This is a genomic window from Anoxybacillus sp., assembly GCF_036834105.1.
GTDB lineage: Bacteria > Bacillota > Bacilli > Bacillales > Anoxybacillaceae > Anoxybacillus.
In genome coordinates, this window is sequence record NZ_DAITON010000002.1 from 1 (window position 1) to 55,762 (window position 55,762).

Here is a 55,762-nt window from a genome sequence, read left to right on the forward strand (position 1 = left end):
AGCGTTCGTCCTGAGCCAGGATCAAACTCTCCATAGAAAGTTTATCTCTAGCTTCATACGCTTTTCGCTTCGTTCAGTTTTCAAGGAACATCTTTGTCTAACGACGACTTTAGCATTTTATCACTTCTTTTTGTTTACGTCAACATCATTTTTTTGTACTGACGCTGACGACGTTTATTAATTTAACACACGAAACATTTTATTGTCAACAATATTTTTTTAAAAAATGTTGTTATTTATTCATGCATCATATCATGCTGTTTTTTGCATAAGATGGTCATAAAAAGGACAAGGGGGGAACAAATATTGAAGTTTTTTTATATTCTCGACGGAAAGAAAATAAAAAAGTGGCTGCTCATCATATCAATCGCCTTTGTTACAGCCTCCATTTTGTATATTCAACAAATCGCAAATGAATCTGTATTTTCCAACGATCTTGGGCCGAAAGCAATTTATAAAGTCGAAAATAAAAAAAATGAGCTCGCCCTAACATTTGACATTAGTTGGGGAGAAACAAATGCTATTCCTATTTTAAACGTATTGAAAAAGCATGATGTAAAGGCCACGTTTTTCCTATCTGCTTCTTGGGCCGAACGTCATCCTCGCATCGTGAAAAAAATTGTAGAGGATGGTCATGAAATCGGAAGTATGGGCTACGAATATAAAAACTATACCGAACTTGAACGAGGGAAAATTATCCGTGATTTAGCACAAGCTAAAAAAGTATTTGATACGTTAGGCATGAAACATGTCTCTTTTCTTCGTGTGCCAACAGGAAATTTTAACAAAAACGTTTTAAAAACTGTTCATTCTTTCGGCTATACTGTCGTGCATTGGAGTGTTGATTCAAAAGATTGGCTTAATCCTGGGGTAAACTCGATCGTACAAAATGTTACAGAAAACGCGAAAAGCGGAGATATTGTATTACTCCACGCATCAGATTCGGCGAAACAAACCGCTCAAGCGTTAGAACAAATCATTATATGGATGAAAAAAGAAGGATATAAAAGTGTACCAATATCTGATCTTATCAACAACGCGCATATAAAAAGCAAAGAAATAAAATGAGGCTTTGCCGCCTCATTTTATTTACGTAAAAGTCTATGCAAAACGAGCAATTGATACGCATTGCAAATTAATAACGGAAACAACATTAAATATAGCCAATTTTCCTCGTTAATTCTCAACACCGGGAACCATTCAATCACTGTAACAACAACCATGAAAAATAATGCAGGCACAAACGCCTCTCTATTTGTTTCCCTCATTTTTACATATGCAACAACGAGCCCGAATACAAAAATAAACAGGGCCACAAGCACATAACTAACAATTGATTCTCCTTGTTCAGCAAACAGCTGATAACGGAAATAAACAAGGTCAAATAAAACGAAGGCGATTAACACAATTTGTACCGCATTCCATAATTGAACTGAACGAAACATTCCGAGACCAAAGCGATGGATCGTTAAATATGCAAAGAAACCCATTTGACTAATGACACTAAAAATAAAACCTACGCCAATAAGCCAGACGAGAACAGATAATATCTCCTTTACTTCGAAGGATGTAAAAAGGTGAGCATATTCATTCCACTTCACAACGAATCCAACAACTCCAGTGCTTATACCACCGACAAACAACGTAGAAAAGAACAACTGAACCCACTTTCGACTATTCAACTCATGTAACCCCCACTTTTCAATATTCCTTTCAAAATTCTATCAACGAAATAAGAAAAATGCTAGCGAATATTTTTGCAAAGAACATTGAATATTAACAGTAAGGAAACTTGTTGAAAGGGGCCTTTGGTAATGAAACGAACATTTCTGCTCCTCGTATGTAGTTATGTATTAGTACTGACAGGGTGTGCCCAGCAAGAAAAAACCGCTGTTCAACCCGATTACGATCAAACGAAAAAAATGGTCGTCGACATTTTAAAAACGGATGAAGGGAAAAAGGCAATTCAAGAAGTAATGGGAGATGAAAAAGTCAAACAACAACTCGTCATCGATCAACAAATAGTAAAAAAAACAATTGAAGAAACGTTAACTTCAGACAAAGGAAAAGCATTTTGGAAAAAAGCATTTGAGGATCCGAAGTTCGCTCAAAATTTCGCGAAAAGCATGCAAGAAGAACATGAAAAATTGTTGAAAGCGCTCATGAAAGATCCTGAATATCAAGCAATGATTGTAGACATTATGCAAAATCCAGAAATGAAAAAACTCATACAAACGGAAATGAAAAATAAAGATTTTCGCGCTCACTTGCAAAAAGTGATTATAGAAACATTTAGCAGCCCGCTATTTAAAGCGAAAATTGAAGACATTCTTATGAAGGCAGCGGAAGAAATGCAAGGGGGGAAGAAAAAGTCTGATGAAGAAGGGTCAAGCGAAGAACAAACAGCATGAGGGGCTCAATCGCCCCTCATCGCAATTTCGCAATGATTTTTCTTGCAATATCCATATACACTTTTCCGATCGGATGATCTTCCCCATATACTGAAGGGGCGAAATCATCATCGTTCCAATCTGGTTGTCCGAGCGGCAGTTGTCCTAATAAATCCGTCTGCAGTTCTTCAGCTAACTTTTGACCGCCGCCTTTTCCAAAAATATATTCTTTTTCCCCCGTCGTTTTGCTTTCAAAATATGACATATTTTCAATGACACCGACAACTTCATGATTTGTACGTACCGCCATCGCTCCCGCCCTCGCTGCTACAAAAGCTGCTGTTGGATGAGGAGTCGTCACAATAATTTCTTTCGATGTTGGGAGCATTGTATGCACATCTAACGCTACATCGCCTGTACCTGGAGGCAAATCTAATAATAAATAATCCAACTCTCCCCATTCCACTTCATCAAAAAAGTTTTTTAACATCTTCCCAAGCATCGGGCCGCGCCAAATGACCGGGGAATTATCTTCTACAAAAAAGCCCATAGAAATAACTTTTACTCCGAACCGTTCAACTGGGATGATTTTTCCCCCCCGAACGATAGGGCGCTCAGTAATGCCCATCATGTCTGGTACGCTAAATCCATAAATGTCAGCGTCAATTAAACCGACTTTTTTACCAAGCCGTGCAAGCGAAACAGCTAAGTTAACGGAAACCGTCGATTTTCCTACTCCACCTTTTCCGCTTGCGATCGCCAAATAAATCGGCTCATTTACCATTCGCTCTTCTTCTAACGGCAATTGAGCAAAGCGAAGTCCAACAGAAGACGCCCCCGCATCTTTTAAACGTTGCACAACGGTTTGTTGTACTTGAAGTTGTTGAGCCGTTTCCGTTTTAGCTAAAGCAATCTTTACGCTCACTAGTCCTTTTTCTTCATTTATCTTGACTTCTTGAATGGCCCCTGTTTCTTTAAACGTTTTTTTCAAAAAAGGGTCATAAATTGTTTCGAGCAGTTCCAAAACTTGTTTTTCTGTCAACATCGCGCCTCACCAATCCTTATGTATTCGGTTTCACACTTTCAATATAACATAATTTTCTTAATAAAAAAATGAATCCCTCTCATTCAGAAGGATCGCGTTCATTTGATACATAGCGCAAAACACCTTTGTAAATCGAAGCGGCAAGCTTTTCTTGATACGATGGGGACGATAACAACATTCGCTCTTCTTCATTTGACAAAAAACCTACCTCAACTAACACTCCTGGCTTTTTTGCTTTTTTTAATAAATATACTGTTTGAATCGGTTTCGCCAATCGGTCTGTATTTTCCAAATTAATGCGTAGCTCTTGTTGAATAAACTTAGCTAATCGTTCATTCTCCTTTAACGAAGGATAATAAAACACTTGCGCGCCTTTCCATTTCGGTGAAGGGATCGCATTTAAATGGATGCTAATAAAAAAATCAGCTTCTGACTCATTAACAAATTGAACTCGTCGTTGTAAATCTTCTATTTTTCTCCGACTATATCCTCTCGTTTGCTCGCTTGCTAAATCGTAATCCCCTTCTCTTGTCATTTGAACAAGTGCTCCTTGTTGTTGCAAGTAATCACGTAATTTTAGCGCTACATGAAGAGCTATTTCTTTCTCAATTACATCTCCCCCAATCGCCCCCCCATCAGGGCCACCGTGCCCTGGGTCAAGAATGATGACCTTCCCTGATAACGGTAAGCTCCACGCTTTCCACGAGCGATCGCTTAACACGTAAAACTGTAACAAAAGGACAAAAACGATAAAAAGAACGATAATGCGTATTTTCATCCCTTCTCCTCCCCACTATTTATGTTATATGGGACAAGAGAAGAATTTAGAACGGTTACTTTAAACGAAGCTTTTGACGACGCAATCCTTTTTCCATTCCTTCTTCCCACCATGCGTCGATATAGCGAGCACATACATCGTATATCCCATCTCTCAACTGTTTCATGTACTCATGTAGCTCATGAATGAGCTGCTCATACTCATCTATACAACGACTTTTTACCGTTTCGATTTTCTCGCCGTAATATGCAAATCGACTATAATGCGCCCCGAGTAAGTACGCTTCAATTGCAGCATCCATACAAATGTTTTCAATGACATGGGAAACAATCATATATCGTTGCCAATATGTATGTACACGTCTACACAATTCACGATAAGAAAGATCACGCAATACGTTTCGCTCATAAGTAAGCTGTTTTTCTAATTTCTTCGCTGTAAATGATGTAAGCATTCCCATTTTGCTGTCCCTCCTTATGTATATTGTCTGCATGTGACAAAGGAACATACAAAAAAAATCCCGGCAAATAATTGCCGAGATTCGTTGAAATTAACGTTTTGAGAATTGTGGTGCACGACGAGCGCCTTTGAGACCGTATTTTTTACGCTCTTTCACACGAGAATCGCGCGTTAACAAGCCTGCACGTTTTAATGTTTGACGATATTCAGGGTCAACTTGTAACAATGCACGAGCGATGCCATGACGGATTGCGCCTGCCTGACCTGTGAATCCACCGCCGCTTACGTTTACTAATACATCGTAGCTACCGAATGTTTCTGTTAAAACAAGTGGTTGTTTTACAACTTCAACTAACGATTCGTATGGAACATAATCACGAATGTCACGACCATTTACGATAATGCGTCCTTCACCTGGAACGAGGCGTACACGCGCAACTGAGCTTTTGCGACGGCCTGTGCCGTAGTATTGTACCTGTGCCAAAATAATGCCCTCCTTTTAATCAATTATCCGCGAAGTTCATAAACTTCTGGTTTTTGTGCTTGATGCGGATGTTCACTTCCGCGATAAACGTGCAATTTTTTGAACATTTGACGACCAAGGCTACCTTTTGGAAGCATGCCGCGAATCGCTTTTTCAAGCATTTGTTCTGGGTAATTTGTGCGCATTTCAAGCGCTGTTCTCACTTTTAATCCACCTGGATGTAAGCTGTGACGATAGTATAATTTGTCTGTTAATTTTTTACCTGTTAACTCAATTTTCTCTGCGTTAATAATGATGACATGATCACCTGTGTCAACGTGCGGTGTGTAAGTTGGTTTATGTTTACCGCGCAAAATTGCAGCAACTTCACTAGCAAGACGTCCTAACGTTTTGCCTTCTGCATCAACAACGTACCATTTACGTTCTACTTCATTTGGCTTCGCCATATACGTACGCATTTGTTTTCCCTCCTAAAATAAAAAATAAACAAGCGATATTTATTTCAACACGATTAATTTCCGGGGCTAATCGTGGGTTTAAAATACATACCATATGATATAATATCTCTTCCTCAACTCAATGTCAAGAAAATGTTACACCTGGATTAGTTGTCATACGAAACGTGCCATAAATATAGACCGTGACCTGGAGCCGTCTTCCCTGCAGCACTGCGATTTCTTTGTTGCAAAATTGTTTTCATTTCTTGTGCGCACCGCTCCCCCCGTCCGACTTCTAGCACCGTACCAACAATAATGCGAACCATATTGTACAAAAAACCGTTGCCAACAAGACGGAAAATGAGCTCTTCTCCTTCTTGGATAACTTCCGCCTCATAAATTGTGCGGACTTTATCATCCACTTCCGTTTTCGCCGAACAAAAGCTTGTAAAATCATGCGTCCCGACAAGATAACGTAACGCTTCATTCATTGCTGTTATATTTAGTGGATACGGATAATAATACGCATAATGACGCAAAAACACATTCCGCTCCCCGGTCCATACGCGATAACGGTATTCCTTCTTTTTCACGCTAAACCGAGCATGAAAAGCAGGGGACACTTCGCTCGCTTGTTTAACAATCACGTCATCAGGAAGAAGTGCATTTAACGCTTTTGGCCACTTTTCATCAGGAATCGCAAGCGGTGTATCGAAATGAATGACTTGTCCTTGTGCATGAACAGTTGCGTCCGTCCGACCTGAGGCGTGTACGCGAACGAATTGTCCTTTATGAATAATGGAAAGGGCACGTTCAAGCTCCCCTTGTACTGTTCGCTTTTGTTGTTGGATTTGATATCCTGCAAAATGTGTACCATCATACGCAATAATACATTTTATTCTTCTCGTCATCTGAACTTAGCCCCTTTTACGAACGAAGTAACCATAGCGCAATGGCCAATAAGGTAAGCAAAAGCATAAAAACCGTATCTGCATGCTTCCACGTCAACTCGCGCCATTTTGTCCGATAGTTCCCTCCGCGATACCCGCGCACTTCCATCGCCACAGCCAGTTCTTCTGCGCGCTTGAATGCGCTAATAAATAAAGGTACGAGCAGAGCCGTCATCGCTTTCATTCGTTCTGATAATGGACCGCTTGAAAAATCAACACCGCGCGCCGTTTGAGCTTTCATAATTTTTTCTGTTTCTTCCATCAGCGTTGGAATGAAACGAAGGGAAATGGACATCATTAACGCCAGCTCATGAACAGGTATATTCCATTTTTTTAAAGGCGAAAGTAACGACTCCATGCCATCTGTCACTTCAATCGGGGTTGTTGTTAAAGTTAATAATGTAGTTACAACGATTAGAAGCAAAAAGCGTAAAGAGATAAACGCTCCTTGTTGAATACCTTTATCATACACTTCGATTCCAAACCATTGAAACACGACATGTCCTTCTTTTGTTAATAGAACATGGAGAAGAAAGGTAAAGACAATAACCCATAAAATCGGTTTTAAACCTTTTAACATAAACGCAAGTGGAATGCGCGATAAAACAAACAAGACGCACGTAAAACAAGTTAATAGCCCATATGTCCATCCATTGTTGGCGAGAAACACGATAAAAACGTAAATAAACATCATGATGAGCTTTGTACGTGGATCGAGCCGATGAATGAAAGAGTCTCCAGGAACATATTTTCCAATAATCATACTGTTCATCATGTCCGCTTCACCCTAGCAAATAACGTTTGTAATGATTGAACGATATCTTCCATCGTTAAACATGGTACATCGAATTGTACGCCAAATTTTTGCTCAATGGCGCGCTGAAACAATATCGTCTCAGGTACATCTAACCCAAGATGTAATAAATCATCAACATGTCGGAAAATTTGCTCCGGCGTCCCTCTTCGCACAATCGTTCCTTGATGCATGATGATAATTTCATCAGCATACCTTGCTGCTTCTTCCATACTATGTGTGACAAGCACAATCGTCATCCGCTTTTGTTTTTGAAGGCTAGCAAACATCTCCATCATTTCTTTTCGACCACGGGGGTCTAATCCGGCAGTCGGTTCATCTAACACAAGCACTTCTGGCTCCATCGCCAAAACGCCTGCGATGGCGACACGACGCATTTGTCCCCCACTTAAAGCAAATGGTGATTTATGCCGCACATCCTCTGGCAAACCAACAAGTGTTAACCATTCACGCACACGAGCTTTTGCTTCTTCTTCTTTCATACCGAAATTCATCGGACCGAAGCAAATATCTTTTTCTACTGTTTCTTCAAATAGTTGATGTTCAGGAAATTGAAATACGATTCCTACTTTTTTTCGCAACGGCTTTAACTGTTTTTCTTTCTTTCCTGCTGTTATTGTATAATCCCCGAGATGAACAGTCCCTTTTGTCGGCTGGAGTAAGCCATTCAAATGTTGCAAAAAAGTGGACTTTCCTGATCCTGTATGACCGATCACGGCGACATACGACCCGCTCCGAATATCCACATGAATATCGTACAACGCCCGTTTCTCAAAAGGGGTATTTACTTGGTAACGGTGTTCGACATCGCGGAATACAATGTCCATAATTCACTCACCAACCCCTCCATAGTTAGATGATCCATTGTAAGCGGAATATGCTTTTGTTTCAATTGTTGACTTAGTTGAAGGGAAAACGGCAAGTCTAATCCCATTTGCTCTAATTTCGATCCGTATGAAAAAATGTGCGCAGGTGTCCCTTCTAATACAATGCTCCCCTTATTCATCACAAGTACACGATCAGCTTTTGCGACTTCGTTTAAGTCGTGAGTAATAGAGATGACTGTCATATGATGTTCGCGTCGAAGCGATTCCATCACATGGAGAACTTCTTTTTTTCCGCTCGGATCAAGCATTGATGTCGCCTCATCTAAAATAATGACATTTGGCTGAAGAGCGATGGCGCTTGCGATGGCGACACGTTGTTTTTGTCCACCTGATAAGCGATGCGGCTCGTGATGAATGAAATCTTCCATTTTTACCTTTTTCAATGCTTCATTTATACGTTTTGACATCTCATTTTTTTGTATCCCTTGATTTTCAAGACCAAAGGCGACGTCATCTTGGACAGTCGTTCCAACAAACTGGTTATCTGGGTTTTGGAAAACAATTCCTAGTCGTTCTCGAACGTCCCATACCGTTTCTTCATTTAACGGAATACCGCATACGTGAATCGTTCCACTCGTAGCTGGCAATAGGCCAATCAACAATTTAGCAAGCGTCGATTTCCCTGATCCGTTATGTCCAACAATTGTTACCCATTCCCCTTTATACACTTGGAATGAAATGTTTTGTAACGCGTATATGTTTTCGTTTGCATACTGAAAGCTTACGTCTTCTACACGTACTACAACTTCCACGTTTCTCTCCTCATCTCTTCTGAATTTTCTTACTCTCTACTCTACTACAAAAAAGAAAACAAAAAAAGGGCATAGATCCAGTTCAAAAACTGTCTCGCCCTTGTAAAAACGTATTAAACTAGTTCAATAATCACCATTGGCGCACCGTCACCGCGACGTGGTCCAAGTTTCATAATGCGTGTATAGCCACCTTGACGGTCTTGATAACGTGGCGCGATATCGCTGAACAATTTTTGAATCGCATCTTGACCTGTTTCTGTGTTTGCTACTTCTTTGCGAACGAATGCAGCCGCTTGACGACGTGCATGCAAATCGCCGCGCTTTCCTAATGTAATCATTTTTTCTACAACAGAACGCAACTCTTTTGCACGAGCTTCTGTTGTTTCAATTCGCTCATTAATGATTAAGTCTGTCACTAAATCACGAAGCAATGCTTTACGTTGAGAGCTTGTGCGTCCTAATTTTCTGTAAGACATGTGATGTCCCTCCTTTATTTCACTTTTAACATGAAAATGCCTAGTTAACCAAACGCTTAACTAGTCATCTTTACGTAAGCTTAATCCTAGCTCTTCTAACTTCGCTTTTACTTCCTCAAGCGACTTGCGGCCTAAGTTGCGCACTTTCATCATATCTTCTTCCGTTTTTTGAGCAAGCTCTTGCACTGTGTTGATGCCAGCACGCTTTAAGCAGTTGTACGAACGAACAGAAAGATCAAGCTCTTCAATTGTCATTTCGAGCACTTTTTCTTTTTGGTCTTCTTCTTTTTCGATCATAATTTCAGCATGTTGTGCTTCGTCTGTTAAGTTCACAAAAATGTTCAAGTGCTCTGTTAAAATTTTTGCCCCTAGTGAGATTGCTTCTTTCGGGCCGATGCTACCATCTGTCCACACGTCGATCGTTAACTTGTCGTAGTTTGTCATTTGACCGACGCGCGTATTTTCGACTTGGTACGATACGCGCGATACCGGCGTATAAATGGAATCGATCGGGATAACACCTATCGGTTGATCCTCGCGCTTATTAGCATCAGCTGGTGTATACCCACGCCCGCGTTTCGCTGTCATTCTCATGCGCAAACGACCGTCTTTTGCCAATGTGGCAATATGAAGGTCTGGGTTGAGAATTTCTACATCGCTATCGTGAGTAATATCCGCAGCTGTAACGACTCCTTCACCCTGTACATCAATCTCAAGCGTCTTTTCTTCGTCCGAGTAAATTTTTAGCGCTAGCTTTTTTACATTTAAAATGATCGTTGTTACATCTTCCACGACGCCATCAATTGTTGAAAACTCGTGCAATACACCATCTATTTGAACAGATGTTACAGCGGCACCAGGGAGTGAGGATAACAGGATACGACGTAAGGAGTTACCCAAAGTTGTACCATATCCACGCTCAAGTGGTTCAACGACGAATTTGCCATATTTGGCATCCTCGCTGATTTCAACCGTTTCGATTTTCGGCTTTTCGATTTCCAACATTCCTTTAACCCTCCTTCAAAACGTCGAAACCCCGATTAAACCGATGACAGCTCAATCGAAATTCCCCCATGAATAAGTTCCCGAATGTGCACAACAACTGTTTTTCATTTCCCTGTAAGAATGACTATATCCCATTATTGACACATACACAAATTCTATACAGAGAAATTAAACACGACGACGTTTTGGCGGACGGCATCCGTTATGTGGAACCGGTGTAACATCTTTGATCGCTGTAATTTCTAGCCCAGCCGCTTGAAGTGCACGAATTGCTGCTTCACGACCAGCACCCGGACCTTTTACGTTTACTTCAACAGTTTTCATGCCATGCTCCATAGATGCTTTTGCAGCAGCTTCTGCAGCCATTTGTGCAGCGAACGGAGTTGACTTACGAGAGCCTTTAAAGCCTAACGCACCCGCACTTGACCAAGAAATTGCATTTCCATGAACGTCTGTAATTGTGACGATTGTGTTGTTAAAAGTCGAACGGATATGAGCAATACCAGATTCAATGTTCTTTTTTACACGACGTTTACGCGTATTCGTTTTACGTGCCATTCGTTCATGAACCTCCTTTACTTAATTATTTTTTCTTGTTCGCTACTGTACGACGTGGACCTTTACGTGTACGAGCGTTGTTTTTCGTATTTTGGCCACGAACTGGCAATCCGCGACGATGACGAAGACCACGATAGCAACCGATCTCCATTAAACGTTTAATGTTTAAAGATACTTCGCGACGAAGATCTCCTTCTACTTTCAAGCGATCTACGATTTCACGAATTTTCCCTAATTCTTCTTCCGTTAAGTCGCGAACGCGAGTGTCTTCAGATACGCCAGCCTCTGCTAAGATTTTTTGTGCAGTTGCTTTACCGATTCCGTAAATGTATGTTAATGAAATGACTACACGTTTGTCACGAGGAATATCTACACCTGCAATACGTGCCATGATTTGTACACCTCCTCAAGTTTTATCCTTGTTTTTGCTTATGCTTTGGATTTTCGCAAATAACCATAACTTTTCCGCGTCTGCGAATAACTTTGCATTTTTCGCAAATCGGTTTTACAGATGGTCTAACTTTCATGAGAACTTACCTCCTTGTTCGTGCGGAGTGTTATTTATATCGATACGTAATTCTTCCACGTGTTAAATCGTAAGGTGATAACTCAACTGTTACTTTATCACCCGGTAAAATGCGAATAAAATGCATGCGAATTTTACCTGAAACGTGAGCTAAAACGGTATGACCGTTTTCAAGTTCCACTCGGAACATCGCATTCGGCAACGTTTCAACGACTGTACCTTCCACTTCAATTACATCGTCTTTCGCCATTGAACGGCTCTCCCTTCTTTTTTGAAATGAGTAACATGTTCAACTAACACGACCAGTTTACAGCTTACGATGCGCATCCGCAAAGAAGGTTAAAGCGTTCAAAGTGTTGTTAAAATTTCATATCCCGCCTCAGTAATCGCAATCGTATGTTCAAAATGAGCACAAAGCTTGCCATCTACTGTGACGACTGTCCAATTATCTTCTAACGTGCGAACATAACGGGTTCCTGCATTCACCATCGGCTCAATGCATAGAACCATGCCTGGCTTTAACCGCGGTCCCTTATTTGGCGGACCGTAATGTGGGATTTGCGGATCTTCATGTAAGTCTTGACCAATTCCATGTCCGACATACTCACGCACAACGGAAAAGTTATGCGCTTCAACGTATGTTTGGATCGCATGGGAAATGTTCGTTAACCGTGCGCCAGGTTTCGCTTCTTCCAATCCACGATACAATGACTGCTCCGTCACTTCTAAAAGCTTTTTCGCCTCTTCTGAAATGGCTCCGACTGGATATGTCCACGCCGAATCACCATGATATCCATTGTACTTTGCGCCAATGTCGATGCTAATAATGTCTCCTTCGCGAAGCACACGGTCTCCTGGGACGCCGTGAACGAGCTCCTCGTTTACTGACGTACAAATGCTCCCACGAAATCCATTATATCCTTTAAACGAAGGAATTGCATCATGTTTGCGAATAAACGTTTCAGCAATATGATCGAGCTCTTTTGTCGTTATACCTGGCTCGATATATTTTTGTAACTCTTGATGAGTTAACGCAACAATTCGGCCAGCTTCACGCATAATTTCAATTTCACGCGGGGTTTTGCAAATGATCATTATTGTAAGCCCCCAAGTAATTCACAAATGTCAGCAAACACTTGATCAATATGTTGTTGTCCGTCAATGTTGCGCAAATACCCTTTCGCCGCGTAAAAATCAAGCAACGGCTGGGATTGCTTCATATTGACTTCAAGACGGTTCGCTACTGTCGTTTCGTTATCATCTGCACGTTGATACAACTCTCCACCGCATTTATCACAAACACCGTCTTGTGCTGGCGGATTAAATACAAGATGATACGTTGCTCCGCATTCTTTACAAATGCGTCTACCTGTTAGACGTTCCATTAAAATGTTTTTATCTACTTCAATGTTAATGACATAGTCGATGGAGCGGTTCAATTGTTGAAGAAGCGTTTCTAACGCTTCAGCTTGGGCAACTGTTCGCGGAAACCCATCAAGCAAAAAACCGTTTTGGCAATCGTCCTTGCTTAAACGCTCACGAACAATGCCGATTGTCACTTCATCTGGAACAAGATCGCCGCGATCCATATATGATTTCGCCTTTAAACCGAGCTCTGTTCCCTCTTTCATCGCTGCTCGAAACATATCCCCAGTAGAAATGTGAGGAATTTTGTATTTCTCAACGATTTTCTCTGCCTGTGTGCCTTTTCCGGCTCCCGGCAGTCCCATCAATACTAAATTCATCAATTTCTCCCCCTCAGCTCTCTATATGAGGTAGAGGGAATAAAATTCCCAACACCTCTTTATTTAATAAAGCCTTTATAATGGCGCTTCACTAATTGGCTTTCTAGCTGCTTCATCGTCTCTAAAGCAACGCCAACGACGATTAGCAAGCTCGTTCCTCCAATTTGAGCAGAAGGCGGTAGTTTAGCGAACTCGATAAAGAAGACAGGAAGAACAGCGATTGCTGCTAAAAATAGAGCCCCGACGAAAGTTAAACGATACAAAACGCGTGTAATGAATTCCTGCGTGTTCTTTCCTGGACGAATGCCCGGAATATAACCACCTTGCTTTTTCAAATTGTCCGCCATTTGTTCTGGATTGACTTGAACAAACGCATAAAAATACGTAAAGGCAACAATTAAAGCGACGTATATGAGCATACCAACTGGTTGTGTGTAGTCAAAAACTTTTTTGATCCACAATGTTACATCATTCGAGCCGAAAAACGATGCAATCGTCGGTGGAGTAATGATAAACGACACCGCAAAAATAACCGGAATAACACCTGCCGGGTTTACTTTTAACGGAATGTGTGTCGAATGACCACCTACTGGACTACGTCCTTCTAATCGCTTCGCATACTGAATCGGAATTTTCCGAAACGCTTGTTGCATATAAATGACGCCAACAATAACTGCAACAACTGCTAAAGCGACCAACAATACTGTAACGATGCGTAAAAACAGCTGATCACCAGCGTTTTCAAATTGTTGAACATAAATTTGGTTAAGCGTTGTCGGGATACCAGACACAATTCCTGCAAAAATCAATACAGAAATGCCGTTCCCAACACCTTTAGCCGTAATTTGCTCACCAAGCCACATTAAAAAGGCTGTTCCAGCTGTTAAAACAAGCGCGATAAGCAAATACGTCGGAATGCCTGGATTTTTAATAAGCACACCACCAGACATATTATGAAAGCCGTACGACATAGCAAACGCCTGGATAAAACCAAGCACAATTGTAAAATAGCGAGTAAACTGAGCGAGTTTACGACGGCCTACTTCCCCTTGCTTCGACCATTCAGTAAATTTAGGAATAACATCCATCTGTAATAACTGTACGATGATGGATGCCGTAATGTATGGCATGACGCCCATCGCAAAAATAGAAAAGTTTTTTAGAGCGCCACCACCGAACGTATTCAACACGCCAAAAGCGTTGAATTGATCTTGCATTTTTAGTACATCTGCATTTACGCCCGGCACGGGAATAAATGTACCGATGCGAAATACAATGAGCATAAGAAGGGTGAATACAATTTTTCTTCTTATATCACCCACGCGCATAAAATTGGAGATTGTTCGAAACATTAAATCACCTCAGTCGTACCGCCAGCAGCTTCGATTGCTTCTTTTGCAGAAGCAGAGAATTTATGAGCTTTTACTGTTAATTTTTTTGTGAGCTCACCGTTTCCAAGAACTTTGATGCCTGCTTTCAACTTGCTTACGACGCCTGTTTCAAGCAACAATTCTGGTGTCACTTCCGTACCGTCTTCAAAGCGATTTAACACTTCGAGGTTAACGATCGCATATTCTTTACGATGGATGTTAGTAAAGCCGCGTTTTGGTAAACGACGGAATAAAGGTGTTTGACCACCTTCAAAGCCGATGCGTACACCGCCGCCAGAGCGAGCGTTTTGCCCTTTATGTCCTCTACCAGAAGTTTTTCCGTTACCAGAGCCGATACCACGACCAACACGATTACGTTCTTTACGGGAACCTGGTGCTGGTTGTAATTCATGTAGCTTCATGCCTAGGCACCTCCTTATTCTTCTAATTCTTTTACTGTTACAAGGTGAGAAACTTTATTGATCATTCCACGAATGGCTGGATTGTCGTTATGAACAACTGTTTGATGCAATTTTCGTAAACCTAATGTTTTAACCGTCACGCGTTGGTCTTGCGGACGACCGATTACGCTGCGAGTGAGGGTAATTGCTAATTTTTTCGCCATCATTTTTCCCTCCCTTATCCTAACAGTTCCTCAACTGTTTTACCGCGCAATTTTGCAACATCTTCAGCACGTTTTAATTGCTTCAAACCGTCGATTGTTGCGCGCACCATGTTGATTGGTGTGTTGGAACCGATTGACTTCGATAAAATATCGCTAATGCCTGCTAACTCTAATACCGCACGTGCAGGACCACCGGCGATAACTCCTGTACCTTCAGATGCTGGTTTTAAAATAATTTCACCTGCTCCGAAATGTCCGATTACTTCATGTGGAATCGTTGTACCAACGATCGGTACAGTAATTAAGTTTTTCTTCGCATCTTCAATTGCTTTACGAATTGCATCCGGAACTTCTTGAGCTTTTCCAGTTCCGAAGCCGACATGACCGTTTTTGTCACCAACAACGACTAACGCAGCGAAACGGAAACGACGTCCACCTTTTACAACTTTAGCTACGCGGTTAACGGCAACAACGCGTTCTTCTAGTTCAAGTTTATTTGGATCAATGTGACGCATCTCTGTCCCTCCTTCTTAATTAGAATTGTAATCCAGCTTCACGAGCAGCGTCTGCAAGTGCTTTAACACGTCCATGATATAAATATCCACCACGGTCGAATACAACCGATGTAATTCCTTTTTCAAGTGCACGTTTAGCAATTAATTCGCCCACTTTTTGAGCTGCTTCAACATTGCCCGTTGATTCTAAATCGAAATCTTTATCTAATGTTGACGCGCTAACAAGCGTCACAGCTTTCATATCGTCAATGATTTGCGCATAAATGTGTTTGTTTGAACGGAACACATTTAAGCGTGGACGTTCCGCAGTTCCTACTACTTTACGACGAACACGAGCGTGTCTTTTTTTGCGAACTGCATTTTTATCAAGCTTAGTGATCATTCGTGTCACTCCTTTCATTTACCTAAGCAGCATTATTTCTTACCAGTTTTACCTTCTTTACGACGTACAACTTCACCTTCGTAACGAATACCTTTTCCTTTGTAAGGCTCTGGTGAACGAACGGCACGAATGTTTGCTGCTAATTCACCAACGCGTTGTTTGTCCGCACCTTTAACAATAATTTTTGTTTGTGAAGGAACTTCGATTTCAAGTCCTTCTTCAGGCTCGATTTCAACAGGATGAGAGTATCCTACGCTTAACACGAGCTTTTTCCCTTGTTTTGTCGCACGGTAACCGACACCGACAAGCTCAAGGCCGCGCTCATAACCTTTTGAAACACCTTCAACCATGTTTGCAAGTAAGCTACGAGTCGTTCCGTGAAGCGCGCGATGATGTTTCTCATCACTTGGACGCTCAACTGTTAAAACGTTACCTTCTAATTTAATAACCATATCTGGATGGAACGTACGAGTAAGTTCACCTTTCGGACCTTTTACAGTAACTGTGTTACCGTTTAATGTAACTGTAACACCAGCTGGAATTTCCAATGGTTTTTTACCAACACGTGACATGTATTACACCTCCATTCGTTACAAAATAATTACCAAATGTATGCTAACACTTCGCCGCCAGTGCGTTTTTGACGTGCTTCTTTGTCAGTTAAAATACCTTGAGATGTTGAAAGAATTGCAATTCCTAATCCGTTCAATACGCGTGGAACTTCGTCCGCTTTTGCATATACGCGCAAACCAGGTTTGCTAATGCGTTTAAGACCTGTAATTACGCGTTCATTGTTTGGACCGTACTTTAAGAAAATACGAAGAATACCTTGTTTGTTATCTTCAATGTATTCGACATCACGAATGAAACCTTCACGCTTTAAAATTTCAGCGATTTCTCTTTTAATTTTTGAAGCAGGAACTTCAAGTTTCTCGTGACGCACCATGTTCGCATTACGAATGCGAGTAAGCATATCTGCAATTGGATCTGTCATCACCATTATGTTTTACCTCCTTCCCAACTCATGGGTTTATTACCAGCTTGCTTTTTTCACACCAGGAATTTGACCTTTATACGCTAATTCACGGAAACAAATACGGCAAAGTTTAAATTTGCGATATACAGAGTGTGGACGTCCACAACGCTCACAACGAGTGTACGCTTGCACTTTAAACTTTGGTGTGCGTTTTTGTTTCGCGATCATTGATTTTTTAGCCACGTTTTCGCCTCCCTCTTTTTACGAATGGGAATGATTATTTTTGGAATGGCATACCGAGCAATGCAAGTAATTCACGAGCTTCCTCGTCTGTTTTCGCAGTTGTAACGATCACGATGTCCATACCACGAACTTTGTTCACTTTATCGTAATCAATTTCTGGGAAAATTAATTGCTCTTTTACACCTAACGTGTAGTTTCCGCGTCCGTCAAACGATTTTTTAGAAACGCCACGGAAGTCGCGCACGCGCGGTAAAGAAACGGAAACGAGCTTGTCGAAAAACTCGTACATACGCTCACCGCGAAGAGTTACTTTCGCACCGATTGGCATTCCTTCACGAAGACGGAAACCTGCGATTGATTTCTTCGCGCGTGTAACAACTGGTTTTTGACCAGAAATTAATGCGAGTTCTTCTACAGCGTTATCTAACGCTTTCGCGTTTTGTACCGCATCACCAACACCCATGTTGATGACGATTTTTTCGATTTTTGGAACTTGCATCACAGATTTATAGTTAAACTTGCTCATAAGAGCAGGAACAACTTCTTTCAAATACTTTTCTTTAAGGCGGTTCATTTGAGTACCTCCCTTCCTCAATCACTTCATTATTTGTCTAAAATTTCACCAGAACGTTTCGCGTAGCGAACTTTTTTACCGTCAACCACTTTATATCCAACACGAGTTGGTAATCCTGTTTTTGGATCAAGAGGCATTACGTTTGATACGTGGATTGGCGCCTCTTGGCTGATGATGCCGCCTTGTGGATTTGCTTGAGAAGGTTTTACATGTTTTTTGACGATGTTCACACCTTCAACAAGCACTCGGTTTTTCTTTGGAAACGCAGCGAGGATAACGCCTTGTTTGCCTTTATCTTTACCAGAGATCACTTGTACTTTATCACCTTTTTTTACATGCATCTGAATCGCACCTCCTTAAAAGGCTTTTCCTTTTCATTAAATCACTTCTGGAGCTAAAGAAACGATTTTCATAAAGTCTTTTTCACGCAATTCGCGAGCAACTGGTCCGAAAATACGTGTACCGCGTGGGCTCTTGTCATCACGAATGATTACGCAAGCATTTTCATCAAAGCGGATGTAAGAACCATCTGTACGGCGCACGCCACGTTTCGTACGAACGACAACCGCTTTAACAACTTGACCTTTTTTAACAACGCCACCTGGTGTTGCATCTTTAACAGTCGCTACAACGATGTCGCCCACATTCGCATAACGACGACCAGAACCACCTAGCACTTTAATGACAAGCACTTCACGTGCACCAGAGTTATCAGCAACTTTCATACGAGTTTCTTGTTGAATCATTGACGAAACCTCCTTTCGGATTTGTATCCATCATACCGAACATATTCATTAAACGATTACAGCTTTTTCAACCACTTCAACAAGACGGAAACGCTTTGTTGCAGAAAGAGGACGTGTTTCCATAATTTTTACGATGTCGCCCACTTTTGCTACGTTGTTTTCGTCATGCGCTTTATATTTCTTTGAATACTTTACGCGTTTGCCGTAAAGAGGATGCTTTTTATAAGTTTCTACAAGAACCGTGATTGTTTTATCCATTTTGTCAGAAACAACACGGCCAACGAGAACTTTACGATTGTTGCGTTCACTCATTGTGCGAACCTCCTCTCGATATCAATTATTTGTTAGCAGCGATCTCTCTTTCGCGAATAACAGTTTTCATACGCGCAATCGCTTTGCGTACTTCACGAATACGAGCTGTATTCTCTAATTGACCTGTTGCCAATTGGAAGCGAAGGTTGAATAACTCTTCTTTCAACGCTTTAATTTTTTGTTCAATCTCGGCAGTGGTAAGTTCACGAATTTCTTTAGCTTTCATTTGATTCACCACCAATTTCTTCACGTTTTACGAATTTGCATTTGATTGGAAGTTTATGAGAAGCAAGACGTAACGCTTCACGTGCTACTTCTTCAGAAACCCCAGCGATTTCAAACATGACTTTACCAGGTTTAACAACAGCTACCCAACCTTCTGGAGCACCTTTACCGGAACCCATGCGCACTTCAAGTGGTTTTGCTGTGTATGGCTTTGAAGGGAAAATTTTAATCCATACTTTACCGCCACGTCTCATGTAACGAGTCATCGCACGACGAGCAGCCTCGATTTGACGGTTTGTAATCCACGCTGGTTCTAACGCTTGTAAACCGTATTCACCAAAATGTACTTCCGTACCGCCTTTTGCGCGACCTTTCATACGACCGCGATGTTCACGACGATATTTTACGCGTTTTGGCATTAACATGATTAATTTCCTCCTTCCTCAGTTTTCTTTTTCGTAGGAAGGACTTCTCCACGATAAATCCATACTTTCACGCCGATTTTTCCGTATGTTGTGTCCGCTTCTGCCGTTGCGTAATCAATGTCAGCGCGAAGAGTATGAAGTGGAACTGTTCCTTCACTGTAATGTTCTGAGCGAGCGATATCTGCTCCACCTAGACGACCAGATACCATCGTTTTAATTCCTTTCGCACCTGCGCGCATTGTGCGTTGGATCGCTTGTTTTTGCGCACGACGGAAAGATACGCGATTTTCAATTTGACGCGCGATGTTTTCTGCAACAAGTTTCGCTTCTAAATCTGGCTTTTTAATTTCAACGATGTTGATATGAACGCGTTTGCCAGTTAGTTCGTTCAATGCTTTGCGAAGCGCTTCAACTTCAGAGCCACCTTTACCGATAACCATTCCTGGTTTCGCTGTGTGGATAGTGATGTTCACACGGTTTGCCGCACGCTCGATCTCAATGCGAGAAACAGCTGCATCGCTTAAACGCTTTGTAAGGTATTCACGAATTTTAAGATCTTCGTGTAAAAGGTCCGCATAATCTTTTTCAGCGTACCATCTTGATTCCCAATCACGGATAATACCAATGCGAAGACCGATTGGATTCACCTTTTGACCCACTGATTATCCCTCCTTCTTTTCTGAAACAACGATCGTGATATGGCTTGTGCGTTTGTTAATTGCGCTCGCACGACCTTGTGCACGAGGACGGAAACGTTTCAATGTTGGTCCTTCGTTCACATAAGCTTCTGTAACAACAAGCTTGTTAACGTCCATGTCATAGTTATGTTCTGCATTTGCCACTGCAGATTTTAATACTTTCTCGATAATTGGAGAAGCAGCTTTTGGCGTATGACGAAGAATGGCAACTGCTTCACCTACTTGCTTTCCTCGAATTAAGTCAATGACTAAGCGAGCTTTACGAGGAGCAATTCGAACCGTTCTAGCAACAGCTTTAGCTTGCATAATGAAAGCCTCCTCTCATATTAACGTCTTGTTTTCTTATCATCAGCAGCATGGCCTTTGTATGTGCGCGTTGGCGCAAATTCACCGAGCTTATGACCAACCATGTCCTCTGTGATGTAAACCGGAACGTGTTTACGACCATCGTAAACAGCGATCGTATGACCGATGAATTGTGGGAAAATAGTTGAACGACGAGACCATGTTTTGATTACTTGTTTTTGTCCAGTTTCGTTCAATTTCTCAATTTTTTTCATTAAATGATCATCACAAAAAGGACCTTTTTTCAAGCTGCGACCCATAAGTGAACCTCCTTTCGTGATTGCTCTACGGTTCTTTTGAACCGTAGCTCAACCCCGTTATTTTTTACGACGACGTACAATAAATTTGTCGGATTTGTTTTTCTTTTTGCGTGTTTTGAATCCAAGCGTTGGTTTACCCCATGGAGTCATTGGAGACTTACGTCCGATCGGTGCTTTACCTTCACCACCACCATGTGGGTGATCAACAGGGTTCATAACAGAACCGCGAACTGTCGGACGAATACCTAACCAACGAGCGCGTCCAGCTTTACCGATGTTCACAAGCTCATGTTGTTCGTTACCAACTTGACCGACTGTCGCGCGGCAAGTTGCTAAAATCATACGAACTTCACCTGAAGATAAACGAACAAGTACATATTTACCTTCTTTACCTAACACTTGCGCAGATGTACCTGCAGCACGCACTAATTGTCCACCTTTACCAGGTTTCAACTCAATGTTGTGAATTACTGTACCAACTGGAATGTTTGCTAAAGGTAATGCATTACCTACTTTAATATCCGCATCTGGACCTGACATGATTTCCATGCCAACTTCTAAGTTTTTCGGAGCGATAATGTAACGCTTTTCACCATCTGCGTAATGAATTAACGCGATGTTCGCAGAACGGTTTGGATCGTATTCAATTGTAGCAACGCGTCCTGGAATGCCATCTTTATCGCGTTTGAAGTCAATAATACGGTATTGACGTTTATGACCGCCACCTTGGTGACGAACAGTCAGTTTACCTTGGTTGTTACGACCGCCTTTTTTCTTTAAAGGCGCAAGCAACGATTTTTCCGGCTTATCTGTTGTAAGCTCAGAGAAGTCTAAAACCGTCATACCACGACGACCGTTAGACGTTGGCTTATATTTTTTAATCGCCATGTCCGTTTCCCTCCTTCACTTTTAAACTTATACTTCAAATAGTTCGATCTCTTTGCTGTCTGGCGTTAATGTTACAATCGCTTTGCGGCGACGATTTGTTAATCCGCTATAACGACCGACGCGTTTGAACTTTCCTTTATAGTTCATAATGTTGACCTTCGCTACTTTTACGCCGAAGATCGCCTCGATTGCGTCTTTTACTTCTGTTTTGTTCGCTTTCACATCAACTTCGAACGTATATTTTTTCTCAGTCATCAACTCTGTTGAACGTTCAGTAATGACGGGGCGCTTAATAATATCGCGAGGATCTTTCATTATGCAAGCACCTCCTCTACTTTTTCCACAGCAGCTTTCGTAATGACAAGCTTGTCGTGGTTGAGTACATCAAGAACGTTGATGCCGCTCGCTGTTACAACTGTCACTCCTGGGATGTTACGAGCTGAAAGGATCACGTTCTCGTTCGCATCAGCTGTTACAATTAACGCTTTGCGATCAACGGAAAGATTGTTTAAAATTTTAACCATTTCTTTTGTTTTTGGTGCTTCAAGCGCTAGGTTATCTAACACAACGATGTTGTTTTCAAGCACCTTTGAAGATAAAGCCGATTTAATGGCTAAGCGACGAACTTTTTTAGGAAGTTTGTAGCTGTAGCTACGTGGAACTGGACCAAACACAATACCACCGCCACGCCATTGTGGAGAACGGATCGATCCTTGGCGAGCGCGTCCAGTACCTTTTTGACGCCATGGTTTACGGCCACCGCCGCTCACTTCTGCACGATTTTTTGTTTTATGAGTTCCTTGACGCAAGGAAGCACGTTGCATAATTACCGCTTCAAATAACACATGTTTGTTCGGTTCAATACCAAATACGGCATCGTTTAATTCAATTTCACCGATGTTTTCTCCGTTTTGGTTATACAATGCTACTTTTGGCATTGGGTAATTCCTCCTTTCTTAAAGAAATTATTTCGCTTTAACCGCGCTTTTAATAATAACAAGCCCTTTGTTCGGACCTGGTACGTTTCCTTTAATTAAGATTAAGTTGCGTTCTGGATCCACTTTTACAACTTTTAAGTTTTGTACCGTTACACGCTCGCCACCCATGCGACCTGGAAGCTCTTTAGATTTAAATACACGGTTTGGAGCGATCGGACCCATTGAACCAGGACGACGATGATAACGAGAACCGTGAGCCATCGGTCCACGAGATTGTCCATGACGTTTAATTACACCTTGGAAACCTTTACCTTTCGACGTACCTGTTACATCAACGATTTCGCCTTCGTTGAAAATATCAACTTTTACTTCTTGACCCACTTCATATTCCGCAAGATTTACACCACGAATTTCACGAATGAAGCGCTTAGGTGTGGTGTTCGCCTTTGCAGCATGACCTTTTTGCGGTTTGTTCGCTAATTTTTCACGTAAGTCTTCAAAACCTAATTGAATCGCTTCGTAACCGTCGTTTTCAATCGTTTTCTTTTGAAGAACTACGTTTGGAGTGGCTTGAACAACTGTTACAGGAATAAGATCTCCGTTTTCAGCGAACACTTGAGTCATGCCGATTTTTCTTCCTAAGATTCCTTTCATCTTTCACACCTCCTATATCACAATTACAACTTGATTTCAATATCGACACCAGACGGTAAGTCTAAACGCATTAAAGAATCTACTGTTTGTGGCGTCGGGTTGACGATGTCAATTAAGCGTTTGTGTGTGCGCATTTCGAATTGTTCACGAGAATCTTTGTATTTATGAACCGCACGTAAGATCGTGTACACCGTTTTTTCAGTTGGTAACGGAATCGGTCCAGATACACTTGCGCCTGAACGCTTTGCAGTTTCCACAATTTTCTCAGCAGATTGATCAAGAATTCGATGATCATACGCTTTTAAGCGAATACGAATTTTTTCTTTTGCCATTATTTTCCCTCCTTCTTCGCCTATTTTTAAAATAGACATTCTCCATGGAAATTTCCTTCACACTCGCCATGGCAAAGCGGCCGAGTGTGTCAGCAACCTTCCACTTCATCGCAGTCAAAGACCAACGTTTATTATTATATATAATTTTTATATTCAATGCAAGTTTTTTATTTGTTTTCTTTACAAACTGCCTTTCCTATTATACATATTTCGTCGTGCATTTTCAATGGAGCAAAAATAAGTGGCCTAGCTTATTGCTAGACCACTTATATCGATTACTCGATAATTTCAGATACAGAACCTGCACCTACTGTACGTCCACCTTCGCGGATCGAGAATTTTGTACCTTCTTCGATCGCGATTGGCGCGATTAATTCTACTGTCATTTCGATGTTGTCACCAGGCATTACCATCTCAACACCTTCTGGAAGTTGGATGATACCTGTTACGTCCGTTGTACGGAAGTAGAATTGTGGACGGTAGTTAGAGAAGAATGGAGTATGACGTCCACCTTCTTCTTTTGTTAATACGTAAACTTGCGCTTTAAATTTTGTGTGTGGAGTGATTGTTCCTGGTTTCGCTAATACTTGACCACGTTGTACTTCGTCACGAGAAACACCGCGAAGAAGCGCACCGATGTTGTCACCAGCTTCAGCTTGGTCAAGAAGCTTACGGAACATTTCAACACCTGTAACAGTTGTTGCTTTTGGCTCTTCAGAAAGACCGATGATTTCTACTTGGTCACCTACTTTTAAGATACCGCGCTCAACGCGACCTGTAGCAACTGTACCACGACCAGTGATTGAGAATACGTCCTCAACTGGCATCATGAATGGTTTGTCAATTTCACGTTGTGGAGTTGGGATGTACTCATCAACAGCGTTCATAAGCTCGATGATTTTCTCTTCCCAAGCTGGATCTCCTTCAAGAGCTTTTAACGCAGAACCCTTAATGACAGGAACTTCGTCTCCAGGGAAGTCGTATTCAGATAATAGATCGCGAACTTCCATCTCAACAAGCTCTAAAAGCTCTTCGTCGTCTACCATGTCGCATTTGTTTAAGAATACAACGATGTAAGGTACGCCTACTTGGCGAGAAAGAAGAATGTGCTCACGAGTTTGTGGCATTGGACCGTCAGCAGCAGATACAACTAGGATCGCGCCGTCCATTTGCGCAGCACCTGTGATCATGTTTTTCACGTAGTCAGCGTGACCTGGGCAGTCAACGTGTGCGTAGTGACGGTTGTCAGTTTCATACTCAACGTGTGCAGTTGAGATTGTAATTCCGCGCTCACGCTCTTCTGGAGCAGCGTCGATTTGGTCATACGCGCGTGCTTCTGCTTTACCTTGTTTCGCAAGAACTGTTGTGATTGCAGCTGTTAAAGTTGTTTTACCATGGTCAACGTGGCCGATTGTACCAATGTTGACGTGTGGCTTCGTACGTTCGAATTTTGCTTTAGCCATTATAATATCCTCCTTAATGTTTTTTATTAAGTATAGAATGCTTGGAAGCGAAAGTGCACAAGCACGTCCACTTCCAAGTCTTACATAAGTATTTATACTTGAACAATGCTAGAAAATCAATTATTCACCTTTATTTTTTTTGATGATTTCCTCAGCAATGCTCTTCGGAACTTCTTCGTAATGGTCAAATACCATTGTGAACGTTCCGCGACCTTGTGTATTTGAACGCAATGAAGTTGCGTATCCAAACATTTCAGAAAGTGGAACCATCGCGCGAACAACTTGTGCGTTACCGCGAGCTTCCATACCTTCGACGCGACCACGACGAGAAGTGATGTCACCCATAATGTCACCTAAATATTCTTCAGGGACGATGACTTCTACTTTCATGATTGGCTCAAGCAATACAGGATCACATTTTGACGCTGCGTTTTTCAACGCCATAGAAGCAGCGATTTTGAACGCCATTTCACTTGAGTCAACATCGTGGTAAGAACCGTCGAACAATTTCGCTTTAATGTCGACAACTGGATATCCTGCAAGGACACCATTTTGCATTGCATCTTCAAGACCTGCTTGGATGGCAGGAATGTATTCTCTCGGAACAACCCCACCAACGATCGCGTTTTCGAATTCGAAGCCTTTTCCTTCTTCGTTTGGCGAGAACTCGATCCAAACGTGACCGTACTGACCGCGACCACCAGACTGGCGCACAAATTTCCCTTCAACTTGTGCCGACTTACGGAATGTTTCGCGGTACGCAACTTGTGGAGCACCAACGTTTGCTTCTACCTTGAATTCACGACGCATACGGTCAACGATGATATCAAGGTGAAGCTCACCCATACCCGCGATGATTGTTTGACCTGTTTCTTGATCCGTCCACGCACGGAATGTAGGGTCTTCTTCTTGAAGTTTTTGTAACGCTGTGCTCATCTTATCTTGGTCAGCTTTTGACTTCGGTTCGATTGCAATTTGGATAACTGGCTCTGGGAATTGCATAGATTCTAAAATTACAGGGTCTTTTTCATCACACAGCGTATCACCAGTTGTTGTATCTTTTAAACCTACAGCTGCCGCAATGTCACCTGCATACACTTGCGCAATTTCTTCGCGGTGATTTGCGTGCATTTGTAGAATACGACCGATACGTTCACGCTTACGCTTTGTTGAGTTCAACACGTACGAACCGGAGTTTAATGTTCCAGAGTATACGCGGAAGAACGTCAACTTACCAACGTAAGGGTCTGTCATAATTTTGAACGCTAACGCTGCAAACGGAGCGTCATCGCGCGCTTCACGAACCGTTTCCTCTTCTGTATCAGGAACAGTTCCTTTAATCGCAGGAATGTCAACTGGAGACGGTAAGTAGTCAACTACTCCGTCAAGCATCAATTGAACACCTTTGTTTTTGAATGCAGAACCGCAAAATACAGGGAAGAATTGAACTGAAACTGTCGCTTTACGAATCGCAGCTTTCAACTCTTCTTTTGTAATCTCTTCCCCTTCTAAATATTTCATCATTAATTCTTCGTCAAGCTCTGCAACGGCTTCAATTAATTTACCGCGATATTCTTCAGCCATATCACGATAATCTTCAGGAATTTCGATACGCTCGATGTTTTTCCCTAACTCATCATGATAGTGGTATGCGCACATTTCAACGAGGTCGATAATACCTGTGAACTGATCTTCTGCACCGATCGGCAGTTGAACAGGGTGCGCATTCGCTTGTAAGCGCTCATGAAGCGTTTTAACAGAGTACAAGAAGTCAGCGCCAATCTTGTCCATTTTGTTGACGAAAACAATACGCGGAACACCGTATGTAGTCGCTTGGCGCCATACTGTTTCTGTTTGCGGCTCTACACCTGATTGTGCGTCTAGTACAGCTACCGCACCGTCCAATACACGCAATGAACGCTCAACCTCTACTGTGAAATCGACGTGTCCTGGTGTATCGATGATGTTAATACGATGGCCTTTCCATTGAGCAGTTGTCGCTGCGGACGTAATTGTAATTCCGCGCTCTTGTTCTTGCTCCATCCAGTCCATCGTCGCTGCGCCCTCATGAACTTCACCGATTTTATGAACGCGTCCTGTATAGAAAAGGATACGCTCTGTCGTTGTTGTTTTACCGGCATCGATGTGGGCCATGATTCCAATATTGCGAGTGTTTTCCAAGGAGAACTGTCTTGCCATATGGATTTTTTCTCCTTCCTTAAATGAAGTATCGTAATTTAATTTGCGTATAGAAATATAGGCGAATGAGCGATGGGCATGCTTTTTTTAGTTTCAACCGCATCGCTCTTACCTATTCTTAATTTAACAGAAAAATTACCAGCGATAGTGAGCAAACGCTTTGTTTGCTTCTGCCATTTTGTGCGTATCTTCGCGTTTCTTCACAGCTGCACCTGTGTTGTTTGCAGCATCCATGATTTCGTTTGCTAAACGCTCTTCCATTGTTTTTTCCCCGCGAAGACGAGCGTAGTTAACGAGCCAGCGAAGACCTAATGTCGTGCGGCGCTCAGGACGCACCTCAACAGGAACTTGATAGTTTGCACCACCTACACGGCGTGCGCGAACTTCAAGAACTGGCATGACGTTTTTCAACGCTTGCTCAAACACTTCCATTGGATCTTTACCTGTGCGCTCACGAATAATATCGAACGCTGTGTAAAGAATTTTTTGCGCTTTACCTCTTTTACCGTCAATCATAATTTTATTGATTAAACGCGTAACTAACTTTGAATTGTAAATTGGATCTGGTAACACATCTCGTTTAGGAACCGGACCTTTACGTGGCATAGTTTTTCCTCCTTTCAGTAAAAATCAGCGAGAAATGATTCATGTTATTTCTTAGCTGCTTTTGGTTTTTTCGCACCGTATTTCGAACGACCTTGCATACGGTTTGCTACACCTGCTGTATCTAACGCACCACGAACGATGTGGTAGCGCACCCCTGGTAAGTCTTTTACACGTCCACCGCGAATTAATACAACGCTGTGCTCTTGTAAGTTATGACCGATACCTGGGATGTAAGCAGTTACCTCGATACCGTTCGATAGACGTACACGGGCATATTTACGAAGCGCAGAGTTTGGTTTCTTTGGTGTCATCGTACCTACACGTGTACATACTCCACGTTTTTGCGGAGAGTAAACAGTTGTTTGAACTTTTTTGAAGCTGTTGTACCCTTTATTTAACGCAGGTGATTTAGATTTCACTACCTTTTTTGTACGACCTTTACGTACAAGCTGGTTAATTGTAGGCATGGTAAAATTCCTCCCTTCATAATCAAATTCAAGCCCACACATCCAGGTGGCTCATTTTTATGCAAAAACAAAGTTTTTGTAGTAGACCCACAAAAACAGTTTTTAACGAATGATCGCGACAGCCGCCGCTCCTACTTCGATTTTGCAAGCTTTCCCGAGCTTTTTCATCGAGTCCACTTTACATATAGGTACATGCGCTACATTTGCCGCCTCTACGACTTTTCGGACAATCGTTTCATCCGCATCTTCAGCGATCACAACTTCACGTACCTTTCCATCTTTCAGAGCTCGCACTGTTTGTTTCGTTCCTACAATAATTTGTTTAGCCTGTGCGACTTTTTCATAAGACATGTAACATATCCTCCAAAGTGACAGGTTTCGGAACACCTTTATTATGCTATCACTTTCTAAGAGCTCTGTCAACTATATTTTTTGAACCGATTGCTAGCGTCATCTGCTAGCAATCGGTTCATCATTATTTCGTTGTGACAACATCTTCTTCTTTAGTCGTTTTAATGATTGGCTTTGCTTTGCGATAGCGTGCCATTCCTGTCCCTGCCGGAACAAGTTTACCGATAATGACGTTTTCTTTTAATCCTAGCAATTCATCGCGTTTTCCTTTAATCGCTGCATCCGTTAAGACGCGCGTCGTTTCTTGGAACGATGCTGCAGACAAGAATGAATCTGTTTCAAGCGATGCTTTTGTAATTCCAAGTAGCACCGGACGAGCTGTCGCCGGACGTTTGCCCTCCATCAATACTTTTGCATTCGCATCCGTAAACTGATGGATGTCAAGTAGCGTACCTGGCAACAAGTCTGTATCGCCTGCATCGATGACGCGAACTTTACGAAGCATCTGGCGAACCATGACTTCAATATGTTTATCGCTAATTTCTACCCCTTGCATACGATATACTTTTTGCACTTCACGCAACAAGTACTCTTGAACAGCATTCATATCCTTGACTCTCAATAGTTCTTTCGGGTCGATTGAACCTTCCGTTAGTTCTTGACCGCGTTCAACTTTCTGTCCTTCCTGTACTTTGAGACGTGCGCTATAAGGGGCCGTATACGTCCGCGTCTCAACTTCACCTTGAATGACGATTTCACGCTGACGATCGCGTGTTTCATTAATTGCCGCAACAACGCCATCAATTTCCGAAATAACCGCCTGACCTTTCGGATTCCGCGCTTCAAATAACTCCTGTACGCGCGGTAAACCTTGTGTAATATCGTCTCCTGCTACCCCACCTGTATGGAACGTACGCATCGTGAGCTGTGTACCTGGTTCACCGATCGATTGAGCAGCAATAATACCAACTGCTTCACCAACCTCAACTTCTGCGCCCGTCGCCAAGTTGCGTCCGTAACATTTTTTACATACACCGTGACGCGTATTACATGTAAATGCAGAACGAATCCACACTTCTTCAATTCCGGCTTTTACAATGGCGTTTGCGATGTCTTCTGTAATCATTTCATTTTCACGCACAAGCACTTCGCCTGTTTCTGGATGCTTTACCGTTTTTCGCGCATAACGTCCAACAAGGCGATCTTCGAGTTTCACAATGACTTCCGTACCGTCTTTTAACGCACGAATTAACGTGCCTCGATCTGTACCGCAATCGTCTTCACGAATGATGACATCTTGCGCAACGTCTACGAGACGGCGTGTTAAATAACCAGAGTCGGCTGTTTTCAACGCCGTGTCAGCAAGACCTTTGCGCGCTCCGTGCGTCGAAATGAAGTATTCAAGTACCGTTAATCCTTCACGGAACGAAGACTTAATCGGAAGTTCAATAATGCGTCCGGCTGGGTTCGCCATTAACCCGCGCATACCTGCAAGCTGCGTAAAGTTCGATGCGTTACCACGGGCTCCGGAGTCACTCATCATGAAAATCGGATTTCGCTTATCAAGCGACTCCATTAGACGACCTTGAATTTTATCTTTCGCCGCACTCCAAATCGAAATGACACGCTCATAACGCTCTTCATCGGTAATTAAACCGCGTCTAAATTGTTTTAATACCGTGTCAACTTTCGCTTGTGCCTCTTCTAAAATTTCCTGTTTTTCAGGCAAGACAACGATGTCAGCTACCCCGATTGTAATACCGGCTTTCGTCGAATACTTGAAGCCGAGATCTTTCATGCGGTCAAGCATTTTGGACGTCTCTGTAATTTTGAAACGTTTAAACACTTCTGCAATGATGTTACCGAGAATTTTCTTCTTAAACGGTGGAACGAGCGGACGCTTGCGAATTTCTTCTTTCACGTTCACACCTTTATCTAGGAAATACTTGTCTGGTGTTCGTTCTTCAATGTTTTCTTGCGTCGGTTCATTAATATATGGGAATGACTTCGGCAAGATTTCATTGAAAATCAATTTCCCGACAGTCGTTACAAGTAACTTATTATTTTGCTCTTCTGTAAATGTTTCGTTTTTCAATGAACCTGCATGAACGGCGATGCGCGTATGCAAATGAACATAACCGTTATGATATGCTAACAACGCTTCGTCCGTGTCTTTGAATACCATTCCTTCCCCGACTGCTCCTTCACGCTCCATCGTTAAATAGTAGTTTCCTAAAACCATGTCTTGTGAAGGAGTAACGACTGGCTTTCCATCTTTCGGGTTTAAGATGTTTTGCGCTGCTAGCATAAGCAGACGTGCTTCAGCTTGCGCTTCTGCTGAAAGCGGTACGTGAACAGCCATTTGGTCACCGTCAAAGTCCGCGTTGTACGCAGTACATACGAGCGGATGCAAGCGAATGGCGCGACCTTCTACAAGCGTCGGCTCGAATGCCTGAATTCCAAGACGGTGAAGAGTCGGTGCACGGTTTAATAGTACCGGATGTTCTTTAATAACAGACTCTAACACATCCCAAACTTCTGGATGAACGCGCTCAATTTTCCGCTTCGCGCTTTTAATGTTGTGCGCTAAACCGCGCTCTACTAACTCTTTCATTACAAACGGCTTAAACAACTCAAGCGCCATTTCTTTCGGCAAACCGCATTGATACATTTTTAAGTTTGGACCAACAACGATAACGGAACGTCCAGAATAGTCAACACGCTTACCGAGCAAGTTTTGACGGAAACGTCCTTGCTTTCCTTTCAACATGTGCGACAGTGACTTCAGCGGACGGTTTCCTGGCCCTGTAACAGGGCGACCGCGGCGACCATTGTCAATTAACGCATCAACCGCCTCTTGAAGCATTCGCTTTTCGTTTTGAACGATAATGTTTGGTGCGCCAAGATCCAACAGACGTTTTAGACGATTGTTTCGGTTAATTACTCGACGATATAAATCATTCAAATCTGACGTCGCAAAACGTCCACCATCCAATTGGACCATCGGGCGCAACTCCGGTGGAATGACCGGTAAAACGTCCAATACCATCCAAGACGGGTCGTTGCCAGAGTTACGAAAAGCTTCTAGCACTTCGAGACGTTTAATTGTGCGAGCCCGACGCTGCCCTTGTGCCGTCTTCAATTCTTCCTTTAACGTTTCTACTTCTTTTTCAAGATCGATGTCTTGCAGAAGCTTTTTAATCGCTTCTGCACCCATCGAAGCTTGGAATGAATTCCCGTACTTTTCGCGATACGCGCGATACTCTTTTTCAGAAAGCAATTGTTTCTTTTCTAATGGCGTATCACCCGGATCAGTCACGACATAAGATGCAAAATAAATGACTTCTTCTAGCGCGCGAGGGGACATGTCTAACACAAGTCCCATCCGGCTAGGAATTCCTTTAAAATACCAAATATGTGAAACAGGGGCTGCTAGTTCAATATGACCCATGCGCTCACGACGAACTTTTGCTCGCGTAACTTCCACACCGCATCGATCACAAACGACACCTTTATAACGAACGCGCTTATACTTTCCGCAATGACATTCCCAGTCTTTCGTCGGACCAAAAATGCGTTCGCAAAACAGTCCATCTTTCTCTGGTTTTAATGTTCGATAGTTAATCGTTTCTGGTTTTTTAACTTCACCATACGACCAAGAACGAATTTTCTCGGGTGAAGCGAGTCCGATCTTCATATATTCAAACTTATTTACATCTAACAAGGGGCCTACCTCCCTTTTAATATCCAGGTTTTACCCTTATGTCAACACGCTATTCTTTCACAACGACGCCTTCATCTTCTTTGGCTGACTCATCTGTAGGTGGGATGATGTCAACTGGTGGAACGTCATCATCTTCCCCGAAATTTTCCATACTAATTTCTTTTTCGTCGCTCGATAAAACTGTGACATCCATACCTAAGCTTTGTAATTCCTTAATTAATACTTTGAACGATTCCGGAACGCCTGGTTCTGGGACGTTTTCACCTTTCACGATCGCTTCGTACGTTTTCACACGACCAACGACGTCGTCCGATTTGACCGTTAAAATTTCTTGCAACGTGTAAGCCGCTCCGTACGCTTCAAGCGCCCATACTTCCATTTCACCGAAACGTTGACCACCAAATTGTGCTTTTCCTCCGAGTGGCTGTTGTGTAACAAGTGAATATGGACCTGTCGAACGAGCATGCAACTTATCGTCAACCATGTGTGCGAGCTTAATCATGTACATAATACCGACAGAAACACGGTTGTCAAACGGCTCTCCTGTACGTCCGTCATATAAAACCGTTTTGGCATCGCGTGCCATTCCTGCTTCCTCTAACGTTGCCCATACATCTTCTTCACGGGCACCGTCGAATACAGGTGAAGCAACATGAAGCCCGAGTTTTCTTGCTGCCATTCCGAGATGTAACTCAAGTACTTGCCCGATGTTCATACGTGAAGGTACGCCTAGTGGGTTTAACATAATGTCCACTGGGGTGCCATCCGGTAAAAACGGCATATCTTCTTCAGGTAAAATGCGCGAGATGACCCCTTTGTTTCCGTGGCGTCCCGCCATTTTGTCACCTTCGGAAATTTTCCGCTTTTGTACAATGTACACACGAACAAGCTGGTTTACACCTGGCGGCAACTCGTCACCGTCTTCGCGGTTAAATACTTTTACATCAAGGACGATTCCGCCCCCACCGTGCGGTACACGTAAGGACGTATCGCGCACTTCACGTGCCTTTTCCCCGAAGATCGCATGAAGCAATCGTTCTTCAGCTGTTAATTCCGTAACTCCTTTCGGTGTTACTTTTCCAACGAGCAAGTCACCGTCTTTTACTTCTGCCCCGATGCGCACAATGCCTCGTTCATCTAAATTGCGGAGCGCATCTTCACCAACATTCGGGATATCGCGCGTAATTTCTTCTGGACCGAGTTTTGTATCGCGCGCTTCTGATTCGTATTCCTCGATATGAATAGACGTGTACACATCATCTTTTACAAGACGCTCACTCATAATGATCGCGTCTTCGTAGTTGTATCCGTCCCACGTCATAAACGCGACAAGCACGTTCCGACCAAGCGCTAACTCACCTTTTTCCATGGATGGACCGTCCGCTAAAATTTCGCCTTTCTCAACGATATCGCCTGCTTTGACGATCGGACGTTGGTTGTAACATGTTCCTTGGTTTGAACGAACAAACTTCAACAAGCGATATTTATCTAAATCACCTTTGACTTCTTTTCCATCAACTTCGATTAAACGGCGCACCCAAATCTCTTTTGCCTCTACTCGCTCCACGACCCCACGATGTTTACAAATTACTGCGGCACCGGAATCTTTCGCTGCGACATATTCCATTCCCGTACCGACAATTGGCGCTTCAGGCTGCATAAGTGGAACAGCTTGACGTTGCATGTTCGCACCCATGAGCGCGCGGTTCGAGTCATCGTTTTCTAAGAATGGAATGCACGCAGTCGCAACCGATACAACTTGTTTCGGTGAAACGTCTACATAGTCAACACGATCGCGCTTCACAACAATATTTTCACCACGGAAGCGAGCAACGACGTTTTCCTCTAAAAATGTTCCATCTTCCGCAATTGGAACGTTCGCCTGAGCAACAACGTAATTATCTTCCTCATCTGCTGTTAAATAGTCAATTTGATCCGTTACTTTTCCTGTTTCAGGATCAACGCGACGGTAAGGCGTTTCAATAAAGCCAAATTTATTAACTTTCGCATATGTCGAAAGCGAGTTGATCAATCCGATGTTTGGACCTTCCGGCGTTTCAATTGGACACATGCGCCCGTAGTGCGAATAGTGAACGTCACGCACTTCAAAACCAGCACGTTCACGCGTTAAACCACCTGGACCAAGCGCAGACAGACGACGTTTATGTGTCAGCTCTGCAAGCGGGTTTGTTTGATCCATGAATTGCGATAATTGCGAGCTTCCAAAAAACTCTTTAATCGCCGCAATTACCGGACGAATGTTAATGAGTTGCTGTGGTGTAATTGTGTTAGTATCTTGAATGGACATCCGTTCGCGAACGACGCGCTCCATGCGCGAAAGACCAATTCGGAACTGATTTTGCAACAACTCGCCAACAGAACGAAGTCGACGGTTTCCTAAATGGTCGATATCGTCCGTATCACCGACCCCATGCAATAAGTTAAAGAAGTAGCTAATGGATGCAATAATATCCGCAGGGGTAATATGTTTTACCGTTTCCGGAATGTATCCGTTGCTAATGACCGTGATGACTTTTTCGCCATCTGGATCATTTGGGGCGTAAATTTTGATCGCTTGCAAAGCAAATTCATCTTCGACAACGCCCCCGAGCGGTTGGTATTTTCGCATACCAATCCCTTTTTCAAGCTCAGGTAAAATGCGGTCGAGCGTTCTACGATCAAGAACAGTCCCTTTTTCTGCGATTACCTCACCCGTTTCTGGATGAACGAGCGTTTCCGCCAAACGCTGACCAAATAAACGGTTTTTAATATGAAGCTTTTTGTTGATTTTATAACGACCTACGCTTGCCAAATCATATCGTTTCGGATCAAAGAAACGAGAGATTAACAAGCTTTTTGCATTTTCAACGGTAGGCGGCTCCCCAGGACGTAACCGTTCATAAATTTCAAGCAATGCTTTCTCTGTGCTCTCTGTATTGTCTTTTTCTAACGTGTTACGAATATACTCATTATCACCAAGCAAATCGACAATCTCTTGGTCTGAACCAAAACCTAGCGCTCGCAACAATACAGTTACAGGCAACTTACGCGTACGGTCGATACGAACGTAAACAACGTCTTTTGCGTCCGTTTCGTATTCTAACCATGCGCCGCGGTTCGGAATAACAGTGGCCGTAAACCCGCGTTTTCCGTTTTTATCCACCTTGCCACTATAGTACACGCTCGGTGAACGAACAAGCTGTGAAACGATAACGCGCTCGGCACCATTAATGATAAATGTTCCTGTTTCTGTCATTAACGGGAAGTCTCCCATAAATACATCTTGTTCCTTTACTTCGCCTGTTTCTTTGTTGATGAGGCGCACTTTGACCCGAAGCGGTGCCGCGTATGTAACGTCGCGTTCTTTCGACTCTTCAACAGAGTACTTCGGCTCTCCTAAGCTGTAATCAATAAATTCTAGTGACAAATTTCCTGTAAAATCTTCGATCGGTGAAATATCTTGAAACATTTCACGCAATCCTTCGTCGAGAAACCACTGGTAGGAAGAAGTTTGAATTTCAATTAAGTTCGGTAGTTCCAACACCTCACTAATGCGCGCATAACTTCTTCGTTGGCGGTGTCGTCCGTATTGAACTAGTTGACCTGTCAACTGATTCACCCCTCAAATCAAACATTAATAACTTGTCGTAAGACAAAAAAGAAATGGTTTCTTATAAGAAAACCACATGTTTGACCTATTATATATTTTATAAGTTTTTCCTTTAAAACTAAAATTATACATACATACACAGCATACGTAAACTAAAAAAAATACACATTTAGCATTTTATAATGGTATCATACAGATATTTAGGCGTCAAGCTTTTTGTGCCCGAATAATAAAGTAACCTTTTTTCTTTTCAACAACATCAACTTGAGCAAAAATCATGTTTAACTTCTCTAATGCAGATGGAGCTCCTTGTTTTTTTTGAATAACAACCCAAAGCTCTCCCTTGGAAAGAAGATAGTTTGCACTTTGCTCAAAAATAGCATGAACCACCGCCTTACCAGCACGAATCGGTGGGTTTGTAACAATCGCGGCAAACCGCCCTTCAACTCGATCAAATAGATTACTTATGTAAATTCGCGCGTTTTCAATTTTGTTTTGCCGCTTGTTCTTCTCTGCCAACTCAATCGCTCGTTCGTTCACATCGATCATATCTATCATTCGGTGTGGGAAATCTTTCGCAAGCGCTAAACCGATTGGCCCATACCCACATCCGACATCAAGAATATTTCCCGGCACAGTTGGTTCAACAAACGTCTCAATTAATAACCGCGAACCAAAATCCACTTCTTTTTTCGAAAACACCCCTTGATCGACTGTAAATAAAAATTGATGCCCGCGTAGCATATACGTCCATTGAAACGGTTTGCTCTCTACATTTGGTCGCTCCGTATAGTAATGATCAACCATCACACTCACCCCTCTTTCCTCCATTGTAAACGAATGAACATGAAAACACAAAGAAGCTCGCTACTAAGAGCGAGCTTCCTCACATCATTACTTAATTTCAACTTTCGCGCCAGCTTCTTCAAGTTTCGCTTTAATTTCTTCAGCTTCTTCTTTAGAAACGCCTTCTTTAACTGGCTTTGGAGTGTTGTCTACTAAGTCTTTTGCTTCTTTTAAGCCAAGACCAGTAAGTTCGCGCACAACTTTAATAACTTTAATTTTTTGCGCGCCGCCATCGGCAAGGATTACGTCGAATTCAGTTTTTTCTTCAGCAGCACCAGCAGCAGCACCGCCAGCAACTACTACAGGAGCAGCAGCAGTTACACCAAACTCTTCTTCAATTGCTTTTACTAAGTCGTTTAATTCTAAAACAGTCATATTTTTAACCGCTTCAATGATTTGTTCTTTAGTCATGATCGATCTTCCTCCTTAATGTTTTAATTTTAGGCGATTTGGAAATTAAGCACCTTGCTCTTCTTTCTTCTCAGCAACCGCTTTTGTAACGAGAGCAAAGTTGCGGATTGGTGCTTGAAGAACGCTAAGCAACATAGAGAGCAAGCCTTCGCGAGATGGAAGCTCTGCAAGTGCCTTAACTTCTTCAAACGTTGCCACGTTGCCTTCGATGATACCTGCTTTAATTTTTAACGCTTCGTTCTTTTTCGCGAATTCGTTCAAAATTTTTGCAGGAGCAACGACATCTTCATTGCTGAATGCAATCGCATTCGGACCTGTTAATGTTTCGTCTAAACCTTCTAAGCCTAGCTCAGCAACAGCACGACGAGTTAATGTGTTTTTGTACACTTTGAACTCGATGCCCGCTTCGCGAAGTTGCTTACGAAGTTCTGTAACTTGAGCGACATTTAAGCCACGGTAATCAACGATGATCGTTGACTTGCTCGCGCGAAGTTTTTCAGCAATCTCCACCACTAGCTGCTGCTTTTGTTCAAGTACGCTGCTCATGTCAACACCTCCTGTAGAAGTTGAGTTTCAATACCACTTATACCGCCCAATAAAAAGCCTCCACGTCAGCGTAGACATGGAGGCCCCTAAAAGTGCACGCATGCACTCATTTATCAGTCTCAACACCTCGGTAGGAAATTAAGCCTTGCATGAGGCACCTACTGTCTACGGTACAAATGATATTCTTTTTTCAAACAATGAGTATTTTACTAAATTCCAATTAGAAAGTCAACATCTATTATTAGCGCGCAACAGCAACTGTAGAAGGATCTACTTTTACGCCAGGACCCATCGTTGAAGCAACTGTTACGTTTTTCACGTATGTGCCCTTTGCCGCTGCTGGTTTCGCTTTTAAGATTGTTTCGTAAATTGTTGTGAAGTTTTCTACTAATTTTTCTGTATCGAACGATACTTTGCCGATTGGTACATGGATATTTCCTGCTTTATCAACGCGGTACTCTACTTTACCAGCTTTAATTTCGTTAACCGCTTTAGCAACTTCGAACGTAACTGTTCCTGTTTTAGGGTTTGGCATTAATCCTTTTGGTCCTAAAATACGACCGATTTTACCAACTTCACCCATCATATCAGGAGTAGCAACGATCACATCGAACTCAAACCAACCTTGTTGGATTTTGTTGATGTAATCTGTGTCGCCTACGTAATCTGCGCCTGCAGCTTCTGCTTCTTTCGCTTTTTCACCTTTCGCAAGTACTAACACGCGGCGTACTTTACCTGTACCATGTGGCAGTACAACTGCACCACGAATTTGTTGGTCCGCTTTCTTCGGATCAACACCTAAACGGAAAGCAACCTCTACTGTTGCGTCAAATTTTGCAACATTCGTCTTTTTCACTAACTCGATCGCCTCTTGTAGAGCGTATGCTGTTGAGCGATCAATCAATTTCGCTGCCTCTAAGTAACGTTTTCCTCTTTTTGGCATGTTTATTTCCTCCTTTTGTGGTTTTAACGGAAAGACCTCCCACGAATAAAGGTTGCGAAAACTATATAGTTCGCTTCCGCAACCTTTTCCAGCCAGATCTTCATTAGTCTTCGATGACGATACCCATGCTGCGCGCTGTTCCTTCGATCATGCGCATAGCTGCTTCAATGCTCGCCGCGTTTAAGTCTGGCATTTTTGTTTCAGCAATCTCGCGCACTTTGTCGCGCTTTACTGTTGCCACTTTATTACGGTTTGGCTCACCAGAACCAGACTCGATACCAGCCGCTTTTTTAAGTAACACAGCAGCAGGTGGAGTTTTCGTAATAAATGTAAATGAACGGTCTTCATATACCGTAATTTCAACAGGAATAATTAAACCTGCTTGATCAGCTGTACGAGCGTTGAATTCTTTACAGAATCCCATGATGTTAACACCAGCTTGACCTAATGCTGGACCGACTGGTGGTGCTGGATTCGCTTTCCCTGCAGGAATTTGCAATTTGACAACTTTAATTACTTTTTTAGCCACGAGACACACCTCCTTAAGTCCGTGATGTGGTATTAGGGATGTTCCCTCCCACTCCATATATGAAAACAATCATCGCATTCGTCTCAATGATTGAGACATACTGACCTTAAAATATTATCACTTTTCTTGCATGTTTGCAAGTTGTTTACTATTATATTTTTTCGATTTGGGAAAAGTCAAGTTCTACCGGTGTTTCACGTCCGAACATATCAACGAGCACCGTTACTTTTTGTTTGTCCATCTCAATTTCTTGAATCGTTCCAACGAAGTTTGCGAATGGGCCTTCTTTAATACGAACGGTTTCATTCAATTCAAAATCAAATTCGAGCTCGATTAAGTCGACGCCCATGCGTTTTAAAATCGCCGAAACTTCTTCCTCAAGAAGTGGCGTCGGCTTCGATCCCGCGCCAGCTGAACCGACAAATCCCGTTACCCCCGGAGTGTTGCGAACAACGTACCAAGAGTCATCAGTCATAATCATTTCTACAAGTACGTAACCCGGAAACACTTTCTTTTTTACTACTTTCTTTTTGCCGCCTTTTGTGTCTGTCTCTTCCTCTTCAGGTACAACAACACGAAAAATTTTATCTTGCATACCCATCGACTCGACACGCTTCTCTAAGTTTGTTTTCACCTTATTTTCGTAACCCGAATACGTATGAATAACATACCAATTCTTTTCCATTTGTTGGGACGTTATCGTCCTTCCCTCCCTAAACATATCTTTTTAGGCAAAATAAAAACCCGTTACCGGGCTTTATTTCTGTTCGTTATCTTTCATTATACCATGGATATCCTAGTACTATTCAAGTATAAAGCGAACTAGCTCTGAAATTCCTAAATCAACAACGGCAAAAAATACGGTGAAAAACGCAACTGTCGCCAAAACGGTAATGGTGTAGTTTACTAATTCTTTTCGTTTCGGCCAGCTAACTTTTTTCATTTCACGAACGACTTCGCGGAAAAATTTCGTTAATTGTTGCATATAAAACCCTCCAACATCTCGGGATCATCAATTACTTCGTTTCACGGTGAAGCGTATGCGTATTGCATGTTTTACAAAACTTTTTCATCTCAAGCCGCTCACTATGTTGAGCAACATTTTTCATTGTTGAATAATTTCTATTTAAACATTGGCTGCATGCTAAAATCACTTTTTTGCGCATACGTTTTCCTCCGACATACTACGTCTTAAAAACTGTATCATACAACTTTTTTTTATGTCAATATTATAAGCTAATTCCTTGAATTTCTATATACTTCTCTAACTTGCGTTTTACCCGTTGCAATGCGTTATCAATCGACTTAACGTGCCGATTGAGCTCTTCGGAAATTTCTTGGTATGAGCGACCTTCTAGATAAAGAAGAAGTACTTTTCTCTCTAAATCGCTAAGTAATTCGGTCATTTTCCCTTCAATATGATCAAACTCTTCACGGTTAATAATTAGTTCTTCTGGATTGGTCATTTTCGTTCCCGAAAGAACGTCCATTAGCGTGCGAGCACAGTCATCTTCATAAATCGGCTTGTCCAACGAAACATAGCAATTCAATGGAATATGTTTTTGGCGCGTAGCCATCTTAATTGCTGTAATCATTTGTCGTGTAATACATAGTTCCGCAAATGCTTTGAACGACGACTGTTTCTCCTCTTTAAAATCCCTAATTGCTTTATACAGTCCAATCATTCCTTCTTGCACGATATCTTCGCGATCTGCACCGACTAAAAAGTATGAACGCGCCTTCGCGCGAACAAAATTTTTATACTTATGAATTAAATAATCAAGTGCCTCACTATCCCCTTGATGCACAAGCTCTACAATCATTTCGTCTTCCAATTGTTCGTAGCGATTTTGTTGCTTGTCATTTGCACTTGCGCTCACGCCGATCCCCCCGCCCTGCACATGGATAAAAGTATTATACAGTACATTTTTTTACAGGGTCAATCGTTCATTTTTCCCCTCTTCGCCATTTTTCGAAAATTTTTGCGACTTCATCTGTGAGAGGAATTTTTGAAACCGGCTTTTTTTGTTGAATGTGCTGAACGTTTTTTGAAATATGATGTTGCACCGCATCCACTTCAATAAGTAGCTCTCGAGCCGATTTGCGCAACGCGCCTTGACCGAAAATCGCCCATTGTTCCGTATAATCTGACGTAGCAACATACACTTTCGTCCGAACTCGCTGAAGCGACTTTGCCAATTTTTCAATATGCTCATCTGCTGTTTCATTTTCTTTCGTAAAAATGACTTCTACTTGGTGATCAACATATTTTTTTGTTGCTCCTTGTACGAGGTGTGCGTCAAAAACGATAATTACTTTACAGCCGGTAAATGCTTGATATTCCGCCATTTTCTCTACGAGCCGATCGCGCGCTAAAGCTAAGTCGGTATCACGTAGTTTTCGCAATTCCGGCCAAGCACCGATGATGTTGTAACCATCAACGATTAAAATATCCATGTTATTCACCTAGTGGATGACGCTTTCGGTACACCTCATACATTAACAAACTAGCCGCAACAGAGGCATTTAACGATGTCACATGACCAATCATTGGCAAACGAACGAGTACATCACATTTATCTCGCAATAAACGACTCATTCCCTTCCCTTCACTTCCAATAACTAGTGCCAAAGGAATCACGCCATCTAGTTGACGATAGTCTTGTTCTCCTTTTGCATCTGTTCCAAAAATCCAAATGCCTCGTTCTTTTAATTCATCTACCGTTCGAGCTAAGTTCGTTACGCGCGCAACAGGAATGTATTCGATCGCACCGGTCGAAGCTTTCGCTACCGTTGCGGTTAAGCCAACTGCACGACGTTTCGGAATAATTATGCCATGCGCCCCTACTGCGTCAGCCGTGCGCATAATAGAACCTAAGTTGTGCGGATCCTCAAGCTCGTCCAAAATAATAAAGAATGGAGCTTCTCCACGTTCCTGCGCTTTTTTAAATAAATCATCTATGTCATAGTATCGATATGCGGCAACTTGCGCAATGACCCCTTGATGATTTCCTGCACTCAATTGATCCATCTTTTTTTTAGGGACATATTGCACCGTAATCCCCATATCCTTTGCAAGCTGAATAATCGGTTGCATTTGACCGCGTTGTGAACCTTCAGCAACCCATATTTTATTGATTTCCCGTCCGGATTTTAATGCTTCAAATACCGGATTTTTACCGATGATAAGATCCATCGCTACACCTTCCTTTCCGCTTCATGACGATGTACATCTAACGCCCATTGCATCAACTGGTTGAGCCGCTCCTCATTTCCACTTAAAAAATGATAGCCGATTAACGCCTCAAACCCAGTGCTTTGACGATATGTTTGTACATCTGTGTTTTTCGGCGTGCTCCCTGATTTCGCATTACGTCCACGTCGAACGATCGCGAGTTCATGTTCCGAAAGGTGATTATGGCTGAGCAGCCATTGTAACACATTCGCCTGCGCTTTAGCACAAACATATGTTTTTGCTAAGTTGTGCAAATCATTCGGTTTTACTTTTCCTAAGGCGAGAAGGTGATGCCGGACGAATAGTTCGTATACGGCATCACCGATATAAGCTAATGTTAAACCGTTTAACTGTTGGAAGTCTTTAATTTTGTTAAACAAATGCAACATCGTTTTATCCTCTTCTCCATCTCGTTCCTTGCGGTGTATCTTCTAAAATGATGTTTTTCGCTTTCAGCTCATCCCGAATGCGATCAGCTAACGCAAAATCGCGATTTTTTCTCGCTTCAATTCTTTGTTGAATGAGCGCCTCAATTTCTTCATCAAGCAACTCGTCTTGTTGTAACGAAAGACCGAGCACATCAAAAAGTTGCTCAAATTGTTGTAAAAACATTTGAATGACAGTTTGTGATGTATGTTTCTCCAACAAATATATGTTCGCTTGTTTCGCTAGCTCAAATAGCACAGCAATCCCGTTCGCTGTATTAAAATCATCATCCATTTCGCGAATAAACTCGTCTCTCAATTGCTCAATTTTCGCAAGCCACTGTTCATCGTTTGTCGTTAAATTTGTGCTGCTTTGCAAGCGATGTTTGACATTGGCATACGCCGTCTTCAAACGCTCTAATCCACTTTTCGCACTTTCAAGCAAAGGTTGACTATAATTGATCGGATGGCGATAATGGACAGAAAGCATAAAGAAACGTAACACTTGTGGATCAACTTGCTTAATAATGTCATGGACTAAAATAAAATTCCCTAGCGACTTTGACATTTTTTCGTTGTCAATATTAATATAGCCGTTGTGCAACCAATATTTCGCAAAAGGCTTGCCTGTTAGCGCCTCGGATTGAGCGATTTCATTTTCATGGTGCGGAAACGTTAAATCTTGTCCACCAGCATGTATATCGATCGTATCCCCCAAATATTTTCGCGCCATCGCTGAACACTCAATATGCCAACCCGGGCGCCCCTTCCCCCACGGACTATCCCAGTAAATTTCACCTTCTTTTGCCGCTTTCCATAGCGCAAAATCAAGCGGATCTTCTTTTTTCTCCCCGACTTCAATACGAGCTCCCGACTTTAATTCATCGATGGACTGATGTGATAATTTACCGTAGTCAGAGAAACGGCGGGTGCGATAATATACGTCACCTTCAACTTCATACGCGTACCCTTTTTCAATTAACTGTTCAATAAATTGAATGATTGTATCAATGTTTTCTGTCACACGTGGGTGAACGTCTGCCTTCTTGCAGCCAAGCGCTGTAATATCTTCAAAATAAGCTTCAATAAACCGTTCAGCAATGCTCGGCACATCTTCCCCTAATTCCCTCGCTGCGCGAATCAGTTTATCGTCTACGTCCGTGAAATTAGAGACATATTGAACTTCATAACCACGAAATTGTAAATAGCGGCGAATCGTATCAAACACGATAGCCGGACGGGCGTTACCGATATGAATATAGTTATATACCGTCGGACCGCACACGTACATTTTCACTTTGTTTGGCTCTAGTGGAATGAATGGCTCCTTTTTCCGCGTTAACGTATTATATACTTGAATGCTCATGGTTCACCGTTCCTTTCTTTAGTTCTTGTACTTGTGCTTTTAGTTGTGCAATTTCTGCTTCTAACTCTTTGAAACGGTCCGCAATTGGATCCGGCAAATCACAATGATTTAAATCTTTGTTAACACGTACGCCGTTTTGCACAACGACCCGTCCCGGAATCCCAACAACCGTTGAGTTTGGCGGTACATCTTTCAACACGACAGAGCCAGCCCCGATCTTACAATTTTCTCCAATTGTAATCGAACCAAGCACCTTTGCTCCAGTAGCAATTAAGCAGTTATCTTTAATTGTTGGGTGACGTTTTCCTTTTTCTTTTCCCGTTCCACCGAGTGTTACCCCTTGATATACCGTCACGTTATCACCGATCTCGCACGTCTCCCCGATGACAACCCCCATGCCATGATCGATGAAAAAACGACGACCGATTTTCGCTCCCGGATGAATTTCGATGCCGGTAAAGAAGCGGCTAATTTGTGAGATCAAACGAGCTAAAAAATAAAATTTCCGCTTGTAAAGTGCGTGCGCAATGCGATGTGCCCAAATAGCGTGCAAGCCTGAATACGTTAAAATAACCTCTAAATAGCTTCTTGCCGCTGGGTCTTGTTCAAAAATGACCTCAATGTCTTCTTTTAATGTCTTAAACATCTTGTTCCCCCCTTTGTCATCTGTCCAATAAAAAACGTCCCTGTGTACAATGACACAGAGACGCTTTATCGCGCGGTTCCACTCTGTTTAGCCTAAAAGGCTCCCTCTTGCCCTTATAACGGAAGGGAATCCGCTCCATTCTACTGCAGAACGTCTCTGGTTCGAAAGGAGGCTCCGAGGTGCATTTCAAAAGAATCAAGCATAAACCACTTCCAGCCAAGGTGGTTCTCTCTGGCATGCTGCATTCTTTCTACTTCTCCTCTTCAACGCTTTCGTCTATATGACTTATACCTATTTTATTACATAAGCAAAGAAATGTTAACCGATGAGTTTTGCTAATCGGGACATTACCGTTTCTTTTCCGAGCAAACGAATCGCCTCTGGAAGTTCCGGACCGTGCGTTTGTCCTGTTACAGCCACACGAATCGGCATAAACAAGTTTTTCCCTTTTTGTCCTGTCTCTTTTTGTACCGCTTTAATCGCAGCTTTAACTTGCTCACTATTAAACGTCGCAAGCTGTTCGATTTGTTCGTAAAATGCTTTTAATACATGTGGCACTTGTTCACCGGCTAAAACTGCTTTCGCTTCTTCATCATATTCAATATCTTTTTTAAAGAAAAGCTCTGATAGCTCTACAATTTCAGCACCATAGCTCATTTGCTCTTGGTATAACGCAATTAAATCACGAGCCCACTGCTTTTGCTCATTTGTCATTTGTTCTGGCAAGCGCCCAGCCTGAATTAAATGAGGGAGTGACAATTCAACGAGACGATCTAAATCGAGCTTTTTAATATATTGGTTGTTCATCCACGTCAACTTTTGCTTATCAAACATCGATGGAGATTTTGATAAGCGAGAAACATCGAACATACGGATAAGCTCTTCTTTTGTGAAAATCTCCTCTTCTCCTTCTGGTGACCAACCTAATAACGCAAAGAAGTTGAACATCGCTTCTGGCAAATAACCAAGCTCTTTATACTGCGAAACGAATTGAATAATCGATTCATCACGTTTGGACAATTTTTTACGATTTTCATTTACGATTAGCGTCAAATGCGCATATTTTGGTGGCTCCCAACCGAAATATTCATACACCATCAACTGTTTTGGCGTGTTTGATAAATGCTCTTCACCACGGAATACATGTGTAATTTTCATTAAATGGTCATCAATGACGACAGCGAAGTTATACGTTGGGATACCATTTGCTTTCACGATGACCCAATCTCCGATATCTTTTGATTCAAAAGAAACACGGCCGCGCACCATATCTTCAAATTCGTACACTTTCCCTTCCGGCACTTTTAGACGGATCGTGTATGGCTTACCTTCCGCTTCTAGCTGCTGAATTTGTTCTGGCGTTAAGTGACGGCATTTGCCACTATATTGTGGGGCAGCAATGCCAGCTGCTTTTTGTGCCTCACGCTCCTGTTCTAGTTCCTCGGGCGTACAAAAACATTTATAAGCATATCCTTTTTCTAGCAATTCATTTGTATATTGACGATATATGTGCAGACGCTCTGTTTGACGATAAGGTCCGTAGCCTCCATCTTTATCTATAGATTCGTCATATTCAATACCGAGCCATTTCAAATTTTCAAGTTGCGACTGTTCGCCGCCTTCTACATTCCGTTCAATATCTGTATCTTCAATACGAACGATAAATTTTCCACGATGATGGCGAGCGAATAAATAATTAAATAATGCTGTGCGCGCACCGCCAATATGTAAATGACCAGTCGGACTCGGTGCGTAGCGCACCCTTACTTCCTGTGACATGTCATGACCTCCATCTACCTAATTTCTGTACCTCATTGTACCGTAAACCGCCTACAAAATCCATCATTCATTATTCTTTTGTAGTAAAACGACGGCCTGGGCAGCTATTCCTTCTTCTCTTCCTGTAAAACCAAGCTTTTCTGTTGTCGTTGCCTTCACGTTTACTTGTGAAACGTCCCCTTCTAACAACTCAGCAATTCGCTCCTGCATATTTGCAATATACGGTGCCATCTTCGGTTTTTGGGCAATAATTGTACAGTCCACATTAACAAGTTTGTATCCATGTTGGCGCACAATGCTCCATACATGTTGCAAAAGAAGTGCTGAATCGGCATCTTTGTATGCTTCATCTGTGTCGGGAAAATGCTTACCGATATCCCCTTGACCAATAGCCCCTAAACAAGCATCAGCAATCGCATGCAACAATACGTCTGCATCCGAATGTCCGAGCAATCCTTTTTCATACGGAATCGTTACCCCACCAATAATAAGCGGACGCCCTTCAGCAAACTGATGGACGTCAAACCCTTGTCCAATTCGATACATCATTGATCTCCTCTCGCACGTAAAATGGCTTCTGCAAATAATAAGTCTTCTTTTGTTGTCAGTTTAATATTCGTATATTCACCTTCGACAATGGCAACTCGATGACCGATCCGCTCGACAAGGCTCGCATCATCTGTCCCGATAAACTGTTCTTCTTTCGCCTGTTCATGGGCATGGCGAATTAACGGCACGGAAAAAGCTTGTGGTGTTTGTACAGCCCACAAGCTCGATCGATCGACCGTTTTTTCAATTTGGCCATCGACCACCTTTTTCATCGTATCTTTTACAGGAACAGCTAACACGGCCGCCCCTGTCTTTTCCGTTACTTGAACGAGTTCATGAATTTTTTTAATTGTAACAAACGGGCGAGCACCATCGTGAATGAGTATGATGCCCGTATCGCCCACCGCTTTTAATCCATTGTAAACACTTTGTTGTCGTTCTTCCCCTCCGGGAACTAGTGATGTCACTTTTTTTATTTCAAAACGATGAAGCAGACGAACAAACTGTTCACGTTCTTGATCATTAACGACCAACACAATGTTTTGGCATAAAACATCCCGTTCAAATACACGTAACGTATGAATGATAACTGGCATTCCTTCAAGATCGATAAATTGTTTGTTCATTCCTGCATTCATTCGTTTGCCTTGACCAGCTGCCGGTATAATGACAGAATAGTTCATTTCCCTATCTCCTAACAGCTCATAATGCTTTTTCGAGTAGTTTTAATTTGGCGAAAATCATTCTTCCTGCTGAAGTTTGTAAGACGCTTGTCACAAGTACATCGACCCGTTTTCCGATATAATCTTTCCCGTCTTCAACAACGATCATCGTTCCGTCATCTAAATAGGCAACACCTTGGTTTTGTTCTTTTCCATCTTTAATCACATGAACATTTAATTCTTCCCCTGGAAGAACGATCGGTTTGACGGCGTTTGCTAAGTCGTTAATGTTTAACACCGGAACATTTTGCAACTCACATACTTTATTTAAGTTAAAATCATTTGTCACGACAACCCCTGACGTAAGTTGCGCCAATTTTACGAGCTTGCTATCAACTTCTTGAATTCCTTCAAAATCACCTTCATATATCTCAACGTTAATGGCTAATTCTTTTTGAATTCGGTTTAAAATATCTAGCCCTCTTCGTCCGCGATTTCTCTTGAGGGCATCAGAAGAATCAGCGATATGTTGTAATTCTTCTAACACAAAGCGCGGAATGACAATCGTCCCTTCCAAGAAACCCGTTTGGCAAATGTCAGCGATCCGTCCGTCAATAATGACACTCGTATCTAAAATTTTTAACGACTTTCCTTTTTTCTCTTCTTCCTCGCTCCCTTTTTTCTTTCCGCTTCTGTTCGTTAAAGAAAATAAGTTCATTAACTCATCTCGCTTTTTGAACCCAACTTGAAAACCTAGGTAACCTAACAATAGCGTAAGAAAAATGGGCAACATCGTATTAACAAAAGGAATTTGAATAGAATTCAACGGAATGACGACTAAAAAGGCAACAATGAGCCCAAAAATGAGACCGAGACTCCCAAACAACAAGTCCGTCACAGGTGCTTTAACTAGCGTTTCTTCCATCCAATGAATGAGTCCAACCACATGATCGACTAACCAAAACGTGAGAAGGAATACGATGATCGCACCAACTGGGGCCGCTACATATGGGCTATCGACATAAGGAAAATCGTCTAAGTGCAACAGCTTCAACAAAGTAGGAAAGAAAATGATTCCTAACATGCCCCCAGTAATTAAAAAAGATGCTTGCACAATTCGTTTTAACACGTTTTTTCACCTCCTCTATTACATTATAAACAGTTTCCAATGTTTGAAACCAATATGAGCATCATTTTTAATCATTTTTTAATCGTTTTGTTAAAATATTGGCCGATTTTTCCCTTCTCCTAACGAGTAATACAACGCTTCTTCTACATCGGCCACACCAATGACTTCAACACTTTTTGGCATGTTCCATCCACCGATGTTACTTTTCGGAATAATAATGCGCTGAAAACCAAGCTTAACTGCCTCTTGCACACGCTGTTCAATCCGAGACACGCGGCGAACTTCCCCTGTCAATCCAACTTCCCCAATGACAACATCCGTATGATTTGTCGGTTGATCGCGAAAGCTTGAGGCGATGCTTACAGCGATCGCTAGGTCAATAGCAGGTTCGTCCAGCTTGATGCCACCAGCTACTTTTAAATACGCATCTTGGTTTTGAAGAAGCAAGCCTACCCGTTTTTCTAATACAGCCATCAGCAAAGAAACGCGATTATGATCAATGCCTGTTGCCATGCGACGCGGCGTTCCGAAGCTAGTCGGTGACACTAATGCTTGAATTTCGACTAATACCGGCCTTGTACCTTCCATGGAAGCGACAACGGTAGAGCCGGATGCACCTTTGGAACGCTCTTCTAAAAAAATTTCTGATGGGTTTTTTACTTCTGTGAGTCCTGTTTCTTTCATCTCAAAAATGCCGATTTCATTTGTAGAGCCAAACCGGTTTTTTACCGCCCGTAAAATGCGGTACGTATGATGTCGTTCTCCTTCAAAATATAATACAGTGTCAACCATATGTTCAAGAATGCGCGGTCCTGCAAGTGCCCCTTCTTTCGTCACATGTCCGACAATGAAAATAGCAATTCCTTTCGTTTTAGCTATTCGCATCAGCTCCGCTGTACATTCACGAACTTGTGAGACACTTCCCGGGGCTGATGTAATCTCCGAACGATATATCGTCTGAATCGAGTCAATGACGACAAACGCAGGCTTCATCTCATCCACCGTTTGAATAATATGCTCTAAATTCGTTTCAGATAAAACATATAAATGGTCGGACGTCACATGCAACCGTTCAGCACGAAGCTTCGTTTGTTTGACGGATTCTTCCCCGGAAATATATAGCACAGTATGTTCATCGTTTGCGAGCTGGGCGCAAATTTGCAATAACAATGTCGATTTCCCAATGCCAGGATCGCCCCCGATCAAAACGAGGGAACCGCGAACAATTCCGCCCCCTAACACGCGATTGAACTCTGTAAACTTTGTGTCAATTCTTGGCTCTTGCGTTGTCTCTACCGTAGTAATGGATACAGGTTTAGCTAATACCCCTTCTGTATGCACAAATAACGCACGATGATGGGATTTTACAATTTCCGTTTCCTCAACCATCGCATTCCATGAATGACATCCTGGACATTTCCCCATCCATTTTGCTGTTTCATACCCACAATGTTGACAAACAAATTTCGTTTTCCGTTTAACCATTGCTCCATTCCTTTCACCATGAAAAACAAGGTATGCGCGTAAGCATACCTTGTTTTGTTATTTTACCGGCTCGTTTGTTAGTACAACAAACTGACCTTCTTTTACATCCATGACGACTTTTTGCCCGCTATTAATCGTTCCTTTTAACAATTCTTCAGATAAACGATCTTCGACATGTTTTTGAATTGCTCGGCGCAACGGACGAGCTCCATATTCTAAGTCATATCCTTCTTCCGCTAATTTCTCAATCGCTGCATCTGTTAATTCTAAATCAATTTGTTGTTCCTGTAGTCGTTTTTTCAGTTGTTCGACCATCAATGATACAATTTCTTTTAAATGTTTTTTCTCAAGTGAGTGGAAGACGATGATCTCATCAATTCGGTTTAAAAACTCTGGACGGAATGCCTTTTTCAACTCGTCCATTACTTTTCCCTTCATATCTTTGTACTGCTGGCTCTCATCTTGTACATTAAAACCAACGTATTTATTTCTCTTGAGGGCGTCAGCACCGACGTTTGATGTCATAATGATAATTGTATTTCGGAAATCAACCGTCCGTCCTTTAGAGTCTGTCAAGCGCCCATCTTCTAATACTTGTAACAAAATATTAAACACATCTGGATGCGCTTTTTCGATCTCATCTAATAAAATGACAGAATACGGTTTCCGGCGAACTTTTTCTGTCAATTGTCCGCCTTCCTCATAGCCAACATATCCTGGAGGAGAACCGACAAGGCGTGACGTTGAATGTTTCTCCATATATTCAGACATGTCGATGCGGATCATTGCATCTTCGTCACCAAACATCGCTTCAGCAAGCGCTCTTGCCAACTCTGTCTTTCCTACACCTGTCGGTCCAAGGAAAATAAATGAACCGATTGGGCGCTTCGGATCTTTTAACCCTGCTCGAGCACGACGAACAGCCTTTGCAACAGCTTTAACTGCTTCTTCTTGTCCGATCACACGAGAATGTAAAATTTCCTCTAACTTCAACAACCGCTCTGTTTCTGTTTGAGCCAATTTGGAAACTGGAATTCCGGTCCAACTTGACACGACGGCTGCAATATCTTCTACAGTCACTTCAGAGTTTTCTTGACCTTGCTTTTCTTTCCATGCCCGTTTCGTTTCCTCAAGTTGTTCGCGCAATTTTTGTTCGGCATCTCGCAACGATGCTGCTTTTTCAAATTCTTGACTTTGCACTGCGGCATCTTTTTCTTTACGAATTTCCTCCAGTTTTTGTTCAAGCTCTTTTAAATTTGGTGGTGTCGTGAATGAACGTAAGCGCACTTTCGAACAAGCTTCATCAATTAAATCAATCGCCTTATCTGGTAAAAATCGATCCGAAATGTAACGATCCGAAAGCTTTACTGCCTGCTCAATTGCCTCATCTGAAATAGAAACGCGATGGTGCGCCTCATAACGATCCCGCAATCCTTTTAAAATTTGAATCGATTCCTCAACAGTTGGCTCACCCACATGAATTGGCTGGAAGCGTCTTTCTAACGCCGCATCTTTTTCGATATATTTCCGGTATTCATCTAACGTTGTAGCTCCAATGCATTGTAACTCTCCTCGAGCAAGAGAAGGTTTTAAAATATTTGATGCATCAATAGCTCCTTCAGCACCACCTGCCCCGATGAGCGTATGCAATTCGTCGATAAATAAGATGATGTTTCCAGCTTGACGAATTTCATCCATCACTTTTTTCAAACGATCTTCAAACTCTCCGCGATATTTTGTTCCCGCAACGACTGTGCCCATGTCAAGCGTCATTACGCGCTTATCACGAAGCGTCTCAGGCACTTCATTATTGACAATTTGTTGAGCTAGTCCCTCGGCAATTGCTGTTTTCCCTACACCCGGCTCTCCAATTAAAACGGGATTATTTTTCGTTCTGCGACTTAACACTTCGATGACACGTTGAATTTCTTTACTTCTCCCGATCACAGGGTCTAAACCGCCTTCACGTGCAATCGCTGTTAAATCACGCGCCAAACTATCCAATGTCGGCGTATTGGCGTGAGCTGTCCCTCCATGATGCCCGGATGCAGATTCATTGCTTCCTAGTAGTTGAAGCACTTGTTGACGAGCCTTATTTAAGCTCACACCTAAATTGTTTAAAACACGCGCCGCTACACCTTCCCCTTCACGAATAAGACCGAGCAAAATATGTTCTGTTCCCACGTAAGAATGGCCGAGCTTCCTAGCTTCATCCATGGAAAGCTCGATTACTTTTTTTGCACGTGGTGTATAGTGAAGCGTTTGCCCTACTTCGTTCCCACGTCCGATCAGTGACTCCACTTCTTTCTGAATTTTGTCTGGTCCTAATCCGAGCGCCATGAGCGCTTTCGCAGCAATCCCTTCACCCTCTCGAATCAGACCGAGCAGAATGTGCTCTGTCCCAATATTGTTATGTCCTAACCGAACCGCTTCTTCCTGCGCCAATGCTAGCACTTTTTGTGCTCGCTCTGTAAAACGTCCAAACATCATCTTGATCAACCTCCCTCTAATTTAACTTAATTGGCATAGCCGTTCACGAATAAGCGATGCGCGACGAACATCTCGCTCTTGCGGACGCATGGCACCACCTGCATACTTTTGTAAAAATCCAGGCTGGGTCAAAATCATAAGCTCCGTTAAAATTGTTTTTGGGACGTTTTTGATATACCCTAGATCAATGCCTAATCGTACATCGGATAAACATTGTGCTGCCTCTTTTGAACCGATGATCCGACTGTTCGTTAAAACACCGTAAGAACGATATACCCTGTCTTCTAATTGTATGTTAGAAGTTTTTACTAATGCCTCGCGGGCCATTCGCTCTTGCTCAATTAATTGTCGAACGACTCCAGTTAAATCCTCGACGATATCTTCCTCACTTTTTCCTAGTGTAATTTGGTTAGAAACTTGAAAAATATTCCCCAACGCCTCACTACCCTCTCCGTACGTACCACGCACAACTAGACCGAGTTGATTAATTGCGGGAATGATTTGATTCATTTGTTGTGTTAATACAAGTCCTGGTAAATGCATCATGACGGATGCTCGCAATCCTGTCCCAACATTCGTCGGGCAGCTTGTTAAATAGCCGTATTTTTCATCGTAGGCATAATCTATATGCTGTTCAATCCAATCGTCTAAGGCGCTTGCCATTTTCAATGCTTCTTTTAATTGAAAGCCTGCGAATAAACATTGAATGCGAACATGATCTTCCTCATTAACCATGATACTAGCTTCTTCTTGTTCAGATAATAAACATGCACCAAACGTGCAATCTTCAGCTAAATGAGGGCTAATTAAATGCTTTTCAACTAATACTCGCTTTTCAATTGGTTGCAATTCGTTCATTTTCAATAAGAAAAAAGGTCCGATATGCCCATAGCTTTTTTGAGAAAATAACCGTTCAAATAGTTCAATCATTGCGATTGCTTCCTCGTTTGTAAATACGGTTGGAAACGAATATTGTTTCATATTTCTTGCTAGACGAGTTCGACTGCTTAACACAATATCGGAATCTGGCCCTTCTTCACTCATCCATGGGCTAAGAGCGCGCTGAAAAAATAATTGTTTACTCATGTGAAGCGCCCCCTTCTGCCTTTAATTTTGTTTCAAGTTCCCGAATTTGATCACGTACTTCGGCTGCTTTTTCAAATTGTTCCTTAACAATTAGATCTTGTAACACGTGCTTTAACTGTCCAATTTGTTTACGAATATATAGTGTGCCGCCGACCCGCTTCGGAATCTTTCCTTCATGAGCCACATGGCCGCCATGTAGTCTTCGAAAAATAGGTGGTAAATAATGAGCAAATGTTTCGTAACAATTCGCACAACCAAAACGTCCAACTTTCACAAACTGAGCATACGTCATTTTACACCGTTCGCATTGTAATATATGCTCGCTATGGAAAGAGGGCGCTTTCTGTTCTTTTAGTGACGCGTCCATATTTAACAGTCCAGCAATTAAATTATTAATTGAAAAAGCGCCTTGATGCGGGAACATAAACATTTCACCTTTTTCATGAGCACACTGCTCACAAAGATGTATTTCTGTTTTTTCCCCATTCACAATTTTAGTGAAATGAAGCGTTGCTGGTCGCTGATTACACTCTTGGCATATCAAAGTATTCACCCTCTCTACATGTACTTTAATGATGTCAGCATCGCTTTCAATATGCGCGCACGCAGTTCATCACGATGAGGAAGATCAATAGATAAAACGGCGCGATCAATAACGCTTAACATCATATTCGCCTCTCGCTCTGAAATTACCTTTTCATCTAGCAATCGTTGAATGATATGCTCGCCGTTCGTTTGGCTAATTCGCTCTTGAACAAGTGACAGTAGATGATCAATAAGTTGAGAAGCGCTCTGGGCTTTCACTTTCATAATACGAATATAACCACCACCGCCACGCTTGCTTTCAACAATATATCCTCTCTCTAGTGTAAAGCGTGTATTGATGACATAGTTAATTTGCGAAGGAACACACTGAAATTTGTCTGCAATTTCACTTCGTTTAATCTCAACGATATCTTTTCCGCTCATATTTAGCACTTGTTTTAAATATTGCTCAATGACATCAGAGATATTCCTCACATAATCCCTCCTCTGCCAGTTGACTTTGACTATATTTGACTTTAACTTTAATATATACGGAATTCTTCAAAAATGCAAGGATTCCCTTCCTACACTACTATATATTTTACCCATTGCATTCGTTCAATAAAACAAAAAGACCAAGACTAAATTTGTCTTGGTCTTTTCTTGCCCGGCAACGTCCTACTCTCGCAGGCGGTGTCCCGCCAACTACCATCGGCGCTGGAGAGCTTAACTTCCGTGTTCGGGATGGGAACGGGTGTGACCTCTCCGCCATCGTCACCGAGCAAACATGCTTCTTTTCGCCGCATAAGGCGTGAAGGATAATTCCTTCAAAACTAGATAACAGGTTAGCCTACGCTTTTCTTGTGTCTAGCTTCG

Annotated in this window: 72 protein-coding genes, 1 rRNA gene and 2 other annotated features; of the genes, 2 read left to right on the top strand and 71 right to left on the bottom strand. The window is 42.2% G+C overall.

All coding sequences use genetic code 11. The annotated features are described in order from the left end of the window. The first annotated feature begins 306 nt into the window (after positions 1-306). Positions 307-1,068: a polysaccharide deacetylase family sporulation protein PdaB gene (gene pdaB / locus V7Z64_RS00320; RefSeq protein ID WP_297990320.1), complete on the top strand. Its 762-nt coding sequence runs from the start codon at positions 307-309 to the stop codon at positions 1,066-1,068. Between the two features lie 17 nt (positions 1,069-1,085). Here the strand turns inward: pdaB and V7Z64_RS00325 are convergent, their stop codons facing one another. Beyond that, positions 1,086-1,682 (bottom strand): KinB-signaling pathway activation protein, encoded by a 597-nt coding sequence (locus V7Z64_RS00325; protein ID WP_297990322.1) that lies wholly within the window; start codon positions 1,680-1,682, stop codon positions 1,086-1,088. A gap of 132 nt (positions 1,683-1,814) precedes the next feature. Between V7Z64_RS00325 and gerD the strand changes: the two genes are divergently transcribed. Then, entirely contained in the window at positions 1,815-2,411 is a 597-nt protein-coding gene (gene gerD / locus V7Z64_RS00330; protein ID WP_297990324.1) for a spore germination lipoprotein GerD, read from the top strand. Between the two features lie 16 nt (positions 2,412-2,427). On the opposite strand, the gene V7Z64_RS00335 is transcribed toward gerD, so the two are convergent. The 70 genes from V7Z64_RS00335 to rrf form a co-directional block, all read right to left on the bottom strand. After that, a complete protein-coding gene (locus V7Z64_RS00335; RefSeq protein WP_297990327.1) occupies positions 2,428-3,435 on the bottom strand; it encodes an Mrp/NBP35 family ATP-binding protein in 1,008 nt (335 codons plus the stop codon). A 79-nt stretch (positions 3,436-3,514) separates the two neighbouring features. Beyond that, positions 3,515-4,213 carry an N-acetylmuramoyl-L-alanine amidase CwlD gene (gene cwlD, locus V7Z64_RS00340; RefSeq protein WP_297990329.1) on the bottom strand — a complete coding sequence of 233 codons (699 nt, stop codon included), beginning with the start codon at positions 4,211-4,213 and terminating at the stop codon, positions 3,515-3,517. Between the two features lie 55 nt (positions 4,214-4,268). Further along, on the bottom strand, positions 4,269-4,673 hold the full coding sequence (locus V7Z64_RS00345; protein ID WP_297990332.1) for a DUF2521 family protein: 405 nt from the start codon (positions 4,671-4,673) through the stop codon (positions 4,269-4,271). Positions 4,674-4,763: 90 nt separating this feature from the next. Then, positions 4,764-5,156: a 30S ribosomal protein S9 gene (rpsI, locus tag V7Z64_RS00350; RefSeq protein ID WP_003397701.1), complete on the bottom strand. Its 393-nt coding sequence runs from the start codon at positions 5,154-5,156 to the stop codon at positions 4,764-4,766. Positions 5,157-5,179: 23 nt separating this feature from the next. Continuing rightward, positions 5,180-5,614, bottom strand: coding sequence for a 50S ribosomal protein L13 (gene rplM, locus V7Z64_RS00355; RefSeq protein ID WP_003397700.1), 435 nt, complete (start codon positions 5,612-5,614; stop codon positions 5,180-5,182). 146 nt (positions 5,615-5,760) lie between these two features. After that, on the bottom strand, positions 5,761-6,504 hold the full coding sequence (gene truA / locus V7Z64_RS00360; protein WP_297990337.1) for a tRNA pseudouridine(38-40) synthase TruA: 744 nt from the start codon (positions 6,502-6,504) through the stop codon (positions 5,761-5,763). Between the two features lie 16 nt (positions 6,505-6,520). After that, the gene (locus tag V7Z64_RS00365) at positions 6,521-7,318 is read right to left on the bottom strand and encodes an energy-coupling factor transporter transmembrane component T family protein (protein WP_297990339.1); all 798 of its coding nucleotides are present in this window, start codon (positions 7,316-7,318) and stop codon (positions 6,521-6,523) included. Further along, positions 7,315-8,184: an energy-coupling factor ABC transporter ATP-binding protein gene (locus tag V7Z64_RS00370; RefSeq protein WP_297990341.1), complete on the bottom strand. Its 870-nt coding sequence runs from the start codon at positions 8,182-8,184 to the stop codon at positions 7,315-7,317. Before V7Z64_RS00370 ends, V7Z64_RS00365 begins: the two co-directional genes overlap by 4 nt. Continuing rightward, positions 8,142-8,996, bottom strand: coding sequence for an energy-coupling factor ABC transporter ATP-binding protein (locus V7Z64_RS00375; RefSeq protein WP_297990343.1), 855 nt, complete (start codon positions 8,994-8,996; stop codon positions 8,142-8,144). The genes V7Z64_RS00370 and V7Z64_RS00375 overlap by 43 nt, the downstream gene beginning before the upstream one ends. Before the next feature lie 113 nt (positions 8,997-9,109). Further along, complete coding sequence (rplQ, locus tag V7Z64_RS00380) at positions 9,110-9,472, bottom strand: 50S ribosomal protein L17 (protein WP_003397694.1); 363 nt, start codon at positions 9,470-9,472, stop codon at positions 9,110-9,112. A gap of 60 nt (positions 9,473-9,532) precedes the next feature. Continuing rightward, positions 9,533-10,477: a DNA-directed RNA polymerase subunit alpha gene (locus V7Z64_RS00385; RefSeq protein ID WP_003397693.1), complete on the bottom strand. Its 945-nt coding sequence runs from the start codon at positions 10,475-10,477 to the stop codon at positions 9,533-9,535. Positions 10,478-10,645: 168 nt separating this feature from the next. Next, complete coding sequence (gene rpsK, locus V7Z64_RS00390; RefSeq protein WP_003397692.1) at positions 10,646-11,035, bottom strand: 30S ribosomal protein S11; 390 nt, start codon at positions 11,033-11,035, stop codon at positions 10,646-10,648. Between the two features lie 25 nt (positions 11,036-11,060). Further along, on the bottom strand, positions 11,061-11,426 hold the full coding sequence (rpsM, locus tag V7Z64_RS00395) for a 30S ribosomal protein S13 (RefSeq protein WP_003397691.1): 366 nt from the start codon (positions 11,424-11,426) through the stop codon (positions 11,061-11,063). A 22-nt stretch (positions 11,427-11,448) separates the two neighbouring features. Then, on the bottom strand, positions 11,449-11,562 hold the full coding sequence (rpmJ, locus tag V7Z64_RS00400) for a 50S ribosomal protein L36 (protein ID WP_000868344.1): 114 nt from the start codon (positions 11,560-11,562) through the stop codon (positions 11,449-11,451). Between the two features lie 30 nt (positions 11,563-11,592). Further along, positions 11,593-11,811, bottom strand: coding sequence for a translation initiation factor IF-1 (gene infA / locus V7Z64_RS00405; RefSeq protein ID WP_003247618.1), 219 nt, complete (start codon positions 11,809-11,811; stop codon positions 11,593-11,595). A 98-nt stretch (positions 11,812-11,909) separates the two neighbouring features. Continuing rightward, entirely contained in the window at positions 11,910-12,656 is a 747-nt protein-coding gene (gene map / locus V7Z64_RS00410) for a type I methionyl aminopeptidase (protein ID WP_042535889.1), read from the bottom strand. Next, positions 12,656-13,306, bottom strand: coding sequence for an adenylate kinase (locus tag V7Z64_RS00415; RefSeq protein ID WP_297990371.1), 651 nt, complete (start codon positions 13,304-13,306; stop codon positions 12,656-12,658). Before V7Z64_RS00415 ends, map begins: the two co-directional genes overlap by 1 nt. A 59-nt stretch (positions 13,307-13,365) precedes the next feature. Next, positions 13,366-14,658 (bottom strand): preprotein translocase subunit SecY, encoded by a 1,293-nt coding sequence (gene secY / locus V7Z64_RS00420; protein ID WP_297990374.1) that lies wholly within the window; start codon positions 14,656-14,658, stop codon positions 13,366-13,368. After that, entirely contained in the window at positions 14,658-15,098 is a 441-nt protein-coding gene (rplO, locus tag V7Z64_RS00425; protein ID WP_003397686.1) for a 50S ribosomal protein L15, read from the bottom strand. Before rplO ends, secY begins: the two co-directional genes overlap by 1 nt. 14 nt (positions 15,099-15,112) lie before the next feature. Then, positions 15,113-15,301, bottom strand: coding sequence for a 50S ribosomal protein L30 (gene rpmD / locus V7Z64_RS00430; RefSeq protein WP_003397685.1), 189 nt, complete (start codon positions 15,299-15,301; stop codon positions 15,113-15,115). 14 nt (positions 15,302-15,315) lie between these two features. Beyond that, complete coding sequence (gene rpsE, locus V7Z64_RS00435; RefSeq protein WP_297990378.1) at positions 15,316-15,816, bottom strand: 30S ribosomal protein S5; 501 nt, start codon at positions 15,814-15,816, stop codon at positions 15,316-15,318. Between the two features lie 19 nt (positions 15,817-15,835). Next, positions 15,836-16,198 carry a 50S ribosomal protein L18 gene (gene rplR / locus V7Z64_RS00440; protein WP_003397682.1) on the bottom strand — a complete coding sequence of 121 codons (363 nt, stop codon included), beginning with the start codon at positions 16,196-16,198 and terminating at the stop codon, positions 15,836-15,838. A 32-nt stretch (positions 16,199-16,230) separates the two neighbouring features. Beyond that, on the bottom strand, positions 16,231-16,770 hold the full coding sequence (gene rplF / locus V7Z64_RS00445) for a 50S ribosomal protein L6 (protein WP_003397681.1): 540 nt from the start codon (positions 16,768-16,770) through the stop codon (positions 16,231-16,233). Between the two features lie 29 nt (positions 16,771-16,799). Beyond that, positions 16,800-17,198, bottom strand: coding sequence for a 30S ribosomal protein S8 (rpsH, locus tag V7Z64_RS00450; RefSeq protein ID WP_003397680.1), 399 nt, complete (start codon positions 17,196-17,198; stop codon positions 16,800-16,802). Positions 17,199-17,231: 33 nt separating this feature from the next. Next, the gene (gene rpsN, locus V7Z64_RS00455) at positions 17,232-17,417 is read right to left on the bottom strand and encodes a 30S ribosomal protein S14 (RefSeq protein WP_003397678.1); all 186 of its coding nucleotides are present in this window, start codon (positions 17,415-17,417) and stop codon (positions 17,232-17,234) included. Positions 17,418-17,451: 34 nt separating this feature from the next. Then, positions 17,452-17,991 (bottom strand): 50S ribosomal protein L5, encoded by a 540-nt coding sequence (gene rplE, locus V7Z64_RS00460; RefSeq protein ID WP_003397677.1) that lies wholly within the window; start codon positions 17,989-17,991, stop codon positions 17,452-17,454. 29 nt (positions 17,992-18,020) lie between these two features. Continuing rightward, positions 18,021-18,332: a 50S ribosomal protein L24 gene (gene rplX / locus V7Z64_RS00465; RefSeq protein WP_003397676.1), complete on the bottom strand. Its 312-nt coding sequence runs from the start codon at positions 18,330-18,332 to the stop codon at positions 18,021-18,023. Between the two features lie 36 nt (positions 18,333-18,368). Further along, positions 18,369-18,737, bottom strand: a complete 369-nt coding sequence (gene rplN, locus V7Z64_RS00470; protein WP_003397675.1) for a 50S ribosomal protein L14 — start codon at positions 18,735-18,737, stop codon at positions 18,369-18,371. Between the two features lie 48 nt (positions 18,738-18,785). Beyond that, positions 18,786-19,049 carry a 30S ribosomal protein S17 gene (gene rpsQ, locus V7Z64_RS00475; protein ID WP_003397674.1) on the bottom strand — a complete coding sequence of 88 codons (264 nt, stop codon included), beginning with the start codon at positions 19,047-19,049 and terminating at the stop codon, positions 18,786-18,788. Positions 19,050-19,074: 25 nt separating this feature from the next. Beyond that, positions 19,075-19,275 carry a 50S ribosomal protein L29 gene (gene rpmC / locus V7Z64_RS00480; protein ID WP_003397671.1) on the bottom strand — a complete coding sequence of 67 codons (201 nt, stop codon included), beginning with the start codon at positions 19,273-19,275 and terminating at the stop codon, positions 19,075-19,077. Continuing rightward, positions 19,265-19,699 (bottom strand): 50S ribosomal protein L16, encoded by a 435-nt coding sequence (rplP, locus tag V7Z64_RS00485; RefSeq protein ID WP_003397670.1) that lies wholly within the window; start codon positions 19,697-19,699, stop codon positions 19,265-19,267. Before rplP ends, rpmC begins: the two co-directional genes overlap by 11 nt. Positions 19,700-19,701: 2 nt before the next feature. Further along, positions 19,702-20,358, bottom strand: coding sequence for a 30S ribosomal protein S3 (rpsC, locus tag V7Z64_RS00490; RefSeq protein WP_003397666.1), 657 nt, complete (start codon positions 20,356-20,358; stop codon positions 19,702-19,704). A gap of 3 nt (positions 20,359-20,361) precedes the next feature. Next, complete coding sequence (gene rplV, locus V7Z64_RS00495; RefSeq protein ID WP_003397665.1) at positions 20,362-20,703, bottom strand: 50S ribosomal protein L22; 342 nt, start codon at positions 20,701-20,703, stop codon at positions 20,362-20,364. A 20-nt stretch (positions 20,704-20,723) separates the two neighbouring features. Further along, positions 20,724-21,002 (bottom strand): 30S ribosomal protein S19, encoded by a 279-nt coding sequence (gene rpsS, locus V7Z64_RS00500; RefSeq protein WP_003397663.1) that lies wholly within the window; start codon positions 21,000-21,002, stop codon positions 20,724-20,726. 57 nt (positions 21,003-21,059) lie between these two features. Continuing rightward, positions 21,060-21,890 (bottom strand): 50S ribosomal protein L2, encoded by an 831-nt coding sequence (rplB, locus tag V7Z64_RS00505; protein WP_003397662.1) that lies wholly within the window; start codon positions 21,888-21,890, stop codon positions 21,060-21,062. A 27-nt stretch (positions 21,891-21,917) separates the two neighbouring features. Beyond that, positions 21,918-22,205 (bottom strand): 50S ribosomal protein L23, encoded by a 288-nt coding sequence (gene rplW, locus V7Z64_RS00510; RefSeq protein WP_003397660.1) that lies wholly within the window; start codon positions 22,203-22,205, stop codon positions 21,918-21,920. Continuing rightward, on the bottom strand, positions 22,205-22,828 hold the full coding sequence (gene rplD, locus V7Z64_RS00515; protein ID WP_091701780.1) for a 50S ribosomal protein L4: 624 nt from the start codon (positions 22,826-22,828) through the stop codon (positions 22,205-22,207). Before rplD ends, rplW begins: the two co-directional genes overlap by 1 nt. A 27-nt stretch (positions 22,829-22,855) precedes the next feature. After that, positions 22,856-23,482, bottom strand: coding sequence for a 50S ribosomal protein L3 (gene rplC / locus V7Z64_RS00520; RefSeq protein ID WP_003397657.1), 627 nt, complete (start codon positions 23,480-23,482; stop codon positions 22,856-22,858). Positions 23,483-23,505: 23 nt separating this feature from the next. Then, positions 23,506-23,814 (bottom strand): 30S ribosomal protein S10, encoded by a 309-nt coding sequence (gene rpsJ, locus V7Z64_RS00525; protein WP_003397656.1) that lies wholly within the window; start codon positions 23,812-23,814, stop codon positions 23,506-23,508. 275 nt (positions 23,815-24,089) lie between these two features. Then, positions 24,090-25,277, bottom strand: a complete 1,188-nt coding sequence (gene tuf / locus V7Z64_RS00530; RefSeq protein WP_021095336.1) for an elongation factor Tu — start codon at positions 25,275-25,277, stop codon at positions 24,090-24,092. A gap of 120 nt (positions 25,278-25,397) precedes the next feature. Continuing rightward, positions 25,398-27,476 (bottom strand): elongation factor G, encoded by a 2,079-nt coding sequence (fusA, locus tag V7Z64_RS00535; protein WP_003397654.1) that lies wholly within the window; start codon positions 27,474-27,476, stop codon positions 25,398-25,400. Between the two features lie 135 nt (positions 27,477-27,611). Beyond that, positions 27,612-28,082: a 30S ribosomal protein S7 gene (gene rpsG / locus V7Z64_RS00540; RefSeq protein WP_003397653.1), complete on the bottom strand. Its 471-nt coding sequence runs from the start codon at positions 28,080-28,082 to the stop codon at positions 27,612-27,614. A 44-nt stretch (positions 28,083-28,126) separates the two neighbouring features. Continuing rightward, a complete protein-coding gene (gene rpsL / locus V7Z64_RS00545) occupies positions 28,127-28,549 on the bottom strand; it encodes a 30S ribosomal protein S12 (protein WP_003397652.1) in 423 nt (140 codons plus the stop codon). Positions 28,550-28,651: 102 nt separating this feature from the next. Beyond that, a complete protein-coding gene (locus V7Z64_RS00550) occupies positions 28,652-28,900 on the bottom strand; it encodes a 50S ribosomal protein L7ae-like protein (protein WP_297990395.1) in 249 nt (82 codons plus the stop codon). Positions 28,901-29,024: 124 nt separating this feature from the next. Next, positions 29,025-32,624, bottom strand: a complete 3,600-nt coding sequence (rpoC, locus tag V7Z64_RS00555) for a DNA-directed RNA polymerase subunit beta' (RefSeq protein ID WP_297990397.1) — start codon at positions 32,622-32,624, stop codon at positions 29,025-29,027. Positions 32,625-32,673: 49 nt separating this feature from the next. Continuing rightward, positions 32,674-36,234, bottom strand: a complete 3,561-nt coding sequence (gene rpoB / locus V7Z64_RS00560; protein ID WP_297990399.1) for a DNA-directed RNA polymerase subunit beta — start codon at positions 36,232-36,234, stop codon at positions 32,674-32,676. Between the two features lie 207 nt (positions 36,235-36,441). Beyond that, a complete protein-coding gene (locus V7Z64_RS00565) occupies positions 36,442-37,041 on the bottom strand; it encodes a class I SAM-dependent methyltransferase (RefSeq protein ID WP_297990434.1) in 600 nt (199 codons plus the stop codon). 87 nt (positions 37,042-37,128) lie between these two features. Continuing rightward, complete coding sequence (gene rplL, locus V7Z64_RS00570; RefSeq protein WP_297990401.1) at positions 37,129-37,491, bottom strand: 50S ribosomal protein L7/L12; 363 nt, start codon at positions 37,489-37,491, stop codon at positions 37,129-37,131. Positions 37,492-37,536: 45 nt separating this feature from the next. Further along, positions 37,537-38,037, bottom strand: coding sequence for a 50S ribosomal protein L10 (rplJ, locus tag V7Z64_RS00575; protein ID WP_297990403.1), 501 nt, complete (start codon positions 38,035-38,037; stop codon positions 37,537-37,539). A gap of 41 nt (positions 38,038-38,078) precedes the next feature. After that, positions 38,079-38,226 (bottom strand) — a sequence feature (ribosomal protein L10 leader region). Between the two features lie 52 nt (positions 38,227-38,278). After that, positions 38,279-38,980: a 50S ribosomal protein L1 gene (gene rplA / locus V7Z64_RS00580; protein ID WP_297990406.1), complete on the bottom strand. Its 702-nt coding sequence runs from the start codon at positions 38,978-38,980 to the stop codon at positions 38,279-38,281. Between the two features lie 103 nt (positions 38,981-39,083). After that, complete coding sequence (rplK, locus tag V7Z64_RS00585; RefSeq protein WP_003397643.1) at positions 39,084-39,509, bottom strand: 50S ribosomal protein L11; 426 nt, start codon at positions 39,507-39,509, stop codon at positions 39,084-39,086. Positions 39,510-39,660: 151 nt separating this feature from the next. Then, positions 39,661-40,194 (bottom strand): transcription termination/antitermination protein NusG, encoded by a 534-nt coding sequence (gene nusG, locus V7Z64_RS00590; RefSeq protein WP_297990408.1) that lies wholly within the window; start codon positions 40,192-40,194, stop codon positions 39,661-39,663. Positions 40,195-40,311: 117 nt separating this feature from the next. Next, entirely contained in the window at positions 40,312-40,494 is a 183-nt protein-coding gene (secE, locus tag V7Z64_RS00595) for a preprotein translocase subunit SecE (protein WP_003397641.1), read from the bottom strand. Between the two features lie 31 nt (positions 40,495-40,525). After that, positions 40,526-40,675 (bottom strand): 50S ribosomal protein L33, encoded by a 150-nt coding sequence (gene rpmG / locus V7Z64_RS00600; RefSeq protein WP_003397640.1) that lies wholly within the window; start codon positions 40,673-40,675, stop codon positions 40,526-40,528. 63 nt (positions 40,676-40,738) lie between these two features. Then, positions 40,739-41,389 (bottom strand): RNA polymerase sporulation sigma factor SigH, encoded by a 651-nt coding sequence (gene sigH / locus V7Z64_RS00605; protein ID WP_003397639.1) that lies wholly within the window; start codon positions 41,387-41,389, stop codon positions 40,739-40,741. A gap of 67 nt (positions 41,390-41,456) precedes the next feature. Further along, a complete protein-coding gene (locus tag V7Z64_RS00610; protein ID WP_003397638.1) occupies positions 41,457-41,966 on the bottom strand; it encodes an NYN domain-containing protein in 510 nt (169 codons plus the stop codon). 1 nt (position 41,967) lies between these two features. Next, on the bottom strand, positions 41,968-42,705 hold the full coding sequence (rlmB, locus tag V7Z64_RS00615) for a 23S rRNA (guanosine(2251)-2'-O)-methyltransferase RlmB (protein WP_297990414.1): 738 nt from the start codon (positions 42,703-42,705) through the stop codon (positions 41,968-41,970). Between the two features lie 2 nt (positions 42,706-42,707). Further along, entirely contained in the window at positions 42,708-43,133 is a 426-nt protein-coding gene (locus V7Z64_RS00620; protein ID WP_091701758.1) for a Mini-ribonuclease 3, read from the bottom strand. A gap of 4 nt (positions 43,134-43,137) precedes the next feature. Continuing rightward, positions 43,138-44,535 carry a cysteine--tRNA ligase gene (cysS, locus tag V7Z64_RS00625; protein ID WP_297990417.1) on the bottom strand — a complete coding sequence of 466 codons (1,398 nt, stop codon included), beginning with the start codon at positions 44,533-44,535 and terminating at the stop codon, positions 43,138-43,140. Beyond that, a complete protein-coding gene (gene cysE, locus V7Z64_RS00630; protein ID WP_003397631.1) occupies positions 44,516-45,181 on the bottom strand; it encodes a serine O-acetyltransferase in 666 nt (221 codons plus the stop codon). The genes cysS and cysE overlap by 20 nt, the downstream gene beginning before the upstream one ends. A gap of 53 nt (positions 45,182-45,234) precedes the next feature. Next, positions 45,235-45,457 (bottom strand) — a binding site (T-box leader). A gap of 42 nt (positions 45,458-45,499) precedes the next feature. Next, entirely contained in the window at positions 45,500-46,960 is a 1,461-nt protein-coding gene (gene gltX, locus V7Z64_RS00635) for a glutamate--tRNA ligase (protein WP_003397629.1), read from the bottom strand. 63 nt (positions 46,961-47,023) lie between these two features. Next, entirely contained in the window at positions 47,024-47,506 is a 483-nt protein-coding gene (gene ispF / locus V7Z64_RS00640) for a 2-C-methyl-D-erythritol 2,4-cyclodiphosphate synthase (protein ID WP_003397627.1), read from the bottom strand. After that, positions 47,506-48,192, bottom strand: a complete 687-nt coding sequence (gene ispD, locus V7Z64_RS00645; protein WP_003397626.1) for a 2-C-methyl-D-erythritol 4-phosphate cytidylyltransferase — start codon at positions 48,190-48,192, stop codon at positions 47,506-47,508. The genes ispF and ispD overlap by 1 nt, the downstream gene beginning before the upstream one ends. A gap of 19 nt (positions 48,193-48,211) precedes the next feature. After that, positions 48,212-49,300 carry a PIN/TRAM domain-containing protein gene (locus V7Z64_RS00650; RefSeq protein WP_334109257.1) on the bottom strand — a complete coding sequence of 363 codons (1,089 nt, stop codon included), beginning with the start codon at positions 49,298-49,300 and terminating at the stop codon, positions 48,212-48,214. 90 nt (positions 49,301-49,390) lie between these two features. Continuing rightward, on the bottom strand, positions 49,391-50,785 hold the full coding sequence (radA, locus tag V7Z64_RS00655) for a DNA repair protein RadA (protein ID WP_003397624.1): 1,395 nt from the start codon (positions 50,783-50,785) through the stop codon (positions 49,391-49,393). Positions 50,786-50,842: 57 nt separating this feature from the next. Continuing rightward, positions 50,843-53,275, bottom strand: coding sequence for an ATP-dependent protease ATP-binding subunit ClpC (gene clpC / locus V7Z64_RS00660; protein ID WP_297990425.1), 2,433 nt, complete (start codon positions 53,273-53,275; stop codon positions 50,843-50,845). Between the two features lie 21 nt (positions 53,276-53,296). Beyond that, positions 53,297-54,361 (bottom strand): protein arginine kinase, encoded by a 1,065-nt coding sequence (locus tag V7Z64_RS00665; RefSeq protein WP_297990428.1) that lies wholly within the window; start codon positions 54,359-54,361, stop codon positions 53,297-53,299. Continuing rightward, positions 54,354-54,905 carry a UvrB/UvrC motif-containing protein gene (locus tag V7Z64_RS00670; protein WP_297990430.1) on the bottom strand — a complete coding sequence of 184 codons (552 nt, stop codon included), beginning with the start codon at positions 54,903-54,905 and terminating at the stop codon, positions 54,354-54,356. Before V7Z64_RS00670 ends, V7Z64_RS00665 begins: the two co-directional genes overlap by 8 nt. Positions 54,906-54,919: 14 nt before the next feature. Continuing rightward, the gene (locus tag V7Z64_RS00675; protein ID WP_442884992.1) at positions 54,920-55,330 is read right to left on the bottom strand and encodes a CtsR family transcriptional regulator; all 411 of its coding nucleotides are present in this window, start codon (positions 55,328-55,330) and stop codon (positions 54,920-54,922) included. A gap of 221 nt (positions 55,331-55,551) precedes the next feature. Further along, a 5S ribosomal RNA gene (rrf, locus tag V7Z64_RS00680) occupies positions 55,552-55,668 on the bottom strand. Positions 55,669-55,762: the final 94 nt, after the last annotated feature.

Excerpts from the sequence above, each read along its gene's own strand:
- gerD (WP_297990324.1), top strand. The coding sequence starts at position 1,815 with ATGAAACGAACATTTCTGCTCCTCGTATGTAGTTATGTATTAGTACTG.
- V7Z64_RS00335 (WP_297990327.1), bottom strand. The coding sequence starts at position 3,435 with ATGTTGACAGAAAAACAAGTTTTGGAACTGCTCGAAACAATTTATGAC.
- cwlD (WP_297990329.1), bottom strand. The coding sequence starts at position 4,213 with ATGAAAATACGCATTATCGTTCTTTTTATCGTTTTTGTCCTTTTGTTA.
- V7Z64_RS00345 (WP_297990332.1), bottom strand. The coding sequence starts at position 4,673 with ATGGGAATGCTTACATCATTTACAGCGAAGAAATTAGAAAAACAGCTT.
- rplM (WP_003397700.1), bottom strand. The coding sequence starts at position 5,614 with ATGCGTACGTATATGGCGAAGCCAAATGAAGTAGAACGTAAATGGTAC.
- truA (WP_297990337.1), bottom strand. The coding sequence starts at position 6,504 with ATGACGAGAAGAATAAAATGTATTATTGCGTATGATGGTACACATTTT.
- V7Z64_RS00365 (WP_297990339.1), bottom strand. The coding sequence starts at position 7,318 with ATGATGAACAGTATGATTATTGGAAAATATGTTCCTGGAGACTCTTTC.
- V7Z64_RS00370 (WP_297990341.1), bottom strand. The coding sequence starts at position 8,184 with ATGGACATTGTATTCCGCGATGTCGAACACCGTTACCAAGTAAATACC.
- rplQ (WP_003397694.1), bottom strand. The coding sequence starts at position 9,472 with ATGTCTTACAGAAAATTAGGACGCACAAGCTCTCAACGTAAAGCATTG.
- V7Z64_RS00385 (WP_003397693.1), bottom strand. The coding sequence starts at position 10,477 with ATGTTGGAAATCGAAAAGCCGAAAATCGAAACGGTTGAAATCAGCGAG.
- rpsK (WP_003397692.1), bottom strand. The coding sequence starts at position 11,035 with ATGGCACGTAAAACGAATACGCGTAAACGTCGTGTAAAAAAGAACATT.
- rpsM (WP_003397691.1), bottom strand. The coding sequence starts at position 11,426 with ATGGCACGTATTGCAGGTGTAGATATTCCTCGTGACAAACGTGTAGTC.
- rpmJ (WP_000868344.1), bottom strand. The coding sequence starts at position 11,562 with ATGAAAGTTAGACCATCTGTAAAACCGATTTGCGAAAAATGCAAAGTT.
- infA (WP_003247618.1), bottom strand. The coding sequence starts at position 11,811 with ATGGCGAAAGACGATGTAATTGAAGTGGAAGGTACAGTCGTTGAAACG.
- map (WP_042535889.1), bottom strand. The coding sequence starts at position 12,656 with ATGATCATTTGCAAAACCCCGCGTGAAATTGAAATTATGCGTGAAGCT.
- V7Z64_RS00415 (WP_297990371.1), bottom strand. The coding sequence starts at position 13,306 with ATGAATTTAGTATTGATGGGACTGCCGGGAGCCGGAAAAGGCACACAG.
- secY (WP_297990374.1), bottom strand. The coding sequence starts at position 14,658 with ATGTTTCGAACAATCTCCAATTTTATGCGCGTGGGTGATATAAGAAGA.
- rplO (WP_003397686.1), bottom strand. The coding sequence starts at position 15,098 with ATGAAGCTACATGAATTACAACCAGCACCAGGTTCCCGTAAAGAACGT.
- rpmD (WP_003397685.1), bottom strand. The coding sequence starts at position 15,301 with ATGGCGAAAAAATTAGCAATTACCCTCACTCGCAGCGTAATCGGTCGT.
- rpsE (WP_297990378.1), bottom strand. The coding sequence starts at position 15,816 with ATGCGTCACATTGATCCAAATAAACTTGAACTAGAAGAACGCGTTGTT.
- rplR (WP_003397682.1), bottom strand. The coding sequence starts at position 16,198 with ATGATCACTAAGCTTGATAAAAATGCAGTTCGCAAAAAAAGACACGCT.
- rplF (WP_003397681.1), bottom strand. The coding sequence starts at position 16,770 with ATGTCACGTGTTGGTAAAAAACCATTGGAAATTCCAGCTGGTGTTACA.
- rpsH (WP_003397680.1), bottom strand. The coding sequence starts at position 17,198 with ATGGTGATGACAGATCCAATTGCAGATATGCTTACTCGCATTCGTAAT.
- rplE (WP_003397677.1), bottom strand. The coding sequence starts at position 17,991 with ATGAACCGCCTTAAAGAAAAGTATTTGAAAGAAGTTGTTCCTGCTCTT.
- rplX (WP_003397676.1), bottom strand. The coding sequence starts at position 18,332 with ATGCATGTAAAAAAAGGTGATAAAGTACAAGTGATCTCTGGTAAAGAT.
- rplN (WP_003397675.1), bottom strand. The coding sequence starts at position 18,737 with ATGATTCAACAAGAAACTCGTATGAAAGTTGCTGATAACTCTGGTGCA.
- rpsQ (WP_003397674.1), bottom strand. The coding sequence starts at position 19,049 with ATGAGTGAACGCAACAATCGTAAAGTTCTCGTTGGCCGTGTTGTTTCT.
- rpmC (WP_003397671.1), bottom strand. The coding sequence starts at position 19,275 with ATGAAAGCTAAAGAAATTCGTGAACTTACCACTGCCGAGATTGAACAA.
- rplP (WP_003397670.1), bottom strand. The coding sequence starts at position 19,699 with ATGTTAATGCCAAAACGCGTAAAATATCGTCGTGAACATCGCGGTCGT.
- rplV (WP_003397665.1), bottom strand. The coding sequence starts at position 20,703 with ATGCAAGCTAAAGCTGTTGCTAGAACGGTTCGAATTGCTCCTCGTAAA.
- rpsS (WP_003397663.1), bottom strand. The coding sequence starts at position 21,002 with ATGGGTCGCAGCTTGAAAAAAGGTCCTTTTTGTGATGATCATTTAATG.
- rplB (WP_003397662.1), bottom strand. The coding sequence starts at position 21,890 with ATGGCGATTAAAAAATATAAGCCAACGTCTAACGGTCGTCGTGGTATG.
- rplW (WP_003397660.1), bottom strand. The coding sequence starts at position 22,205 with ATGAAAGATCCTCGCGATATTATTAAGCGCCCCGTCATTACTGAACGT.
- rplD (WP_091701780.1), bottom strand. The coding sequence starts at position 22,828 with ATGCCAAAAGTAGCATTGTATAACCAAAACGGAGAAAACATCGGTGAA.
- rplC (WP_003397657.1), bottom strand. The coding sequence starts at position 23,482 with ATGAAAGGAATCTTAGGAAGAAAAATCGGCATGACTCAAGTGTTCGCT.
- rpsJ (WP_003397656.1), bottom strand. The coding sequence starts at position 23,814 with ATGGCAAAAGAAAAAATTCGTATTCGCTTAAAAGCGTATGATCATCGA.
- tuf (WP_021095336.1), bottom strand. The coding sequence starts at position 25,277 with ATGGCTAAAGCAAAATTCGAACGTACGAAGCCACACGTCAACATTGGT.
- fusA (WP_003397654.1), bottom strand. The coding sequence starts at position 27,476 with ATGGCAAGACAGTTCTCCTTGGAAAACACTCGCAATATTGGAATCATG.
- rpsG (WP_003397653.1), bottom strand. The coding sequence starts at position 28,082 with ATGCCACGTAAAGGTCCGGTTCCTAAACGAGATGTGTTACCAGATCCA.
- rpsL (WP_003397652.1), bottom strand. The coding sequence starts at position 28,549 with ATGCCTACAATTAACCAGCTTGTACGTAAAGGTCGTACAAAAAAGGTA.
- V7Z64_RS00550 (WP_297990395.1), bottom strand. The coding sequence starts at position 28,900 with ATGTCTTATGAAAAAGTCGCACAGGCTAAACAAATTATTGTAGGAACG.
- V7Z64_RS00565 (WP_297990434.1), bottom strand. The coding sequence starts at position 37,041 with ATGGTTGATCATTACTATACGGAGCGACCAAATGTAGAGAGCAAACCG.
- rplL (WP_297990401.1), bottom strand. The coding sequence starts at position 37,491 with ATGACTAAAGAACAAATCATTGAAGCGGTTAAAAATATGACTGTTTTA.
- rplJ (WP_297990403.1), bottom strand. The coding sequence starts at position 38,037 with ATGAGCAGCGTACTTGAACAAAAGCAGCAGCTAGTGGTGGAGATTGCT.
- rplA (WP_297990406.1), bottom strand. The coding sequence starts at position 38,980 with ATGCCAAAAAGAGGAAAACGTTACTTAGAGGCAGCGAAATTGATTGAT.
- nusG (WP_297990408.1), bottom strand. The coding sequence starts at position 40,194 with ATGGAAAAGAATTGGTATGTTATTCATACGTATTCGGGTTACGAAAAT.
- secE (WP_003397641.1), bottom strand. The coding sequence starts at position 40,494 with ATGCAACAATTAACGAAATTTTTCCGCGAAGTCGTTCGTGAAATGAAA.
- rpmG (WP_003397640.1), bottom strand. The coding sequence starts at position 40,675 with ATGCGCAAAAAAGTGATTTTAGCATGCAGCCAATGTTTAAATAGAAAT.
- V7Z64_RS00610 (WP_003397638.1), bottom strand. The coding sequence starts at position 41,966 with ATGGATATTTTAATCGTTGATGGTTACAACATCATCGGTGCTTGGCCG.
- rlmB (WP_297990414.1), bottom strand. The coding sequence starts at position 42,705 with ATGGATCTTATCATCGGTAAAAATCCGGTATTTGAAGCATTAAAATCC.
- V7Z64_RS00620 (WP_091701758.1), bottom strand. The coding sequence starts at position 43,133 with ATGTTGCATTTGTTTAACAAAATTAAAGACTTCCAACAGTTAAACGGT.
- cysS (WP_297990417.1), bottom strand. The coding sequence starts at position 44,535 with ATGAGCATTCAAGTATATAATACGTTAACGCGGAAAAAGGAGCCATTC.
- cysE (WP_003397631.1), bottom strand. The coding sequence starts at position 45,181 with ATGTTTAAGACATTAAAAGAAGACATTGAGGTCATTTTTGAACAAGAC.
- gltX (WP_003397629.1), bottom strand. The coding sequence starts at position 46,960 with ATGTCACAGGAAGTAAGGGTGCGCTACGCACCGAGTCCGACTGGTCAT.
- ispF (WP_003397627.1), bottom strand. The coding sequence starts at position 47,506 with ATGTATCGAATTGGACAAGGGTTTGACGTCCATCAGTTTGCTGAAGGG.
- ispD (WP_003397626.1), bottom strand. The coding sequence starts at position 48,192 with ATGAACTATTCTGTCATTATACCGGCAGCTGGTCAAGGCAAACGAATG.
- radA (WP_003397624.1), bottom strand. The coding sequence starts at position 50,785 with ATGGTTAAACGGAAAACGAAATTTGTTTGTCAACATTGTGGGTATGAA.
- clpC (WP_297990425.1), bottom strand. The coding sequence starts at position 53,275 with ATGATGTTTGGACGTTTTACAGAGCGAGCACAAAAAGTGCTAGCATTG.
- V7Z64_RS00665 (WP_297990428.1), bottom strand. The coding sequence starts at position 54,361 with ATGAGTAAACAATTATTTTTTCAGCGCGCTCTTAGCCCATGGATGAGT.
- V7Z64_RS00675 (WP_442884992.1), bottom strand. The coding sequence starts at position 55,330 with ATGAGCGGAAAAGATATCGTTGAGATTAAACGAAGTGAAATTGCAGAC.